A 57,671-nucleotide genomic window follows, 5' to 3' on the forward strand; every position below is an offset into this window, starting at 1 on the left:
GCCTCTTCTACGGTGCTGCTTAACCCTTTTGTATTCTCAGGAGCTGCGGATATCCCCCCTAGAATCCCGTTGTCCAGCAAATACCAGATGCTTCCTCCTTCACCCGAAATTCCAGCATGCTCTACTTCTGCTTGGGTTTGGAGCCAAGCCACAGTTTCTTCCTTTGCTTTTTGCAAATTACCATATGAAGTAGCCAGTTGATCAAGCTTACTCTGTGTATTATTTTCAATGATTTCCGTTTGTGCAAGCTGTTCATCCGTAAGATGCTTCATTACAGATAATTTAAAAACTGTGCTGCTTGGCACATCTCCCACAAACGCCTGCAGATTTATGTAACCCTCCGTACTTTCAGTCAATACTGCTTTGCCACTGTACAGCCCGTCTGCCTCAAGACTGTCTCCATGGGCTTCCAAACCGTCATCGTACAACGAAATGATTTGGGAAATCACTTTGCCGCTGTCATCTACTTGATAGACACTAGCGATTACCGTTCCTGCCGCATTAATCGATGAGCGGAATATAACTTCTGTTGGCTCTTCCACATAAATGGCATCTGAACTCTCCCCCTTCACCACAACCTGGAGAGCATTTGCCGGTGCCGGGGTTGCCGGTGTCGGTGTCGATGTTGGTGTTGGTGTTGGTGTTGGTGTCACTGGTGCTGGGGTTGCCGGTGCTGGGGTTGCCGATGCTGGCGTTCCCGGACCTGAAGCTCCCGGCGCTGGTGCTGTCACAGATGTCCCGCGGTCAGTTGTTGCCGGGGTGGCAGTCGGTGTTACCTCAGGACTCTTGCCCTTATTAACCTCTTCAGCCAGAAGCTGTTTGGATTTCTCGACATATACTGACTTATTGGTTTTGAACTCATAAGCCAGACGAGCCAGAGCTTGGCGCTCCGCATGCTCTTTGGGTTTGAATTTCAGGGTGCCGTCACTGCCTTGGACCCCGTTGATGAAACCATTTTTAAAGGCAAGGGATACTTGCGCTTTTGCCCATTCGGACACCTCTGAGATATCTGACAGCTTGCTATCAACCGGGAGCTTCTTCGCTGTTTCATCCAATTCGAAAGCTCGGATGAAAAATACGACCAGCTCTTCACGGGTGACATTTGCATTAGGACTGAAGGTGGTCGCCGATGTCCCCTCCGTAATGCCTGCCTTTACCAATGCACCTACATAACCGCGATACCAACTGTTCGCGGCAACGTCTTTAAACGGTGCGGCTTGATCAGCATTTGCTTCTAGACCCAACGACAGGACTATGATTTTCGCCAGTTCGGCACGTGACATAGCCTTTTTCGGTTTAAAAGAGTTATCTTCATACCCTGAGATTATTCCTGCTTCAGTTAATGAATGAATCTCCTTTTGCGCATAAGAGCCTGTGATGTCTTTGAACTGTGCGGCCTCACCAAACACCATATGTGGCGTAAGAGTGCTTACTAATAGGGCAAACACAATCATCAGACTGAGTTTACGGCGTGCTGCTTGGAATAACATTGTTTCTTCCCCCTTCTTACTCTAAAAATATCAATGAGTCTGTCGTCCTAGTGAGTTCCAAGGATGGCATTTTACACCATTATTCGACAACTTCTTGATTCTACAATAGGACCAGGGTAATTTACAATGTCTATTACATAAAAAAAATAGATATATTTGTAGACTGGAGATTAAATGGCATAAAAAAAAGACCATCGAGTATAAGCTTGGATTGATGGCGATTTAATCTTTTATCGTATTATTCTTCACATGCACCAATATTTTACAATGATAAGCTTAACAATGTATACCTTATGACATTTTAGGAGGTAGTATAATGAGCAAGTACGACGAAGCCATGAAGCTGCTGGAAGAACAAGTGGGTAACAAGGACGGCCTGATTACTCTGTCTACCATCGCGCTGGAACCCGGGACCAATGGTATAAGCCGTCCCGCCGCCCGCATAGTGGACGCCTATTATGAGGACGGCGCGTTCTACACCGTCACTTATGCGACCTCAGGCAAAATGCGGCAGATCGCCCAGAACCCCGAAGTCGCCGTTTGTATCATCGTCGAAAACTTTACGGCCGATGGTATCGGTGAGAACCTGGGCTGGGTATGTGACGAGAATAACGCCGAGATGATGACTAAGTTGCGCACTATATTCGCCGATTGGTATAACGAAGCCAATAACGACGAAGACCCTAACACATGTCTGCTGCGCATTCGCCTGACAAAGGGCCTGTGGAATGACGCCCATAAAGGGATCAGAAATGAGATTGATTTTATCAATAAGACGGCAAATTAAGTGATCTATGTGATAGAACAGTCAGCAAAAAAGGTTCATCGCAGCAGTCCGCCGCGATGAACCTTTTCATAAGAACCAACTAAATGATAACAACTACATTAGAACTTTATAAAACCCGTAAGGCCTGGGAATTGACTTCCCGGAAATCCCGGAAAACCTGGAAATCCCGGATTTTCACCCTCTCCGCCTTCTCCGCTTCCTTCGTCAGGCAAGATAAGCTCATAAGTCACATTTTGTGCCGGTACTAAGTTCATAGCATACTCATCAATTTCCGGTGCCCCGTCTAACGCCTTCCATCCAATTCCAGTCACTCCTAATCCCCAGACAGATTTACTTGGAATCGTGAATTGTACGCCGAAACGATAGGTTTCCTCATTGATTAGCTTTTCTTCTTGTGTAAATGGATCAATGTAGATAAATTTCATTTTATACACATTTCTATAATAAATGAATTACATGAAAAAAAACGACTGACACCCTATTACAGTGTCCAGCCTCTTGTGCATCCAATTGTTATCTTCATTTATGTTAGCATAGCAACTTAACCCTCATCTGAAACTTAAAGAAAACTTTAACTTTAGCTTAAATAATGGGAAATAGAAATAGAGCGAAAATAATGTTCATCTAAAAAAAATAGCGGCGGAAGAGAGTTTATCTCTTCGCCGCTTACCGGAATACTCTGGATACAGGTCCATATTGAGAGGTGACTAATTATTATTTGAGCGTTTCATTTCGGTAGCCCCTCTCCCTAGTTAGAGCGTTTCAACCAATTTTTGAATCTTTGAGCGGGAAATTAAATATAAAGGACCCATTGTTTCGATTTTGCCGTCCTTTACACGTATAGCGCTCTCCTGTTCTGCCGCATAAACATCGATCTCTTCAGACAAGGGGAACAGATAGCCTTGAACAAACGTGGTGTAGCCACGCTTAGAATGGGATTCATAGGCAAAATGATCAAAGCCAATCCCCTCATAAATCGTACTTGTTTCAACTTCATGACCAGTGTCATTCAAGCTTAACCATTGAGCAGACATGTTTAGCGCACCGGCGCTGGCACCCAGTATAACGGCATCGCTATTTTTAATAACATCCGATAATTCATAATCCGCCAAAAAATCCTTCTGCAAAACAGGATACCCGCCGCATAAAAAAATGACAGAAGCGTTCTGAATGAACCTCTGGGCATCCTCCTTCTGCATGCGGTAATCAATGAAATGATATTCATCAAAAATAATGTTAGCCTGATTCAGCCATGTCCATTCAGAGATATCATCAAAGTTAATTGGCTCTTCTGTGTAACCAGACGGGTCAGCGCTAATCATAACAAGCGATTGTCTGTCTTGTATATCCTCATGCAAACAATGGACCAGCTTCTCTGGAAAAAAATGATTAAACCAACTGAAATAGTAGTAAGTACTCAAACTTAATTACCTCCATATGTATTAATTAGCCTCTTTAAAGTGGTTCAATTTAGCTTCAGCCGTCAGCATGGCGCCGTTAAGAATAAGATTATTCCCGTCATTGTGGGCCCTCGTTCTAAAATATAGGCTGCGCACAAAATTTTTCCCGTTTACTCTGGCAATTCTCGGCGCGCGCGTATCCGGCCATTCCGTACACAGCGACAAGCTATGAATCCAGTCGGCAATCTCCTGCTGCGGAAGCAGTGCTTCGCTAATCATCGTATCCACAATGCTGGCCATGCGCTCGTCTTCCTCCTCGTCAAATATCCGGACACCGTTATGCAGCATCCCTTTAATCGCCCCCAGCACCTCGCGCTGCACTGCATTATCGCTTTCCGGACAGCGGATCAGCTCCTCGAGGGCATCTGCCCCGTGAGCCGCGGCATGCGCCCAGCCTTCAACTGCCAGATAACCGCGCAGGTCCTTCTCCTCCTGGTAGTAGCGAAGCAGCGAATGCTTTAGATGCTGGAACTCATCCGGAGTCAAGAATGAATTATTCCTGTGCCGCTGTACAATAAGAACGATAGGCAGAACCGCAAACGCCCTGGTGAGTACGCTATGGTCATCTTCGCTTCCAATCTGATAGAACAGATGCCGGTCATCCATCAGGACAGCCAAAAGATGCTGCATTTCCGCACATGAGAACTTATTATCGCGCTTCAGCCATATGTGAAAAGTGGAATAGATCTGCTCACGGAGCTCCGATTCCGGATCGCCAATATGCCGCAGCATCAGATTGGTAAAGTCTTGTAACCTTTCTCCCTCACGCAGGATATAGCGTTCCTCCTCCAATCTTTGCAGCTTCCGTATCAGTTCTGTTCGTGTGTCCTCCGTACCCCATTCATTGAAATCATCGTCCAAAATACTGGCTTTCATTTAGTCGGTTCACTCCTAGCCTAGTTATAGCGGGCGTTATGGATTTCTCCCGCCGATATCCCTACTATAGAACACAATGACTGACACCAGGGCGTCAGTCATTGTAGGATAGAATCATATTTTGCATATATTGCTGCAGCTCCGCCCGTAATTCACGAGGCTCCAGCAGCTCGCACTCCTTGCCGAAGCTTAGAATGAATTTCAGCAGGCCCTCCTCATAAGGAAATGTATCCGAAACGAGATAGAAACCATCTTCACCCCGGCTAATCTTCTCTTTCTGAAAATACTCGGGAAGCTGCGCACCAATTCGTGAAGTGAATCTGAGCACAACCTGTATGTCCCGCTGCGAATAGCTGTGCTCAATGACCTCGGCGATTCGGTCATCGGGCAGCTCTCTTTTTACAAAAGGCGGTCCCTGCTTCAGTTGCTTGATCCGCACGAGCTTGAATCTGCGGTAGTCCCCTCTGACCCGGCAAAAGCCTATCACATACCAATCTCCATGGCGAAAGTCAATCCAGCTTGGCTCTACCGTTCGCTCCAGGTATTCCATATCCCTGTTGATATAGTCGAACACCAGCAGCCTGTTATCCGTGATGGCCTTGCTTATGATCCCAATGTATTCTTTAATTTCCTGCTCCATGCTGAAATGGGACATATCCAGAGTCAGTTTGTGCTTCTCGGGCTCCCGCTTATAGGTATGCTCAACCTTTAGCATAATGTCATTAAAAGCTTCGTTCCTGCCAAACAAGCCATGTAAATTCTTCATTACAGCTACAAACGTATGAGCTTCATCCCGGTTTAAAAAGAGGCCGCTTATATTATAGCTGTCCATAATATAGTATCCTCCGCCCTTGCCGCTGGACGAGGCAACCGGTATGCCGGCTTCTCCTAATTTTTCGATATCCCGGTAGATCGTCCGCAAGGATACCTCGAAATGCTCGGCAAGCTCCTTGCCCGTTACCGTACCTTTACCGGAGATGATAAGCAGCATGGAGAGCAATCGGTCAACTCGCATGATTGTGTGTGACGTCGGGTAACGTCTCCTCCTCTGGGTGAAGTAAGTGAATCATATACTCTCTTGCTTTAATGCATCAATAATATTCTCCTTTTTTACTTTAGCTCCGGAATAAACAACCGCAGAGCTGACAATGACAAATACACACACAATGACAGACAGAATGCTCATCCAGGGCAGGGTGAACCCATAGCTGAATTTGTTCGCAAATGCTTTATAGATCAGAACCATCACGGCGAAACTGACAGGAAGCCCATACAAGAGCGACTTGACCCCATAAAAAACACTCTCATAGTTCAGCATTTTTGCAAACCCCTTTGGCGTCGCGCCTACGGATTTCAGCATCGCGAATTCCCGTTTGCGAAGAGCCAGCCCTGTTGAGATCGTATTAAAGATGTTCGCAACAGAAATCGCAGAGATTAATACGATAAAACCGTAAGAAAAGACCTTCATCAGCAGAATCTGTTGTTCTTCTCTTATTCTGAATTGATATACATTGTAGACATTCAGATTGGTCTCATTCATCGCTTCAATTTCCTGCTGCGTTTTCACCGGTTCCGTGCTTTTCAAATGGAGGTACATCGAAGCGTTAGCCAGCTCCTCGCCGTCTGCCAGCCGATTCATGACGCGTTCCGACACGATCATATTTAACCCGCCTACGCCTACCGGGCTCATCCCCATCGGTGCCTTATCCGTCAATGCGGCAAATATCACTTTATTTGCCTTCGTTTCTTCCCCGCTCGCTTTAATAAAACTCGTTAGCTCGATATGTTGTCCGATATTCGCATATATGGACTTCGTCTGAATATATTTCCCCGTATCTATATCTTTGTAATGAATCGTATCCATCACGATTGCGGCGGGATGATCCAGATCCGTAAGCTGTTCGTAATCTGCGCCAACCGCTCTGGCATAGGCTTGCAGGCTCGAATCATTCATTGCATATAGCTTAATTTCGTAAGGGTATTTCCCGTCTTGCAGCATACTCTTATCCTGCTTAACCTTCTCTTGCAACTCGTCGGCGATGCTTGCTGCATCGACCCAAGCGATCCCGACTAACTCATGACTCACGTTGTATTCCGTGACGCCAACAAGAGATACAAGCGATTGCATCAACCGGTCATCTAGTCTTTCGCCATTACTGGACGACACTTCAATATCGTAATTGATGCCTTCCAGCGACAATGCCAGAGATTGTGTCAGGCCAGTCGTGAAAAACGATATCGTCAAAAACAAAACGATGCTGATGACAAGCGAAAAAAGAATAACATGATGTCTTCGTTTGTTCCTTTTTAAGTTTTTCAGCCCGATTTCTGCTTCGATTCCAAAGAGCTTACGAATGATCTTCGACGTCTTCACTGCTTTGGCCGTAAGCTTTACGTCAGTGGTTTGGCGAATCGCGTCCACGGGAGATACCCTGGATGCTTTAACCGCCGGGAGATACGCCGAAACGAAAATCGTCAGCATCGAAACAAGACAAGTAATCAAGAGCAATAACGGCGTGACGATAAGCCTCAGCTTTTCACTAGTCCATAATGCCCCTTCAATCATTGTGTTCATGAACGAAAAGGCGATTCCGATTCCGGCAAGACCGCATAAGATGCCAATGGGAATGCTGATCAAACCAATGACGATACCTTCAAAAAATACGGAATTTCGCTTCTGCCTTTTCGTCGCCCCCACGCTCGCGAGCATCCCTAAATGGCGGGAACGTTCCGAGACGGATATCGCAAAAGCGTTATAGATGAGTCCAACCGAGCCAATTATAATAGTCCCTATAATGATTGCCGATAATGAGAACATCATGCTGGATGAGGCCCCGCTGCTGGACAAGCCATAATAACGAAGCAAATCGTCATTATATTGGACAGTGTCAATTTGGTTTTTCTCAGCCAGCTTCTCCGCATGTGCGAACAAGAACGGATTGACCCGCTGCAAGACCACCGACGCATCGACCCGATCGTCCCCCCCGATGATATGATCATCGACATAGCTAATGATCGTATAAGCCGGGGCCCAAGCCGTTTCCGACACCGGATGTTTAATGAAGCCTACCACCGTATAATCCCTAATTATGCTATGCTGTAATGTCTCGGTTAATGTGCCGTCTTTCCTGCGCAGCGGTTCCGTCTGATCCAGGGGATGATCGCCCCCTTGTTCGAATCGGTCGCCGACGCGAAGCGTTAGACGGTCGCCGATTTCGTACTTCACTTTGCCATTTGTTGCAACAGACTCGGAGATCACAACCTCCTTGTCCGTGTGCGGAAGGCGCCCCTTGCTTATTTCAATCTGAAATTGTGTGAACCCTTGCACATCATATTCCTTAATGAACAAGTACGGCTTATTGGAATTTTGTCCCCCTTCTAATGGGGCATACCCAAGGTCTCTTGTGATTGCAACCGTTTTGGTTGCATCATCGCCCTGTATCGCCGCAAGCTGTTTCTTGGTTATATCTTGATACTGAATATGCCACTCCCCTGTATCTGTGATAGTTTGTCTGATCATTAAATCCGCAAAGGAAAAAATAAGCGTAATGACAGCGGTCATCATGGATACCGAAATAATTACGCCAAAAATAGTCACAAGTGTTCGTCTCTTGTTCTGCTTCAGATGCCGGATGGTTAATGTATTGACAATATTCATCGCCTTATCACCTCGTTTTTGGCAATCCTCCCATCTTCAATCGAAATGATTCTGTCGGCTTGCAGGGCGATCCGTTCGTCATGCGTGATTACGATCAGTGTCTGATGATAGGTCTTATTCAGCATTTTCAATAAAACGACGATCTCAATGCTATTCCTGCTGTCCAGATTCCCGGTGGGTTCGTCGGCCAGCATGATCGCAGGATTGCCGATGATCGCCCTGCCAATCGAGACACGCTGCTGCTGTCCACCGGATAGCTGATTCGGCAGATGGTTTAATCGATGCTGCAAATTCAACGTATTCACAAGATCAGCCAATTGCTTTTGATCTACCTTTTGTTGATCCAGCAAGAGCGGCAGCGTAATATTCTCTTCCACCGTCAGGACGGGAATCAGATTGAAAAACTGGTAGATCAGCCCGATTTGCCTGCGTCTGAAGATGGCCAGCTGCGTTTCGTCCAAGGTATACGTATCCGTATCCTGAACATACACTTTCCCGCCAGTCGGTCGATCCACACCGCCCAGCATATGAAGGAGTGTCGATTTCCCCGATCCGGAAGGTCCGATAATTGCGACGAATTCACCTTTTTGGACCGAAAAGGAAACATCATCAAGCGCCTTCACCGCCGATTCGCCTGTGCCGTATATTTCGGACAAATTTTCAATTGTTAAAATCTCCATTGTCATCCCTCCTTCCCTAGATGCTCAATTCCAGGTATATACCATCTCTCTATATCCAACATCCCAAAGGGTTTCATTCCCCTCAATGGTTATCTTAAGCTCATTAGCCCCGGTGAGATAAAGGATCCTCATATCCGGCTCATGGAGCTGATCTTCTGCAGATACAGACAGGAGCTCATGCCCGTCAACGGTAACCTTAATGCTGCCCTGAAAATCCTTATGATCAGGAATTCCATAATTCAAGCTAAGATACAGATCTCCCTTATTACCTAGCGAATACGTATATGTTTCCTTCTTTTTACCTTCGATGCCATACACATTATATTGGGGTGTCACGTCTTGACCGCCAATCTTAAGACTGTTCTGTTTGGTTCCCGTTAATCGATTTCCGGTACTATCTTCCCATTCGTTTATCGCTACAAAAGGGGCCAACTCTTTGGTGAACACTTGATCAGCTACTCCTAAGACCCCCCACACGCCGAGCATTAAGACAGCACTGGCAATTCCCGTAGCAGTGATATTTCTCCAGTAGTTTTTTGTACGGAAGCCAATCTTGTACGCCCCGAATCCAATAGCAGCGCCCAATGAGTTCTTTATGACGTCGTTCGTGTCAAAGCTGCCGAGGAATGTTAGTGCCTGGATGGTCTCCACCACAAGAATGGACAGGATAAACCCTGTCATGAAGCGAACAAAGCTGGTGCGGTATAACAACGGAAACAGTATGCCAAAAGGTATGAAGGCTGCAATGTTTCCAATACCCACCAAGTCCATCAGTGTCGGATGTAGAAGATCGGAAAGACCCGGCACCCTAAAAAAATCGTCCGGCAAAAAAATAAAGGTGTACTGACTGGTTAGATCTACCTTATCCGCTCTGCCGAAAGCAAAAAACATAAAATAAAGAATAATCAGGGTGTAGCCTATGGTGATAAAAAAAGTAATCTTGCGCTGCTGCTTCATTTGCATGGTTGTACCTCCATCGTTCATCTGATGAATATCATTTTATCTGTCCAAAATGACTTTACAGTGACATTGGAGGTGACAGTTTAGTCACTTATGGAGTGCTGTTAAATCACATGCTTATAAAATTTGATCCGAAACTCTGTACCAGTCCCGCTGTCGCTCGTTACATCAATCACGCCGTTCTGGCTTGCAATGATGCTGTGAGCCATCGCAAGCCCTATACCGATGCTTCCTTCATTAGCATTCTTCCCTTTATAAAAACGTTTGAATATATAAGGCAAATCCTCTTTCGGAATGCCCTCTCCGTTGTCAGCAATAACGATTTCCGTAAATAGCACGTTGTCGGAAAATGTGATGGTAATCGCACCGCCCTCAGGTGTATGCTCCACTCCATTCTTCAAAATATTGATAACCGCTTCAGCAGTCCAATGGAAATCGCCGTCAAAAGAGACGTTGTCATCCCCTGTGATGGAAACGGTCTGTCCCTTAATATCCATCGGAATCATAACCGGATCCAGTGCATTTTGGATTAGGGTTTTCATGTGTATTCGATCTTTTTTGAACGGGATAGTTCCCGCATCCATTTTCGCTAGCTTTAATAAAGATGAAACAAGCCAATCGATCCGTTCAAGTTGAATGCGAATATGATGGGTGAACTTCGTTCTTTTGAGTGGAGGCAGATCAGGGGCGCTTAACAGATCTGCCATGACTGTCATAGAGGTGATCGGTGTTTTGAGTTGATGTGAAATATCGGAGATGGCATCGGTCAGTTGAAGCTTATCCTGCTGCAATAGAGAACGATGCTCGGAGAGCATGCGTGTCACCTTGTAAATATCATTCTTTAAGATGCTAAGCTCACCTTCTTGATTATCGCGAGGGTCAAGGGAGGCCTGGCCGCTGCTAATCTCCCGTAAATAGATGGACAGCTTCTCTAGCTCGTAATAGTGAACTGATCGATGTCTTCGGCGAGCACCTTTCGGGCTGAAGCGGCATTATGGCAGAGAACAGTCCAATAAACCTCTTGCTGCAGCGAATATTCCAGTCCCGACGCGATCGTCTTATCATCTTCAACTAATAATATTTTCATCTGAAGTTCATCCTTATGATTGATTTTAGAACATTTAATGAATTCAACGACTACACAATCTCTTTATTAAAATGTCCTCTTGTGTCTGTTTCCTGATTAAAGACAGCATTATTCATAGAGCCATTTAATTTGCCTGACGCCATATGAATGACTTTCACAACCTGCTCTTTTGATTCAACTGTGAAGTTTAATCTGAGCGCCTCAATTCCTTGGATATCTTGTAGCTCATCTAAAAGATTAAGCGTCTTCCCGTTAAGGAGAGTCGTTGTACAATCATCATGGGAAATGATAGGGAACGTTCCGTGCTCATCTTTTAACTCATAGCTCTTCGTTTTGCAAATTCTGCATTGATTCATTTTTTTCATCGGACAATATTTCGTAAACATCAAAGGAGCCCTGCCATATACAATCATTTCCAGTGAAGGATAGCCGTCATTTTCTTTAACATAGGCATTCATTAAATCTTCAATTTGGCCCTTATTCAATTCATAAGATAAAGTGACTCGCTTTGCACCTAATTTATATAATTCATAGCAACTAGTGGCATTAATAACATTTAGAGAATAGTCCGTAACAAACGGGTTTGTTTCTCTATAGTGATTAATCCCCCCATATCCTCCAATTAGTAGCTGTCCTTCTTGTTCCTTATAATCATTCTGATTTCTTCTAACCACATTTTCGTAATAGATTTCCTTAATTCCACAGCTCACGCAAGCATCGTACTGTTCCTTAGTCGTTACAGAGGCCGTAAGGTATGGTTTTCCAGGGGCAAAGCTTATTTTTTCTTTTGCTTCCAAAGCCTTGGTTCTTTTCTGCTGGCTGTTAAGCTTTAAGTCATACAAGCCCAGTACAATATCTCTTCTTGCTGCATTTAACAGTTTAGCTGGAATAAATGCATTGCATTCCTCATACTCGACATGATTAAGTTCGAATATCGTATCATTTAATCTTGAGAATTGCTTGATTACCTGGTCTTTTGTTGTTGGATTATTAATGGCTTCGCCCAGTATTTCCTCGCTTTCATAGGAATAATTAAAGCCTAAGCCTTCCGCATCTATGAAAAGCTTTGAATCTGGACATGCATATACTCTAATATCGAGGTCAAACCGCTTAAATTCTTTTTCCAGTGATGCTTCTAATTCTTTGTTATAGAAATAATCCTTCGTTTTATATACTAAATCTCCCTTAGACATCTTTTCTTTGATTTTGATATAGCAGACATCCTCTGCTTTGTTGATTAATTCGCCATCTTTATCGTACAGTTTGGCAACCGTTAAATTAACATCTTCATTGTTGTGACTGATTCGAATGGTATCGTTCTGATTTAAAGGACGTGTAAGTGTTATTTCATACATGTCTTTAACAATCCCGCTGATTGTTCCAATTTCATAACCAAAGTTATTAGGTTTTAAGATGTTTGTAATATTTCTCCTGTCTTCGTGAAACAAATACCCTTTAGTAAATGTTCTATTGAATGTTTTTTTCAGATTTTCTTTGTCTTCTTCGGTTATTTTATGATCTAAGGCCTTGCGGTATTTGGATACAACATTAGCAACATACGTAGGCGCCTTCATTCGGCCTTCTATTTTTAAAGAATCGATTTCTTTTAAATCATGGATATAATCGATGGTGTTTAAGTCCTTAGTAGATAGAATATAGCTTTTCCCTAAAGATGTATCTGTTGTCTTATCGATTAGTTCATACTCCTTACGGCATGAACCCACACATCTTCCGCGATTTGCGCATCGATTGCCGAGCAATCCTGACATTAGACAATTTCCCGAATAAGATACACATAAAGCACCGTGAACGAAAATTTCTAAAGGGATTTCAGCTATTCTTTTAATCTCTTTTACTTTTTCAATCTTGACCTCACGGGACAGAACAACTCTTTTAGCACCAAGTTCTTTAAATAATAAAGTTCCATCTAGATCGTCTATTCCCATTTGAGTTGAACAATGTGCTTCCATATCAACAAAGTTTTTAACGATATAATCAAAAGCAATCAGGTCCTGGACGATAATGCCATCAACACCGATTTCATTTAATTCCTGTATCTGCACTTTCATCTCTTCAACTTCGTTTTCGAAAACGATGGTATTCATGGCAACATAGATTTTAACGTTCCTCAGGTGCGCATACGTAACAGCCTCTTTTAACGTTTCTAAATCAAAATTAGACGAATATGCACGTGCACCAAATTTTTGCATTCCTAAGTATATTGCATCACAACCATTAGATATTGCAGCTTTTAAAGCTTCCATATTTCCTGCTGGAGCTAATAATTCAGACATTTTTTCCTCCTATGACCCATAAATTGTACGCTAGTTAAAGCGACATTTCTTTATTAAAGATATTTTTTGTTACGCCTCAAACTTCAGACTATTTCCATTAATCATAAAATAAGAAATATACTTAAGCTGCAGCAAAACGCACAAGTCAATGGCTTGTGCGCTTGTTTTAAATGACCTCATTTGCTCTAAGGGACGTATCTCATAATAATTCTTTAAGTACATTTTTTGCCACGCGTATCTTCTCATCATTAGCGTCACGAAGCATACCTACAATATCCTGAATATCGCTCTCAGCTGAGGTAACCATAAACTCTGCACTCCTCATGGGGTCTAGATATGACGGTAATATACCGAACGATATGGAAGAACTAATTCTTCATCCATCTGTATTTGCAGTTTTCCCCAACGATAACGTTAATTATTGGTAGCGCTTATATACAAAATGTCTTCCTAAATTCGGATATTAGCTTGCAAATCATCCTTGTATAGAGAATTATTTGGCTCCTGAAGCCAAAACTGAGCAGGAATTATGGGTGCCTATCATTGCCAAGTAGCTAACATTTTATTTTACATAAGTATGAGCGAGCATCTGGCGCATTGATTAGCAGCCTTAAAAGAGCCTCCACTAAAATCGAAGTGGAGGCTCTTTTTACATTTTTGTTATTTCAATTGTATTGGCTTTAACCGTTATGCTGTGCAGTTCAAGTCATTTAAACTAATATTGAGTTCTGTTCTCCGCTTTACCACTATTTGTGATACGGTTCACCGCGATTGATCTTCACCGCGCGATACAGCTGCTCCACCAGCACCAGGCGCATGAGCTGATGAGGCAGCGTCATGCGCCCGAAGCTCATGCGTTGCTGCGCGCGGCGCATGACCTCGTCGGAGAGCCCGTGGCTCCCTCCGATGACGAACACGACATGGCTCGTCCCGTAGGTGCCGAGCCGGTCAATTTCTGCGGCAAGCTCTTCCGAGCTCCACAGCTTGCCGTCGATCGCGAGCGCAATGACATGCGCCTCGCTCTTAATCTGCGCGAGGATGCGTTCGCCCTCGCGTCCCTTTACCTGCACAACCTCTGCTTCGCTTAGAGAATCGGGTGCTTTTTCATCTGCCACCTCAATGACCTGAAACTTCAGGTATGGTGTCAGCCGTTTTGCATACTCCGCGATGCCATCGATCAAGTACTTTTCCTTCAATTTTCCTACGCCAATAATTTGAATAAGCATAAGTGCCTCCTGTCATAATCCTCTATAGAAATAGCAAAAGGACGCGCACTGGGCGTCCCTTGTAGTTTTAGTAAGTACCTTCTGTTCTATCACATATTTGGTGGAAAAGAAACGACAATTAAAACGGCCTACTCTTGCGCAGTCCCTAAATGTCCTATTTTTCATGCAATCTATGGATCTCCTGATCCCACGTATTCCTAGATTGCCTGAATCTAGAATTTCATGTATTCCTCGTCCTCAGCAGGTTCAATCCATCCCTACTTACTTTCTTCCTGCTCCTCCATCACTAAATCCGGTTTCCCCCCAGCTTCATAAGCGCTCAATATAGAGTCCAGCAAGCCTGGGAAACGTGCATTAAGATCCTCAGTCCGCAGGGACAACATGCGCTGTGTTCCTTGAACTCGTGTAAAAACAACTCCTGACTCGCGCAAAGTACGGGCATGGTGAGACATAGTGGATTTTGCGATCGGGACGTTGAAGCCGTTGCAAGCCTGTTCTCCATTTAAGTGAATATCCGATACGATATGTAAGCGAATCGGATCGCTGAGTGCATACAATACGGAGGCAAGCTGAATGTCCTTGCGGTCCGGATGAAATAGTATTTTCACGGATGATTATCCCCTTTTGTCGTACGATGAATGCGAAAAAAATATTGGTGTTCCTAATTGCATTTTATATCAACGCATGCTATATTTCAATTGTTCGTAAGTAATCGAACTATTAAACAATAATAAAAGGAGTGCTTCGCACATGACTTCTGTAAATAACCTCTCCGCGAATGCGGATCATGAAGCCTCCGTTCCGGAAGCGCCTCTTCCACGAGAAGGCCTGCTGACCCTGCTGTTCAGTGTCGCTGTGGTTCTCGTCATCATGAATACGGCTATGTTCAATCTGGCGCTGCCTGATGTGACCGAAGCCTTCGGGATTACGGCTGCGTCCGCTTCTTGGATTGTCACCGGGTATTCCATTATGTTCTCGATTGCCTCAATCACGTACAGCCGGCTTTCTGATTTTCTGCCGATTCGCCGTCTGTTGGTTATAGGCTTGTTGACGCTGGGCCTCGCGGCTGTTGCCGGCTTTTTCAGCACTAACTTTATCTTCCTGCTTATCGTACGCATTCTCCAGGCCTCAGGCGCGGGCGCAGTAATGTCCTTGTCGCTTGTCCTGTTTACCCGCTATATCCCGCAAGCCCGCCGCGGCAAAGCAATGGCGACAATTATGTCAGCCGTCTCGCTGGGTCTAGGGCTTGGGCCGGTCGCGGGCGGAGCCATCGTCGAATATCTCGGCTGGATTTGGCTATTCTCTGTAACGGCAGCTATTCTGCTTCTAGTGCCGCTGTTCCTTATCCTGCTGCCCAAAGAAGTACCCACCCGTGGCTCCTTTGATGTGCTTGGCGGGCTGTTCTTGGGCGTCGGCACGACCGGGCTGCTGCTGTTCCTGACCAGCGGGTTGTGGATTGCCTTGATCGCCGGAATTGTCGCCATTGCTTTATTTGTTGGCCGTATCCGCAGCACACCTGATCCATTCGTGATGCCGGAGCTTTTCCGTAACCGCTCATATCTCGTGTTGGCTCTGATCGGAGTTGCCTCCTACCTATGCAGCTTTGCCACGTTATTCCTGCTGCCGCAGATTCTGACTCACCGTTTCGGCTTCAGCGCAAGCCATGCCGGGCTTGTGATCTTTCCGGGTTCGCTGCTCGCCATCTTTGTCTCCCGCTCCGTCGGGCGAATCATTGACCGTTATGGCAATGCGGGGATTTTGCGTTTTGCACCATTGCTCGTATTGACCGCTACCATCCTATTCGCTTTCTTTGCTGGGCGGTCATGGATTGCCGTCATGTTCATCTATATGATTATGAGTCTGGCCTTCACGACACTGTCCAGTAGTGTATCCAATGAAATTTCTCGGATTCTGCCTTCTTCACAAATTGGCTCCGGGATGGGCCTGTTCCAGCTGCTGCAATTCTTCAGCGGCGCCTTCAGCGTGGCTATGGCCGCAAGCGCACTAGAATGGCAGCGCGGACTGCCGCTTTCTGCAGCCTACTCCAATATCTACTGGGGACTCTCTATTGCAGCATTGATCGCCATCATCTCAGCTATTCTCTACCGCCGAGGCAACCGAAGTAGCTCGCTGACCGACATAGTAGATGCAGCAGATGCATAAGACCTAATCGGCTAACACATATATTATTTCATGCAAAAAAACACCCTGCGGCCCATTTCCGGGACTGCAAGGTGTTTTTAATAAATTTTAACAGTCCTTTAGACCACTAAATATTCCGCATTCTTCTCACATTCCGCACATTTGGCCGGCGGGTCCCAGTCCGAGAACTCGGTCTCCTTCAAGTCCACAATATCAGGTGCATCCTCATACTCGTCCACAAATTTGTCGATGGCTAACTCTACATGTTCTTTACATACTACATACATTCAACCAAGCATCCCTTTCTGTGCCGCTGCGGCCTATACTCCTTCTATTGTTCTACCATACTTCCCACGAAAATGGAACTCCTATCTATCCATTCCAGCAATCTGTTCATCCATTGTCTATATTCTTGCCCTACCGAAAAAAAAGATTCCTCTCACCCCAAACGGGCAAAAGGAATCTCTTCACTAATATCTCTCTAATTTCTATAAATGTTATCTACAAACTCTCCATCTTACACTAGAAACTCCACTGGACGATCCAGCTCATACAATCTGCGGTAACGTGGTTCTTTTTCCATCAGCTCCGCATGGGTTCCACGCATTTCTACCGAGCCATTTTCCATAAAAATCACTTCATCCATCTGCTCCGCACCAACCAAATGATGCGTTACCCAGATCAGAGATTTACCGTCCATAGCTTCAAACATCGTCTGCAAAAGATTACGTTCCGTGCTTGGGTCCAGCCCTACGGTCGGTTCGTCAAGAATGACGACAGGTGTATTTTGCAGCAAAATACGCGCTAACGCTATCCGCTGACGCTCTCCACCGGAGAAACGTTGCCCCGCTTCACGGACAAAGGTATTGTATCCCTCTGGTAACGAGGAGATCAGCGTATCCATTTTGGCTAATGCGCCAGCTTCTTTAATCGCTTGTTCGGAAGCCTTCGGATCACCCATGCGAATATTGTTCGCTACCGTAGTATCAAATAAGTGTGGGCTTTGATTTAGCACCGCAATAATAGAAGGAATATTATCGCCATAGGCAGCCGCCGCGATTCCATTAATCATAGCCGAACCTGCAGAAGGTTGGATAACCCCTTGAATAGCCTTTAACAACGTCGATTTCCCTGCCCCACTACGGCCGATGATGGCAATTTTTTTGCCTTGTGGGATGTCGAGGCTGAGATCACGAACCGACCAGTTATCCTCTGATCCATAGCGGTAACCCACATTTTCGAGCTGGATATGAGCACTTTTTATGGCCTGAGGTAGAACATCGACTACAGATGCCTGTTCGGAAACTATATTCTGCTCTTCTCCAACCACTCCAGACAACCGCTCCAGCGAGTTACGGTACTGCGGGATTTTCTCCACAGCTTCGGATACTGGCAAAAAAGCATCTGCCACAGGAAAAACAACCAATACAAACGCCGCAATCAACGTACCTGCAATAGCACCATCCGCATACTCCCCGGCGGCCCAATATAACATTGAAAGCACGCCAACTCCAACAACTGCTTGCCCGATGAACGCACGTAGACGCGCCCAGCTGCGCAGCGCTGCATCCGTTTTGGCTACTTTTTTCTCATCTGCTTCATAGGTCTCCACGAACTGGCTTTGCCGTCCACTAATGACCCAATCGCCCATACCGAGAACGGCGTCAGTCAGCTTTTGATAGAGGCGATTACGCTCTACCTTCACTTCACGTTGACGTTTCTGGGTGAACAACAAAGAGATAAGCGGCAATACCACGACCAACACCAAAATATACAAAGCCATTAATAACGCAAAACCGATATCAAAGGTGCCCAACGCAATCACTGCAACCCCGTATATCAATAAAGCAATAACACTTGGAAATACAGTTCTCAGATATACATTTTGCAAATATTCGATGTCATCAGCTAACATCCCGAGAATATCCCCAGTACGGAAACGCGAAGACAGGAACAAGGCCTGTGGCTCCAAAATATTGTACAGGCGCACACGCATTTTAGAAAGAATCCGTAAAATGGTGTCATGCCCAATCAGCCGTTCCACGTAGTGAATGACTGCTCGGCTTGTTCCGAACGTACGTACACCAACAATCGGCACGTAGATCATCAGGATATTTTCGACCGGTGTAGACGCTTTTGAGATCAGAAATCCTGAAGTATACATCAATGAAGAGGCTGTAAAAATCGTCAACGCCCCAAGCACAATAATTAGTACAAACCGCCAAAAATACGACGATACATAGGGAGCAAACCATCCTTCACGTTTCAATGGATTCCCTCCAATTGCGACCCAATCAACTCATAATACGCACCCTTGCGGGCAAGTAACTCCTGATGGGTACCGATTTCTGCCACTTGGCCTTGCTTCATTACTACAATAATGTCCATATCTAGCATCCAGTGTAGGCGATGGGTAGCCAGAAAGACCAGCTTTCCTTCAAAAAGAGGCACCATCGTCTCCTTCAGCTCATATTCCGTTTCAATATCCAGATGTGCCGTTGGCTCATCTAGAAGCATAATTGGACGGCTGCTAAGCAGTGCCCGGGCTAATGCCACCCGTTGCTCCTGGCCACCGCTGAACGAACGGCCGCCGCCACCAATCATCTCATCTAAACCATGCGGAAGAGTATCCACCAGCCCCGATAAACCAGTAGCTTTCACTGCCTCGGCAACAGCTTCCATAGAAGCCTCAGGGTAATAAAAACATATATTATCCGCTAACGTGCCGCTAAAAATATACGGACGCTGCGGGATATATGAGGTCTGTTTTCGCCAAGCCTCATCCGTTAATGCACTAACCGTTGTACTGTTAACCGTGATACTTCCTGAGGTAGGGTGTAAGAAGCCCCCTAATATATCCACTAAAGTAGATTTACCGGCCCCGCTCTCTCCGATAATCCCAATTTTGCTAGCTCCTTTAAATTGCAGGTTCAGCGCTTCCAGCGAAGAAAGCCCTGCTTCCTCATACTTCACGCTAACGTCATTTAATGTGAGCACGCTATTCTCATGCCAAGTGAATATTTGTTCCGATGTTTTTGCTGCAGAACCGACAGATAGATTACCGTTAGGGCCGATTACTTCAGCCTTCACCTCATCTTGATCTATAATGCTCTTCATTGCTTCAGCGGCTTCTTTCCCATCCAAAGTAGCATGGAAATCTGAACCCACCAATCTGACAGGCAGGAAATATTCCGGAGCCAAGATTAGAATCGTTAAGCCCGTAACCAATGTCATCTGTTCATTTACAAGCCGTAAACCGAGGCTTACCGCTACAGATGCTACAGACAGCATAGTGAAGAAATCCAGGGCGAACGATGACAAAAAGGCCACTCGCAGCGTACGCATGGTCGCCGAGCGATAACGATCGCTGACCGTAGCAATGCTGTCGCTATGACTACGACTTCGTCCTAGAAATTTTAATGTTTCTAGCCCACGTAGTGAGTCTACAAAATGATTAGATAATGTGCGATATGATTTCAACTGCCGATCCATTTGCTTACGGGCCGTCATCCCAATCAAAATCATAAAAACAATAATAATCGGCATAGTTACCGTAAGAATAATCCCGCTCGTAGTGTCCATCGTAAAAACGTAAATAAGCACCAAGACCGGTGTAACAGACATCCCTACCATTCTAGGAATGATTGCTTCTAGATACGTGCGGAATTTAGTTACGCCTTCCAGCACTAGTGTAACAAGATCCCCGGTTCCACGCCCGCCCACCATTCTAGGGCCAAGCTGGAAGAGCTTGTCCATCATTTCCCTCCGCATAGTGCTGCCCGTTGCTTCCGCGAAGCGGTAAGAGACACGGCTCATCAGCATAGCACAAGCATGGCGCACAAGAAATGCAAGAAGGAACAATAGCGCAGTGCCCCATTGTTCCTTCAGAGGTTCTCCCGCAAATAGCGCAGAGATGACTTCTGCCAGCGATTTAGCCAGCAGAAGTATGGACAAGCTTTGCACCAGGGTAAGGAAGCCTACAATCAGAAAGACTGGCTTAACTCCTTTATACCCAAGCAAGTTTTTATCCATTAGTATTCAAGATGCTCCTTCTCGTGAACCCGTTTATGAAAGACAAAGTAACTCCAAATTTGATATCCCAATACGAACGGAAGGATGGTCAGTGCCACAATCGTCATTACCTTCAAAGAGTAATGGCCCGAAGCAGCATTAGTGATCGTCAAATTAAAAGCTTGATCAATTGAACTAATCATAACACGCGGGAACAATCCTACAAAGATAGAAGTTACCGAAAGCGCCATTACCGCTCCTGTCATTCCAAAAGCGTAGCCGTCCTTCTTCTTCGTCATGAAGTAACCGGACAGTACAAAGGCGATAACTCCCAGGGCTACAATAATCATAAGAACCGTTCCACGTTGCTCGAAAATATCCGTCATATTATAAGTCATAATCACAAAAGCAGTAAATAAAGCTGCGAGTGGTATCAGCAATTTTTGTGCCAACTTGCGAGCGCGAGCCTGTAGATCACCCACTGTACGCAGCGTTGTGAACATGAGACCATGCACTAGGCACAGAAGGACAACAGTAAGCCCTGCTACTACAGTGTACACATTCACGATATCTGTGAACCCTGCATACATTTGCATATCCCCATCAATAGGCAACCCTTTGATAAAGCTTGCAAACACTACAGCCAAGAGGAATGGTGGAAGGAAGCTGCCGATAAAAATACAGGCATCCCAAGTTCTTTTCCAAGCTAATGAATCACGTTTACCTCTGAATTCAAAAGCGACACCACGCGCTATCAGAGCTAATAAGGCAAATACAAAAGGAATATAGAATCCACTAAACAGCGTTGCATACCACTCCGGGAAAGCCGCAAACATTGCACCCGCAGCTGTGATAAGCCATACCTCATTCCCATCCCAGAAGGGTCCGATCGAGTTAATCAGAACACGGCGCTCTGTATCATTTTTAGCGAGAATTTGTGTTTCCATCCCTACGCCGAAATCGAAACCCTCCAGGAAGAAGAACCCTATAAACAGAACTGCAATCAGCACAAACCACAATTCATTAAGAGATATCATGGGAACCCTCCTCGTTATATGGATCATTCGAATCGCCGTGATCGTTATCCATCGCATAAGGACCTTTTTTAATCACTTTAATAAACAATCCGACCAACACTAATCCTAGAATTAAATAAATCGTTGTAAAAGAAATCACGGAGAACAGAACTTGACCACTTGTAATATTAGGCGACACACTGTCTTCCGTTGTCATCAGTCCGAATACCGTCCATGGCTGACGCCCGAATTCGGTCATGACCCAACCGGCTGTATTCGCAATCGGAGGAAGCAACAAGCCCCATAACATGAACCGCATAAACCAAGTGTTCGGACGGTCCATTTTTTTGCGCCACATTAAGTACATAGCGTACATTCCCAATACAATCATTAACGTTCCTGCTAGAACCATGATCCGGAAACTCCAGAATGTCGTACGTACAGGTGGAATATAGTCACCGGGGCCATAGGTTTGCTCATACTCCGCTTGCAGCTCAAGCATACCTTTAACTTCACCGGAAAATTTACTGTATGAAAGGAAACTCAGCATATAAGGAATTTGAAATTCTCCAGTACTGATTTGATTCTCTGGATCAATGTTTGCCCATACGGTCCAAGGTGCCGGGTCACCACTCTTACCCCACAGTCCTTCGGAAGCTGCCATTTTCATTGGTTGAGTTTCAACCAAATATTGCGCTTGGGCGTGACCAGCAACAGCTACACCAATAGAAGAAATAATCCCTACGATAGCTGCAATCTGAAAAGACTTCTTAAAGAAAGAAACCTCTTGTTTCTTCAATATTTTATAAGCACTAATACCTGTTACAAGAAAAGCACCTGTTGCATAAGCAGCCAGTACTGTATGTGGGAATTCAACCAGCAATTGTCCGTTCGTAATAAGCGCGAAGAAATCATTCATTTCTGCACGTCCATTATTTATCTCAAAACCCACAGGATGCTGCATAAAAGAGTTAGCCGCTAGAATCCAGAATGCAGATAACATCGTACCGAATGCTACCAGCCAGATGGACAGTAAATGTACTCGCTTGGAAACCTTATCCCAGCCGAATATCCATATCCCAATAAAAGTAGACTCCAGGAAAAAGGCTGCCAATGCCTCAACTGCAAGTGGAGCCCCGAATACATCACCCACAAAACGTGAATAATCGGACCAGTTCATCCCGAACTGAAATTCCTGCAATATCCCTGTAACTACCCCTACTGCAAAATTGATGAGGAATAGCTTTCCCCAGAACTGCGCCATTTTTTTGTACTCTTCATTACCTTTTCTAACGTACATTGTCTCCATGATTGCAATCAAGAGCGCTAGTCCGATTGATACCGGTACAAAGAAATAGTGGAATATTGTCGTCGACGCAAATTGTATACGCGACAGCATTACTGTATCCATATTTGTCCCTTCCTTCTCCCCTTTTCGTTAATTATATTCTGTCAAAAATTTAAGCTTCTTTTTGTGATAAATGTCACATAAAGATAGTCATTTAACGGTGAAATTCAAATGATTTGTGACAAAGATCACATTTTAGCATAAAGAAAGCAAAAAAAATAAGACGGTTTACCCGTCTTGAGTGGTTCGTCGTTCTATTAAATGCTTGACTCATTTAGGTATTGGTTAGATGGAAATACCCTTCTTCAGCGATTTGAGATCGCCATTTGAATTAAGCAATTGGGGTAGCATCTTCGTGCTGCGAACCATTGGAGAGTCACATAGACGGCAAGAAGGCGCATGTTCAAATGCGAAATTATCCCTCATCCATCCGTTGCATCCCTCATTGGTACATGCCCAAATTGCGGTATTTTCTTCCGGTATTTCTTCCAAAGGTTTCTTCCGGTAGTTCATTGCCGTTCCTCCCATCCTGTAAGTCAATAGTGAGTAACTAGATATAAAAAGACCGTCCCAACTTTCACAAGCTGGGACGGTTTCTTCTATTATTACAGTTTTACAACGTTTTCGGCTTGTGGTCCACGGTTGCCTTGAACAACGTTGAATTCAACGCGTTGGCCTTCGTCCAAAGTTTTGAAGCCGTCGCCAGTGATTGCGCTGAAGTGAACGAATACGTCGCTTCCGCCTTCAACTTCGATAAATCCGAATCCTTTTTCTGCGTTGAACCATTTAACTGTACCTGTTTGCATGTGTGTTACCTCCACAAATTTAAATTAATATGTTCTTTTTATCTTCAAACAAAGAAAAAATTCACACATTGAAAAAGGTTGTATTACCAAATATGACAGCCCTTTTCAATGCGAGAATTAGGGACTAAATGTATGATTGATATCATATTACCACACCTGATTAGCAAAGGCAAGCAAGCATCCGAATATATCCGGTTTTGCCCTAATAAGTATTACCTTCCAATGTAAGGGCTGCCACTTAGTGTTTATTCCCTAAATAGATCCTTTTTCTGGCATAATTATCATGGTTTTAGAAAAATAGCTTTCCCAAAAACGTTACTTTTATCCGCTTTTTCAAGAAGGTACCCCCTCGGAATCGAAGGGGTAGTCCGCTCTACTTGTCGTAACTGCTATATCATTATATACCGACTTCCAGCATATTATTCCTGTGGTTTTTCAAGAAGTTTAACTGTTGCCTGTTTGGCCTCGCCGTTTCGATAGTAAGTAATTTTCAGATCATCACCGATCTTCGTATGATTATATAAGTACTTGCGAAGAGAAAGGGTAGATATGATGGATTGATCATTAAATTTGGTAATGACATCATTGAATTGCAGTCCAGCTTCCTTCGCAGGGCCAACGGCCTCTAGAACAACTACTCCATCCTTAACACTGTTCGGCAGGTTCAATTCATTGCGTTGATCTTCTGCTAGTGGAACGTACGGATTGTTCAAATCAACTGAATATACACCCAAGTACGAACGGGCAATATGCCCTTTTTCAGCCAGCTCATTAGCGATATCTATCACATGATTCGCAGGAATTGCAAAACCCAGACCCTCTACACCCGTGTCTGAAATCTTCATCGTGTTAATTCCAATGACCTTGCCATCGAGATCCACTAACGCGCCGCCACTATTTCCTTCATTAATCGCCGCATCGGTCTGTATCACTTCTTGTTCCCAGTCATATACTCCATCCTGATTAAGGGATACGGGAACCATCCGTTCAGTATAGCTAACAATCCCCGAGGTCAATGTATCACCAAGTCCTAGCGGATTACCGATAGCAATGACCGTTTCACCTAGACGAAGCTTAGAGGAATCACCGAGCTGCGCGATGGTATCGATTCCTTTGGCATCAATAGAGAGTACCGCAATGTCGCTTACTTTATCCGTTCCAACGAGTGTTGCCTTACGGGTCTCTCCGTTCACTGTAACTACCTCGAGATTACCGGAGTCTTCGATGACATGATTATTGGTAATGATAAATGCTTTATTTCCTGTCTTTTTATAGATCACTCCTGAGCCTAGTGCGGACTCATCCAGAATGTTTAATTCTTCATTATCTTCTTTATGATTGATAATACTTACTACTGCAGGGCGAACCGTGGCAGCAGCTTGAATAATCCGGTCAAATGGATCACTACTGCTTGGGGCAACATTTCCAGTTGTTACAACCGGCTTTTGAGCAGTCTCATGACTCATCTGGCCTGTAAACATACTGAATAACAGAACTGCCACCACAGCGCTGACTAAGGAGCAAACGGCGGATATTTGCCAGGTAGATAGCCCTTTACGCGATCTGCGTACAGAATGTCTACGGTTAGCAAACGATCCCTTTGATGCTTCATCCCCTCTGGACCGCGAAACTTTAGTTGAATAGAAATCATCATCAAACAATCCCACCGAAAATCTCCCCCTTCTATTGCCAAGCGTTCACTGTTGTTAAGACCTGAACCTATAGCAACCACGTCCGAACCAAACCTCTGTAACCATTAGACTCCAAATATCACTAAAAAGTTTCACTTTATCCATTAACCCCACAAGAGTTTCGATCAATCGTTAGATTATGATAATCTTTTAATATATCTTCTCTATTAGGAATATTTTGCAACTTAAAAGACTACAATAAAATAGAAGTGTCCCTAAAATTTTAGCTTTGCTCATCACGCTTTTAATTGTATCACAGGCAACCTGCAATTCGGGATTTTCCTCAGCTAAAACACCTGCGAATTTTTTACAGTTTTCAGTTCTAATTACACTATAGATTCACACTATTAAAGGAGGATTAATTATGAGTTCTTTTTCAACAAGTATGGATTTAGTCGAGTTTATCGGTAAGCTTGGTGACTTAAAGGATGAACACTACCACATGACCCTTACCTTTAGCGCAATGATCGAATTGATGATTGAAAAAGGCCTAATCTCCCGCCAAGAATTAGATCGCAAGACCGCTGAACTTGATCAGCTTATGACTGGCTCAGCTTATCCCATGGCGTAGGTTGATCATAATACGTATCACACAGTCTGAACTCACTATCTTTGAAAAAACAGCCCCGATCCTCCATTGCGCCGCGTACCGACATTTTTGCCAAATCCATCATATTGTGATCCCGGCTTAAATGCGCCAAATAGGTCCGTTTGGTCCGCCCTGTAAGAATTTCGCTAAGCGCAGCTCCAGCTGCCTCATTGGAAAGGTGACCCATGTCGCCTAGGATGCGCCGTTTCGTATTCCACGGATAACGTCCCATTCTCAGCAATTCGATATCATGATTCGCCTCCAGCACCAATACATCTGCATCTGAAATTGCATCTCTTACCTTATCACTAACATAGCCCAGGTCTGTAGCTACACATAACTTCTCTTTTCCATCATAAAAATTGTAACCCACTGGCTCCGCTGCATCATGAGAAATCGCAAAGGATTCTACTCGCATACTGCCGAAATCCTTGTGCTGGCCAGACTCCATGATCATCCGGTTATACTCCGGTATTTTACCAATTCCCTTCTCGATAGCTCCCCAGGTATTGGTGTTCGCATAAATCGGAAGATCGTATTTACGGGCCATGGCCCCGAGTCCCTTGATATGATCGGAATGTTCGTGTGTAACTAGAATCCCGTCTATATCATTACCCGTTAGTTCACGCATGGCCAACAGCTCATCGATCCGCTTGGCACTAAAACCTGCGTCAATCATAAGTGTTGTCTCCCCGTTTCGTACCACCGTTACATTGCCGGTAGAACCACTGGACAGTACTGTAAATGAAATCCCCATTTTCCTTACTCCTTCTACTCTGTTGTCTTAGGACTGATGATGTCCGCACTAATAGCATCCACATAATAGGCATTGCCGTTCTCCAGCATAAACCGCCACATCGGCGAAGCTACCTGACTTTCCGAGTTGAACAGCTCACCGTAATACCCCAGCTCAATCTCCTTCACTACGGAATCTGCCGGAAAATACTTCTCTATCAAGCTACTAAGTGCTTGCGATGCTGGAAGCACCTTCTGTTCTTTATCGCTGCTGCTTGTCCCTATTTCAATCTTCGGCCAGCGGTAAGCTACGATTTTTTGATCACTGTTAATCAACTCTAGCCTAACACGGAACAACGACCACTGATTTTGAACCAGCGGATGAAGAACGAACTTCCCAACCTCACTTTCCTGTGAATCAAAGCGATAATTGGAAATATCAGGAATATTATCCTCAAGCACCTTGCTAAGCTCTGAGAAGGAAGAATAGATCAGCTTGCTGTCTATAGGTACATCTAATTTAATTGGTGGTTCAGTCTGTTCTTCAGCAGAATAACGATAAGTAATGTTAGGAAGCTGCGGGGTAGAAGCCGGAATGGGACACAATACACGAATCCCTTTCTGCTCCATTACGGCTTGGGTCTCAGCAGACAGGGAAGTAAAATCAAGATTAGCACTAACCTGATCGCGCAAATCGACCCACAGCTGGTAACATAGCAGCAGATTCAGACCTAAAAAGGCGCAAATCAGTACATTTTTAGCTCTTCCCCAATCCATACCCGAACCTCCTAATTGTTATATGAACCACTTGTCCATTAATTTAAAGTAAGAACACTGCCATCACTAAGTGTAACTTTCCAGACAGGTATCAGCTCCAGATGATCTTCCTTCACCTCAGGCACATAAGCAGGCGTTAAATCCTTCACTGCCGAAGTTTTACTGACCAGAGACAACCTATACTCCAGATCCGCACCTCCAGATAGCTCCACTACCTTTTTTACGGCCTTACTTTCATCTATATAAATTAGAGAACGTTCATAAGAGGATACTGTTCCCTGCTGCAGTTCCAGATTTATTACACCATACTGTAATGATGAATTGCTCATTATCGGATAGGAGCCGTACGGATAGGAGCCATAATATTGTTGAAAAGAGACCTTTCTCTCCTGTCTGCCTTCCTCTGTAGCCTCCAAACGGTAAGTCCCATTCCATCCGCCATGCTGGTTCACAAATTCTACAGCTTCCAAAGCATCCTTGGCAGGGGTACTTTCTCCAGCTGGAAGCGCCGCAGGGTCACTATAGCTCATCCAGTTCTTACCCTGGTCCACCTGAAGGCTCCGTTTGCTGTCCGTATAAATCTCCGAGCCGTTCTTCTCCCGAATATATCTAGTGCTTCCAACATCGAAGAAAAGATTACTCTGCATTTGCTCTATGGTGTACATCCCGGAAGGCATGTCTACCTGAACCAGAGAAATCTTACTGTCTGGCACATAATAATCCCCGCTTACGGTCTTGTAAGGCGTCCAATTCTTACCGAAATCCACATGCTGCTGCACATCCTGAACCGTTAAATCCGCTTTTGCCGCTTCGTATATGATGTCGCCTCTCGTACTGAAGAAAATAGCATGGGCCTTGGAATCATTCTTAATGTTATAGATCCAAATACGATCGATGCTTTCTCCTTCAAAAAGGGAATCTGGCGATAACTGCATCACCCGCTGCAATAACGTTACCGGAATACCTGCTCCGAATGAAAGCTCAATCCCAGGGTTCTCATTGCGGATCTTATCCCAATCATAATCCTGTACCGAGTGCCGTTGGAAGCTTTCGAAGCCACGACCTTTTAAGCGATTCATGATCAAGCTATAGAACGTAGAGTCCGGATAAAAAAGCGTATGTTTGCCTTCCCCCATATGGATGATCATTTTGTCAGGGTATAACAGGTTCTCTACCTTCTCTTCCGGACCCATATTATCTGTCTTCACATACAGGTTCTCAGAAAGCACTGCTGAATCAGCACCAGGCAAACGGTAGATCAAATAATAGCTTTCAACCAGGCTTCCGAGCACCAGCAAGGCTAGAATGCATGATTTGATTCGTTCCTTCATGCCTCACTCCCCCTTTGCTCGTTCAAAGGCAGGGTAAAGGTTACCTTTGAACCTTCATTTAGCTCGGATTGCAGGGAAATGGAGCCTCCATGTGCCTTCACAATTTCCCGGGCAATGGAAAGGCCAAGTCCGGTGCCTCCCATGTTCCGCGAACGTGCCTTATCCACGCGATAAAATCGTTCGAAGATCCGCTCGATATCCTTTTTCGGAATCCCTATCCCCGAATCACGCACAGAAATGGAGAGCATTCCATCCTCATTCTTCAACGCTTCCAGTTCAATCGTACCGCCTTCTGGCGTATATTTTAGCGCATTGGAGACCAAATTCCCCAAGACCTGATCGATTTGATCGCGATCAAGCCACGCCGTGGTAACATCTTTGCGGACCCTTGTACTTATATCTATACGCTTCTGCCGAATTTGAAAAGAAAAACGATCCGCCACATCCTCCAGCATCTCGGTAATATCCGTCTGCTGAATTCGAAGAAGAGCTTCCTTGGAATCCAGACGGGAAAGATGCAGCAAATCCGTGACCAGACGAATCATCCGTTCTGTTTCGTTGCGAATAACCCCAACAAATCGAACCGCCAGCTGCGGATCTTCAAGTGCTCCATCATCCAGTGCTTCAACATAGCTTTTAATAGTGGTAAGTGGTGTTCTTAGCTCATGCGAAACGTTCGCCACGAACTCACGGCGTGATTCCTCCAGATTCTCCTGTTCGGTGACATCCTGCAGCACAGCAATTGTGCCGGCAATGCCACCCTCACGACGATGAATCGGAGTAAACGTCACTCTTACGATATTAGAATCTTCTCCACCCATATGAGTCAGATGAAGCATTGCAGATTGGGCATTGCCTTTAGCCAGAGATCCGCTTTGTTCGTAATCTAAGCCCAACAATTTATCTAGAGGGGCACCTTCCGGCAACGGTCCTTCATTTCCGAGCATCAGCGCTGCCCGCCGATTCATCAGAATCACTACTCCGTTTTCATCTGTAGCCACGACACCATCACTCATGTTCGTCAGAATAGAGGTAAGCTTCTCCTTCTCCTCTTCATTCTGCGAGAGTGCCTCACGCAATCTACCGGTCATATAATTGAACGCCTGACTGAGTTGTCCAATTTCATCATTGCCCAATACGGGCATTTTACGATTGAATCGGCCTTCAGCGACAGCCGTAGCATGCCTCGTCATTTCCTTAATAGGCTGCGTGATGGTGTGCGCCAGAATGACGCATAAAACAACCGTTAACGCTAGAGCTAACAGCAAACCTGAGATAAATACACTATTGATCCGGCCCATCGTGGCGTATAGATCCTTCATGTCAGCAGCAATATAGATTGCGCCCACTACCTTGTCACCCGAGAGCACAGGCTTGGCCACAACCTTTTTACGCACATTATCATCGGCAATAATATATTCCTCGTTATCACTGATGCCCTGCAAGGCCCGATTCACAACTGTCTGGGTGTTACGCTGCCCGACATAGTCATTCTGCGAGGGAACGGAAGTGGTGATGATTTTGCCGCTGGCATCCAGTACCTGAATCTCAGCCCCGTTAATGTACAGATTATTGACCATCCCGCGCAGACTTTCCACAGCGGTTTCCTCATCTGCGGTTCCAGCCTCACTACCAAATTTATCAGCAGTCAGGATAGACAACATCTCAGCACGTGCTTTAAGGTCCTTGGTGAAATTATCTGTTAACGAGTTCTTCATCGAGCTGACAAAATAAACCCCGATCAACTGCATAGCTATCAGAATCAGCAACACGTAAATAATAATAAGTTTTGCCTGAATTGTCCGGATAAAGGACCGCCACTTCATCACAGTCCTCCATTTTTAGGGCTATGCATCAAATAGCCGAGTCCACGCCGAGTATAAATATATTCGGGCTTGCTGGGGTTCTCCTCAATTTTCTCTCTTAGACGACGGATCGTCACGTCAACGGTCCGCACATCACCGAAATACTCAAATCCCCACACTGCCTGCAGCAAATGCTCCCGAGTCATCACCTTACCGGCATGTTTGATCATATAGTAGAGCAGCTCATATTCACGATGGGTCAAGTCAAGCGGCTCCCCGCCCTTATAGACCAAATACATATCTGTATCTATAAACAGATCAAAATGATAAATGCCCTGCTTATTCTCTGCTGGTTCACTCGCCATCCCCTGTGGTGACGGTTTATGCTGTCTCCGCATCTGGGCTTTAACTCTGGCCAGCAATTCACGTGTACTAAAAGGTTTGGTCACATAGTCATCAGCACCAAGCTCCAGGCCAAGTACCTTATCAATCTCTCCGTCCTTGGCTGTAAGCATAATGATAGGAATGTCCAAGTGCGCAGAACGCACCTCGCGGCAGACGTCCATACCATCTTTGCCGGGCAGCATAAGATCAAGCAGCATAAGATCGGGCCTTTTGGACAATGCCAGCTCCACTGCACTGTTGCCATCAAAAGCACAAATAACCTCGTAGCCTTCTTTTTCTAAATTAAATTTCAATATATCAGCAATAGGCTGTTCATCATCTACTACCAGAATCGTTCCCATCTGCATGTCCCAGCTTCACCTTCCTATCCTTACTTAATGATCATTCCTTTATTTTAACATACCTGTCTAACCGTCACATCCTACGAAATAAGCAATCCCCCTGCCCAGCAAAAAGAAACGGCTTTGCCGTCACTCGTAGATTAAAAAAAATAAAAACCGCCCGATTGAAATCGAGCAGTTAAAGGACAAAGTATGAATTATTGCAAATACTTCATTGGATTTACAGCAGTGCCATTCTTCCGAATCTCAAAATGCAGATGTGTACCCGTCGAACGTCCGGTGCTGCCCATTACGCCAATCTTGCCACCCTGCTCCAAGCGTTGGCCTGTAGAAACCGAGATGCTTTTTAAATGACCATAATAGGTCTGGTATCCGTTGCGATGATCTACAATAACTACATTCCCGTATCCACTCTGCACACCTGCAAAGATCACGGTCCCGGCATCAGAAGCTTTTATATTCCGATTGCTAGATACCATATCAATACCCTTATGGGCACGGCTCCAACGCTCGCCGAAGCTACTTGTCAGTGTCGCCCCGCTTACCGGCCAACTGAACATGCCTGTTCCTTCACCAACAACCTTCGTTCCCCGATAAACAACTTCTGGCAGCGAGGCTTGTATAACGGTCTGGCCTAACCATTCTTCTTGGACGACCGTACCATTTTCCTTCGTTACCCGATACTCCATTTCTTTAAGTCCAGTTTGCCCTGGACGAACGACTTTGCTTTTGCCTGCCGCTAGCTGATCGCTCGATCGCACAACCACTTCCGGCTCAGTCACTATTTGCTCAGTCACTTTTTCCACAGTTACTACTGTAACATCTGGTTGGGGTACCTTCAGCTTCAGTGTATCTCCAATCTTCAACGTCAGCTCTTTCACGTTAGGATTGTTACTATAAATCTCTTTTTGGGTGATTTCAAACCGTTTGGCAATCCCCGAAATCGTATCGCCCTCTTGAACGGTATAAAGAAGGGGGGCCTCTTTACCTTCCGTAAGTGTCTGGACCGCTGCCTCCACATCCAACACTTTATTAGGATCTGCTTTGATAGGAACGATAGAAATATCTTCACTAATCTCTACCGACTCTACTTGCTCCGGAGTCTTCGCTTTTGCAGCAGATGAGCTGGAAGCAGCCGTTCTTGTTAGCTTACTAGCCGTCGTTGCTACTTCTGCTTGTGGGACATAATGATTTTTTACCCCTTCGAGCACAGCATTAGCAGTTTCCTGATCCTTAACTATGCCAACGGCCTTGCCATCTACCATCAATTGCACGCCTACTGCATAAGCTTTCAGCATTCCATCTAGTTTAGTAAGTGTCGCCTCACTATCAACTTCTGGCTTGTATGCTTTCTGCTCTTCTATTGTAATGCCCTCTGTTTGCAGCACCATGGTTGAATTCGGATATTTCTCCTGATATTCTCGTTGTTTCTTATCGTATAGCTGGTTAAGCTGCGTCTGATCGGTAAGTCTTCCGATTTCTTCACCCTTCACCAACACTTGATAATAGGTAACCGTGTTAGCAGCTACATACTTTTTCTCTGCTCCAACCAACACCGTAGCTAGAAGCACAAGGCCGACAGATCCCAAAATCCAAGCGCGCCGAAATCTGCGAGTACCTTTCTCTTGTTGAAAGTGTTTGGAGTCGTGATCGAAATTGTGGCTCTGTTGAACATTCGCCTCGGACTCTGCTGGATGTCCATCCTGCAGCTTGCTCATCCGACGCATGAACTTAAATCCCTTCATGAAACTCTCCCTTTCAGTCCGCTTTTACTTCCGACAAAAGCGGCCAAGCTAATTGTACGACCTCGATTATATAGATTACGTCCACGTAAATTTCTGCGTATACTAGTGCTTAATTCCTGCTTCTAATGAACCTATAAAAAGGTTGTTAAGGAGGTTACAAAAAATTAACCTCTTGAGGTCCTTGTTTACTGTACCATAGCTTAGAGAAAAATTTCAACTTTAGACATAACAAAAAACCCGCCAAATACGCGGGTTTTTTGCGCAAATATGAAATTTTAACCTTTTTCATGTGTCTATAAAGTGACAATTACAAATGCTATTGCGTAGATTCTGTAGTTGGTGTAAGCATTTTCATTATGCTCTCATATTCGTCTGCATCAACATATTTTGCAATTACCTGCTGCAGCTCTTTAACCTCATCTTCTGTTAATCCATCCTCCATCGCTGTTGAAATTTTTGCCATCTCATCCTGGGGTAGTTTGGACATCAAAATATTGAATATATTTACCTTCTCTTCCGATGGAAGATTATCTTTAAAGTCACTGAGTGCCTCAGGTGTCATTACTAATTGTTGGTCACCAACACTTCCACTTCCGCTATCAGCTGAACTTTCGGTTGTAACTTGCCCCATAACTGGTAAGGCATCAGTCGGAGTATTATCATCTACGGGCTCACCCTTGCCTTTAGCTGGCGAATCCGTGCTCTTGTCGGTCTCCTTGCTAACTGTACTCCCTGTGGTTACTTCTTTATTAGCTGTATCCGAGTCAGATTTGTTATCCATGCCAATAATGCTCCGAATCATTCCTCCAAATCCCGGACCGGGAGTATTCACTTTAATATCGAAGCTAGCCAGTACCGACTGAATATAAGCATTTACAACCACGCCCGTTGTTAGAATTGAAAGAGTGCTGGCAAGTACCACAATCAGACATACGCTAAGTGCACGCTTCACGATCTTCATCTTCATTTCTCCTCTCACCTATGTTCAAGTCTATCTGGTAGATCATTTACATGTTCTTCTATACATCCAGTATTGACTAGAACCGGCCTTGGGAAACGTCTAGGCATAAATCTAGGCCCCAAAAGAGAGATATATAGTCCTCAGAACAAAAAAAAGAGCCTCTAACGAGGCTCCTTAGTATAACTAGGTTTTAGATATAAATTGGCAATACTTGATTCGTCTGCTCACGGTTACGACCCACTGAGAAGATAGCAATCGGAATACCCGTAAGCTCAGATACACGTTCAACATATCTGCGTGTATTGGCTGGAAGATCATCCAACGTTTTTGCAGAAGTAATATCTTCGCTCCAGCCTGGAAGCTCTTCATATACCGCTTCGCATTCTGCCAGCATTTTGAGGCTAGCAGGGTAATGAGTAATTACCTCACCACGGTATTTGTAGCCTGTGCAGATCTTCACAGTCTCAAGTCCGCTAAGTACATCCAGCGAGTTAAGAGATAGCCCTGTGATTCCACTTACACGACGAGCGTGACTCACAACTACACTGTCGAACCAGCCTACACGGCGCGCACGTCCGGTAACTGTGCCATATTCATGACCTGTTTCACGGATATAATCACCTGTTGCATCATTCAGCTCTGTAGGGAACGGGCCATCTCCAACACGAGTGGTATAGGCTTTTGCAACCCCAATAACCTGTTTGATTTTGGACGGTCCCACACCAGAACCTATGCATACCCCACCGGCAGATGGGTTGGATGAAGTAACAAACGGATACGTACCTTGATCGATATCAAGCATTACTCCTTGCGCACCTTCAAACAACACTTTGCGATCCGCATCAATGGCTTCATTAAGAATAACAGAGGTGTCTGTTACATAATTACGCAGCACTTCTGCATATTCCAGATATTGAGTCAGAATCTCTTCTACGTTAAGAGCTTCCGCACCATAGACCTGTGTAATCACTTGGTTCTTCTCTTGCATCAAGGGGCGGAGTCTCAGTTCGAATTCCTCAGCGTCCATCAAGTCAGCAATACGGATACCGTTGCGTGCTGCCTTATCCATATAACAAGGACCGATACCTTTACGTGTAGTACCAATCTTGTTCGGACCCTTACGGTCTTCTTCGAGAGCATCCAGCACCATATGGTATGGCATAATGACATGAGCACGATCACTGATCACTAAGTTCTTAGTATCAAAACCGTTCTCGTGAATATAATTAATTTCTTGGATCAAGGCAGCCGGATTAATAACCATTCCGTTACCAATTACACAAGTTTTCTCTTTATAAAATACACCCGAAGGGATCAAGCTGAGCTTAAACTTCTCACCGTCAATCAGAATCGTGTGACCGGCATTATTGCCCCCTTGATAACGGGCGACCACATCTGCACTTTCCGCTAGAAAGTCAGTGATTTTCCCTTTACCTTCGTCTCCCCATTGTGTTCCCACGACGACTACCGTTGACATGTTCATTCCTCCGTAGGTGCTACTTAGCACCATTATTTTTCATAATATAGGCCCTATACGTCATTCTTATGTACGTGGCCCTCCGGACGCCAAGCAGATTTAACCCGCTAAAGGACAATTCTCAGTGTAACAGCGGTTTTTTTCAAAGTCAAATAAAACGAACGATTACACAAAGAAATGTGCAATCGTTCGGGAATTATACATGTCAGGTTTAACCAGCAAAGGGTTCCGCATGTGCTCGCTCGTAGTTAACGAACTTGTTGAAATTTTTAAGAAAGACCAGTTCTACCGTGCCTACGGGACCATTACGCTGTTTAGCTATAATGATCTCAATAATATTCTTCTTCTCCGTATCCGCATTGTAATAATCATCACGATACAGAAACGCAACAATATCGGCATCCTGCTCGATAGAACCCGATTCACGCAAGTCACTCATCATTGGACGTTTATCCTGACGCTGCTCTACACCCCGGCTTAACTGCGACAGGGCAATAACCGGCACATCCAGCTCACGGGCAATCTGCTTCAATGTACGAGATATATCCGATACTTCCTGCTGACGGTTCTCTCCGCCTTTACCGCGGCCCTGAATGAGCTGCAAGTAGTCGATGACGATCATGCCAAGTCCTTTTTCCTTCTTCAGTCTCCGGCACTTTGCACGAATATCGGTTACCGTGATACCTGGTGTATCGTCGATATAAATCTCCGCTTCAGATAGAGACTGAATGCCCATCGTCAGCTTGGACCAATCATCATCACTCTTGAAGTCACCGGTACGCATAATATTGGCATCTAAGTTGGCTTCAGCACAAATCATCCGCTGTACCAGCTGTGGCGCTGACATTTCCAGACTGAATATCGCAACAGTTTCTTTAGCGCGTACTGCCACGTTCTGTGCAATATTCAGGGCGAATGCAGTTTTACCAACAGATGGACGAGCCGCAACAATGATCAGATCGTTACGTTGGAATCCGTTAGTCATATGATCTAAATCCACAAATCCGGTTGGGATACCTGAGGTACCCCCCTTATTTTGATGAAGCAACTCAACCTTGTCGAACACTTCCATCAAGACATCGCGGATCGCAATAAATCCACTGCCGCTCCGCCGGTTGGAGATTTCAAGAATACGCCGCTCTGCATCACTCAGCATATCGGCTACATCTTCACCGCCAGTATAACCTTCGCTCACAATCTGCGTGGCTGTGCGAATCAAACGGCGCAGCATGGCTTTCTCTTCGATAATCTGGGCGTAGTATTCTACGTTAGCAGCAGTAGGCACGGCATGCGCCAGCTTAGCTAAGTAGCTAACACCACCAATATCTTCAAGCTCTCCTTTGTCCTGCAGTCTGGACGTAAGTGTAACAAGATCAATCGGCTGGCTCTCTTCTCCGAGCTGCACCATCGCCTCAAAAATCATTTGATGCGCTTTATCGTAGAAGTCTTCAGTATTCACCCGTTCCATTGCAGTAATGAGCGCTTCATCCTGCAACAGAACCGCACCAATTACCGCCTGCTCGGCTTCAAGATTCTGCGGGGGAACCCGATCGAAAAAGAGATCTCCACCCATGTTACTCCTCCGTTACCTCAACCTTAAGTGTGGCCTTTACTTCAGTATGCAATTTTACGCTTACTTGAAATACTCCTATATGGCGAATTGGCTCACCTAATTCAATCTTGCGCTTATCAATAGTAATTCCTTTGGTGGAAGCCAGTGTCTCAGCAATCTGTTTGCTTGTAATAGCGCCGAATAAACGTCCGCCTTCACCTGATTTTGCTTTCATTGTCAGTGTTAACTCGTCAAGCTTCTTACCCAATTGCTGTGCTTCTTCTTTTTCGTTATCTTTACGGCGTTGTTCAGCAGCTGCTTGATTCTCCAGCGTCTTCACGTTGCCTTCCGTTGCCGGACGAACCAATCCACGTGGCAATAAGAAGTTGGAAGCATAACCTTCGGATACCTCTTTAACCTGACCTTTTTTACCTTGACCCTTAACATCTTTTATGAAAATGACCTTCATTCGAATAACCCCTCTTTCGATTCGATTTCCGCCAGCACCTGCAGTAATCTGGCTTCTGCTTCTTTACATGTTCCTTCAAGCTGTACTGCGGCATTGGACAGATGCCCACCGCCGCCTAATTTCTCCATCACGACCTGTACATTCATACGTCCGAGTGATCGGGCACTAATGCCAATCAGGCCGTCAGGCCGCTCGCTGATGACGAATGAAGCGACTACGTTGGTCATCCCAAGCAGCGTGTCCGCAGTCTGAGCAATAAGAAGCTGCGGGATTTTCATGCCTGGTGCCGTAACTACGAGCGCGATTTGGTCATACACCATTCGCGCATGTTTGATAATTTCGGCTTTGGAAATATACTCCTGTAAATCCTCCTTCAGCATGCGCTGAATAAGTACGGTATCGGCACCATTCCGGCGCAGGAAGCCTGCCGCCTCAAAGGTACGCGAACCCGTATGGAGCGCAAAGTGCTTTGTATCCACCGTGATCCCCGCTAACAACATTGTAGCATCCAGCGGACTGATCTTTACCTTCTCATGGATATACTGAAGCAGCTCTGTCACCAGCTCACAGGTCGATGAAGCGTAAGGTTCCAAATATACCAATACAGCATCATTAATGAACTCTTCACCTCTGCGGTGATGATCCACCACTACGATTCTGCTGGCATATTGTACTAGCCGCGGCTCCATCGTCATAGACGCCTTATGTGTATCCACAACAATAAGCAGGGTATGCTCTGTCATGATCTGTAGGGATTGCTCCGTTGTGATGAATGACTTATACAAATCGTCATCCTTACGAATCTGCTCCATCATGTTAGTTATCGATGGATTTGGAGTCTCCATCACAATGCTAGCCTCTACATTATACATCTGCGCAGCCCTTAACAGGCCGATTGCAGCACCCACAGCATCGATATCCGGTGTCCGATGACCGAGGATCAGCACACGATCGCTCTCCTGCATCAGATCCCGCAAAGCATGCGCAATGACCCGCGCCCGCACTCGGGTACGCTTCTCAGCAGCATTACTCTTGCCACCGTAGAAGGATAACCGTTGGCCTGCTTTTACAGCCGCCTGATCACCACCTCGGCCCAGCGCCATGTCTAGACTGGATTGGGCCAATGCCCCTAATTCACTTGCAGAGTCTGCGCCAAAGGCCAGACCAATACTCAGTGTCATAGGTACCTTGAGATCAGCAGTCATTTCTCTGACTTCATCTAGAATCACGAAGCGGCTCTCTTCCAACGCTTGCAGGCTACGATGATTAAGCAGCATTAGATAACGTTCCGAGGACAACCGCCGCAGATAAACCTCAAACTGCTTACTCCATTCAGTGATCTCACTCGTCACCTTAGCAATCAGCGAGGTTCGCTGTTGATCATCCATTCCTTGAGCGGATTCATCCAGGTTATCCATCATCACTATGCCGATCGCCAGCTTCTCATCCTCATACCGCTCACGTAACACCACAAGCTCAGTGATATCATACAAGTAAAGAATACGCTCACTCGGAATAATGACAGCTTGATAAAATCGTTCATCCACGGTGATCTCAAGGCGGGTGTCATGGAGCACACCTTCTTTGCCGACCTCCCGCTTACCCGCTGCAGCACCTGTAAAAAAAGACTGCATATCAGGCAATAATTCTTGCAGTGATTCCCCAACTAAAGACTTGCGTGCGAAAATATCGCCGGCATAGCGGTTATTCCATTCCACCGTTCGATCCTCGCTAAACAGAATGATTCCAAGCGGCAGCATGCTGACTGCTTCGCCCTCTACCCGCTTAATGCGGAAAGACAGCCCATTAATATATTCCACCAGATTACGACGGAACGAGATCTCCGCTTTCAACATATAGAAGCATAAAGTACCTGACAGAAACAGGCCGGCGACCCCAAGCGCCCAGTTATAGACACTGACAATTATAATAAGGACCAACAGCAGCATGAACGCCCATACGGTATGATAGCCGTGCCAGCGTCTTTGCAGAAATTTAGGCATGAACTCTCACCCTATCGTTTCGATTTGGTCACATACTCCCGCAGTGGGAACGCAAGATCAATAATACCAATAATGCGCAGCGGCGGCAGTAAAATAACCGGTATCGCTAACAAAACGGCAGACATCTTGTTCCATTTGCGTTCATGCGCCAGGAAGAAGAAAAATCCGATGGCCTGAATCATAAAGCCAATTCGCAGCAATGGCAGAAGATTGGCAGAAATCATGAGGATGAAATTGTTCTCCGACCCTGAGAAGAAGAGCTGTAGAACAACACCAATCAGATAGTACCAAATAAACGATCTCGAAAGTCTCCATTCACGTGCAGGCTTCATCTTAGGCACTGCATAATTCATACTGTTCAGAATCGGGCGGGCAATAGCATGCGTAATCACAGCAATCATGAAGGAGCTTACGATTAGAGTCATAGGGATCATTTGGACCGTCATATGACTTATCTTGTTTACATCCTCAGTTGAAAATCCAATATCAGTGAGCAGAGGATTGGTAGTTCCGAGCTCGGACAGAGGTGAATTAACCATTTGCAATACATCGTTCACATAGGTAGACAGGTCAAAATTAAATAATGCCGTACCCAGCAGCAAAAGCAGCAGGAACTGTGCAAGAATCGTAACCGTACCTGCGATCACAGTAGACATAGCCGGGGCATGTCTTTTATACCAGCGCCCCATAACCAGAGCCGGTATTAAGAAATACGCAGCTATCAACAGATAAATTGGTGTAATCAAGCCTACAATCAGCAACACCGGCAATACATGCAGCACAAATTGTCTCGTGTTCAGTGTAGTAAACAACACTACTGCCGGAACAATCATAAACAGGGTAGTGATGATGAGGAGTGGAGTCGTTAAACTAAGCAGCAAAAGTAAGTATGCTACGCTCCAAGCCACAGATGACCAGCGAAATTTCAACAGTATTCACCTCTTACGCATATGTTCTTCTAAAGCAGATATATCTTGGTACCAATCTTCCAGTTGATGCCCTTCCTGCTTGTGCTTTCTAAGCTTCTCCAGTAGCAAGTCATCTAAAGAACGATAAGGAATCCCTAGTCTGCGGCCCAAAATATAAGAGCTCATAATCAAGCTAGCCAGACTGTCACCGACACGGGTAGTACTGCCTTCCCATAACGCTTTAAATAACCGTGAAACTTGATCAATCACTTCGGTTTTCAGCCATTCAATTACCTTGGCGCGCTTGGCTACATCCAGATCCTTCGGCACATTGGACACGTCTCTCTACCTCCGGCAAAAAGCTTTATTCTCCATTATAGCATAAAAAATTCGGTGTCACACTGGACACCCCGCGCCCCTTAAGTATGCTTCAATCCATGCTGACTATGCCTCTTTTTGGAGAGGAGCTTTCTTTAAAAAAGACCCGCATTCCGTTATCGCCGGAAATACAGGCCTTGTTCCGATAGCTTCTATAACCGCGAATACACTGGGACTATAATGATTCCTGTGATTGTCTTGTTACAAATTTCTCGCAATACTCTATGACTTGACTCCGGCGAACAATTCCAATAAACCGGTTCATATCATCGACCACAGGTACAAAGTTCTGCACCTTAGCCAAATTAATTAGATCTTCCATATCCGCATCAATCGAGACCGGCTTGTTATTCATACGTAATGGAACGTCCTTCAGCAAAAATTTTGAAGCGTTCTCAAACGAAACCTTGCCCTCCGACTCTTTCATGTACCAGAGCAGATCACCTTCCGTTACCGTGCCGGCATACTCTCCATTACGGTTAAGAATCGGGACTGCTGTATAGCGGTGAAACTCCATCCTCTCAAGCGTTTGGCGCAGCGTAGAATCGAGCGTTACGCAGGCCACCTCCTGTTTCGGAAGTAAAAAAAATGCAATATTCATCTCTTGATCCTCCTCAAAGAGTTCCGAAGGAATTACGGTTCTTTAACTTCCTTTTACTGCCATGCCAATGTGATTATACGTAGCAGCTAAATAATAGTTCCAACTCATTATAACATGAAGACAGTAAGCAGCAGCCATGAGAATGTTTATGGCTGCTGCAATTTATTTATATGAGTTTAGCTTTCCAATTAGAATTACTGCGTAACTGCTGTTGCTTTGGGCTCGAGTGCATTACTTGCTTTTCCCGGCTCAATCAGTTGATCTACTGGTGTTCCTGCATTCATCCAATTATCAATCAGCGCCTTAGCTTCACGCAAATCCTCTTCATCAACGATATCATAATAAAGTCCGTCAATACGTTTTCCTTCGCCCATTACCGTAAAGCTTGAGATATCCATGTCTTTGCCGCCCATGAATTTCTTGGCCAGACTAATGATCATTGAAGGCTCTATATCGGTCTTAAAATTATCGCCCATAATATCCAGCAGCTTTGGAATATTGCCGATTTGGCTGATCGATAACATTTTATTAGCTACAACATCAATAAAAACCTGTTGGCGTTTGGTCCGGTTAAAGTCACTATCTTCACGGTAGCGTGTATAGTTAAGTGCTTCTTGACCGTTATAATTCGACTTTCCACCCTCGATCGTAAACTTTTCATGGTCCTTACCCTTGTTTACAATGTCCTTCTTGATTGGCAGCGGAACGCCTCCAATAGCATCAACGGCATCCTTGAGCCCTTGAAAGTTAATGGTGGCATAATACTGAATATCATGCTCCAGCAGTGCTTCCAGAGTATCCTTAGCCATTTGCTGCCCACCAAAAGCATAAGCATGGGTAATCTTATCTTTTTTATTATCGTTATGGCCAATAATCTCGGTATACGTATCACGTGGAATAGAAATAAGCAGAATTTTGTAATCCTCTGGGCGAACAACAGCATACATCATCGTGTCCGAACGTGCGGTTTCATTGTCGCGTTGATCAGTCCCGAGCAGCATCAGCGAGAATGGATCGCTTTTGTATACAACCGGCTCTGGCTTAACCTTATTCTCATCCTTAAGTGGCTGATAAGATTCTTCTTTCAGCTTGCTTTCTACCCGATCGGACAAAAAGAGGTCAAAAGCTAATACGGCCAAAGAATTTCGAAAGAGAAAACCTCCCGCTATAATAACGACGAGAACAATTAGCGCAATGTATCTTTTCTTTATTTTTTTCATCTTTGATTCCTTCTTTATTGTAGAATAATTGCACGTACCATATATTTACAATGCCTCCTGATCGTTCTCAGGCAGTCATGGTTTTATTTCTCTCGGCGGCGAATTTACTGTCCCTTATTCCATTATCTTATTGTCCCCCCTTTCAGGAAATTCGGGTCATTCTAAATTATAGAAAAAAAGTTTTTTTGTGTTTCTAAAATAATATGGGATAAAACAATATTTCTATTGTAATCACTAAATTGATAAAAAGAAACAACAAATACCGACATGAATAGGGAAAAAGCACCATACCAAGTAATAATTACTGGTATGATGCTCCAAATTTAACTTCGAATCCCAAGGGCATGTATAATATGTTTTACCCGTTCTCCATAATGTAAACCGCGGAAAAACCCATAATCGAACAATTTAGCAGCACCCTCAAATCGGCTGCCATAAGTCTCCGCCCCCATAACGACCGCAATAAGCCGGTGCCCCTCCCTCTGGGCTGATCCCGCAATACAATATCCCGTCTGGCTATCATATCCAGTCTTCAACCCATCTGCTCCATCGTATGCGTAAGCGCCGCCCATACCTGGAAGCATAAGGTTGCTATTACTAACATATAACCCTTTATCCTTTAATTGCATCTGTGTACGACCGGAAATATTCAGTACATCAGGATGATTATGGATTAGCGCAGCTGCCAATTTGGCTGTATCCCTCGCTGTCATCATCGTCTGGCCACCGATATGCGTAGGCTGACGAATGATACCAAGATCCTTGCTAGACAATCCAGAGGCGTTGGTAAATACCGTATTAGGAGATAAACCTAAACTACGTGCTCTATCATTCATCATAAGTACAAAAGAATCCTCTGATCCTGCCATATATTCTGCCAATGCAACTGCAGCATCATTAGCAGAATATATGGTGATGCCTTCGAATAGCTCCCTTACTGTATAGAAATCTCCTCGTTTTAATGAGAGACTCATACCTCCCATTTGACTGGCGTAAGCACTAATAGGGACTCTATCCTCCCACCTAAGGGTTCCAGAGGTTATGTGATCCAGCACAATCATTTCAGTCATTAATTTAGACACACTGGCCGGTGGCATAGGCACATCGCCGTTTATATTGACCCATATGTCTCCACTATCCATATCTAGCAGCACTGCTGAACCCGCGTCAATATCCGGTTTAAAGCCCAACTCGATAGGCCTCCACACCGTAATTAAGACAACGACTATCAAAGCTGCACCAGCCCATATTAATATCCGTCTCTTCATCGTTGTCATCCTCCATAATATATATGACGAATGAAACAGCAATTTGATTTCACTTTTTGCGTAATTTTTTTTATTTTTTTTAATTTAGTCCTTTATCCACCATTTATTAGGCTCAATTATGGAGCCCAAAGAATCAACACGCACACCTTGTAGACGTTTATTGACAGCAGTAATGCTTTCTCTTTCCGCAAAAAAGATCATTGGAACCTCTTCATTCACTAGCTTCTGCCATTCATAATAGATTTGTTGTCGATAATCTCTATCATACGCCTTCATACTTGTGCCATCGCGAATCAATTCTTCATTCCGCTCCGAGGACCAACGTGGGTAGTTCCACAAATCATTCTCTCTCCAGAGACCTGAAGGATCAGGATCATTAGCTAATCCCCATACCCCGTTAAACAACTCAATGGACGGATCATCAGCCTCCACTGCTTCGTAGAAGGTGTTGAGCTCTTTTAACGCCCCACCATTAAGCTGCACATCAAGTCCCACATTTCGCCAATCCTCCAGAATAGCAGCAGTTCGTAACTCCGCTGAATGACTGCCTAGCATAGAATCATAATGAATAACTAACTTTTCTCCTTTTTGATCCTCACGCAGCCCATCTCCATCAACATCTACAAAACCAGCCTCATCAAGCAGCTGCTTCGCTTTTTCCGGATCATAGGGATACGTATTAATCTGACTATCAGGGATCTTCGCCCAGCTTGCACTGGAAACCGGAGTTTCTATAGGCTTGCCTAACCCATGAGAAAATGATTGAATGATCCCCTCCCGATCAAGTGCATAATACATCGCCTGACGTAATCTTTTATCCGCAAATTTAGGGTTATCCATTACGATTTTTTCAGCTTCACTATCCCAATACCCAAATTTAAACCCTATATACTCATAAGCAAGCTCATTTGATTGTAAAATATTAATATTATCGAGTTTACTCAACTTTTCATAAGTATCTCGTGGGGCATTCTCTATATCAATTACGCCTTGTTCAAACAGGCTGATGATTTCCTTGTCATCAAATACCTTATACAACACACCATCCAATAAAGCCTTACCTTTATAGTATTGATCAAAGCGCTTCATCTCCACCCGCTGGCCAGGTTCAATAAGGCTCACCTCAAAGGGACCAATCCCTATCGGATTTTTTCGCATCTGATCACTCTCAGGCATATCCTTAACAGCGACTCCAGTATAATATTTTTTATTCATCGGATACGGCCATAGATTATCAATCGTATTTACGCGGGCAGCTGTCATTGTTATTTTCAAAGTATAAGGATCTATAACCTTAAGACCTGTTATATTCTTCGCCTCACCTTTATGATAGGCTTCCGCACCTTGAATCATTTCCACACTATAATAACGTGATCCGGTGTAGTCTGGACTAGCAATAGTCTCCATCGCAAATTTCCAGTCCTCTACGGTCAGTTCATCTCCATTATGCCAACGGATTCCCGGTTTGATTTTAAAGGTAAATATTCTATGATCCTCGGACTCCTGCCAAGTGGCGATATTAGGAACCGTTGATAAATCATCATCTATCGTAAACATGGCCTCAGTAATAAACTCCAGCACATGAAAATCATCTTCACCTTCATAAAAAGCAGGCTCAAAGAAGCCCATAAACGGCGATGAGTATCCATAAGTAACTACTCCGCCAGTCTGTGGCTTTTCGACCACCTCATTGTGATGTAAAGATAATGAATTACTGCTGGTACCTGCTCTGCTGCATGCTGACAATACAGTAGTCATCACGAGCATTGTTAACAAGAACCCGCATATCTTCTTATTCTTCATGTGTTCCTTCCCTTCTCTAGTTGAACGTATATCTACATTTAAGCTATGGAATAAATATTTACTGTAACAAAGTTTTAGAATGGTTACAATAACTTCTAAGCTTTAGGCCTATACTCCTGCTTGAATTTACGCATATTTCATAGTATTTATAAAAAAAGAGGGACCTACCTCATAGGCAGATCCTTTTATTACATTATTCTTCATCCTTATGCGTAATTCTCAGGCCTTCGACATGCTTACGCTGCATCAATTTACGCTTTTTACGGGTATCCTTGCTCTCAAAAATTATATCAAAGTCATATTCCTCAGGATACAGCTCATCTTTGGATAGATATGGCTTTAAACGTTTATGATTAATCCGCATTTTTTGCTTCTGGATCATCACTCCGACCATTCCTAAGTGATCTTTTTTCTCATAAACAATTCCTATCCGCCCCAGTGAAGTTACAAGAACGGCATCACCAATTTCATACTGGGTCTGCTTCTCCTTATCGCTCAGTGATTCCACAGACTTTTCTTCTTTTTCAAAATCCTCTATAACAGGTGCAGTCTTCCCTTTCTCTCCCTCTTTGCTAAAAAGACTTGCCCATGCCGACCCATCACCTTTCTGCAGCCTTTGCTGCTGCGCCTCAACGATCTCCCACGATCGCTTGATAACGTTATCCTGGATACCCAGCTTTTTAGCAATTTGCAGAGCATAACTCTCCCCCGCTTCTCCGATAGTCAGACGATACAACGGCTGCAGCGTTTCTTTGTCGAATTCCATTCGTGCATTTTGAAAACCGGCTGTCGCAGCGGCAAAGGCTTTTAGCTCGTTAAAGTGGGTTGTGACGATAATATTCGCCCCTTTACGGCTCAGCTCTTCCAGAATGGCGATTGAGAGGGCGATTCCTTCCCCAGGGTCTGTACCTGCCGCCAGCTCGTCAATGAGCAGCAGCACCCCTTTAGAGGCATCTCTCAGCATTCCCTCAATACTCTTCATTTGTGCCGAAAATGTACTGAGTGATTGGGCCAAACTTTGTCCGTCTCCGATTACACTGATCACATCCGTAAAGACCGTAAACTCACTCCCCTCCTCGACCGGAATCAACAACCCCGATTGAGCCATGAGGGTCAGCAGCCCGAGGGTCTTGAGCACCACCGTTTTCCCGCCTGTATTTGGACCTGTAATGATTAGGGATTTATATCCCTTCCCTATCTCCAGGCTAATTGGAATCATGCCCTGCAGCATGGGATGTCTGCCTCCGTTCATCCTTAGAAAACCCCTATCATTTAGAGTAACCTCAGATGCTCCCAGCGTTCGTGCATATTTTGCTTTGGCAAAAATAAAATCATAGGTGCCTGTAACCTCGATATTTAGGCGCAGTGCAGTTTGTTCCTGTTCTACCATGCTGGTCAGCATACTGAGGATCACAGCTTCTTCACGTGCCTCTTCTCCTAATAACAAATCCAGCTCAATCTGCATGGAGGCGATCTCATCTGGTTCGATGAACACCGTCTGTCCACTTGTGGATTGATCGAGTACCGATCCCTTTATTTGCTTATGATACTCCCGCTTTACGGGGATAACGTAACGTCCACCACGCTGACTATAAATATTCTCTTGCAAAATCGATTGATGGCGCGACATGATCCCGTCGATTTTTTTATGAAGACGTTCTTTAGCTACGCCAATCCGTTTACGAACCCGCTCTAACCCCTTACTAGCTCCATCATCAATCGCCCCAAAGCGGATACAGCGGTCAATTGCTTCCCGCACATGATTTAATTCCAGCAGAGAGGAGGCATAAGCAGCAATCCGGGGAGCACTTTGCTCTTTAGAAGCCATATATTTGCGCAATTGACTACAGCTCTTTAGAAATGTAGCCACTGCAGTGAAGTCTTGCTCACTGTACAGATATCCAGTCCCCATTAGTGACATGATCCACTCAATCCCCTCTAATGAAGGAATCGGTACACTGGACCCCCGCTCCAGCAGCTCTTTAGCTTCAGACGTTTCCTCCATCGCTCTTTGAATGGAAGGCAAATAGGTCATAGGCATAAGCTCTTCTACAGTTTTCTTTCCTACATAAGATACCGCATGACGGCTAAGCTCGGTTTTAATAATTTCGTATTCCAACGTGTTTAGACTTTGTAAATTCACAGCAAATCCTCCTTATTGATCTAACTATTTTTTTGGAACAAAATCTCCCTAACGCAAAAAGGACAAAGAATGCCACTATGGCAGTCCTTGCCCTTCTTTTTATACTATTGTTCTCTGGCGTTTTAAGGTCCCCCTATAAAAGCCAGGGTGGCCGAAAAACAAAAAAACCGTGCTCTAAGAGCACGGTTAATTACAAAGAGAACAATAGCCGTAAAGAGGCCATATGACGCTTCGTGTGTTCTTAACTAAATCATCCACCGTTAGGAACAACAGACATCTGTGCGAGACGGACTCAAATAGAGCACGTAAACGCCAAAAGACGAGCCTGCTAAAGCCTTCCTAATCCAGTGTTATGAAATTGCTAGTTAAGAACGGTCACCAACATCAATATTTCCCCTTTTATTATAGGATAGCTGTAATTTAACACATTCCAGATTGAACGTCAAACGTAATCCGCACGCTGGCTTTTCACAACAAAAAAAGCAGCCGGTTTCCCGACTGCTTCTATAAAACGTCCTATTCCGTTGTGTAAGGAAGCAACGCGATTTGACGCGAGCGTTTTACAGCAATGGTAAGAGCGCGTTGGTATTTTGCACTTGTACCTGTTACACGGCGTGGCAAAATCTTTCCACGTTCGCTGATGAACTTCTTAAGAAGTTCAGTATCTTTATAATCAATGTGAGTAATCTTGTTCACAGTGAAAAAGCAAACTTTTTTACGCTTGTTGCGTCCACCACGACGTGCTGGTCTTTTGTCGTTGTCAGCGCCTTCTCTTGGTTTAAAAGCCATATTCTTTTCAGTCCTTCCTAATTAAAATGGCAAATCATCATCCGATATATCAATCGGTTTACCATCGCCCGAAAAAGGATCTTGAGTATTGTTGTTACGCGAGAAATTATTGTTGTTATTTCCGCGTCCAGCGTTACCACCGCCACCATATGCTGGCTCTTCAGGCATACTACTTGCACCACTTGAAGTATTTCCACCTTCACGGCTTTGTGAAGATTCCAGGAAACGAACATTATCAGCAATAACTTCAGTTACGTATACACGTTTACCTTCGTTATTCTCATAGTTCCGCACTTGGATGCGTCCTTCCACTGCTGTCAGACGACCTTTGCGCAAATAATTGGCACAGGTTTCTGCTAGCTGTCTCCAGGTAACAACCGGGATGAAGTCTGCCTCACGTTCACCGTTCTGGCCCGTAAAGTTACGATCTACGGCAAGCGTAAATTGAGTTACGGCAACACCAGCGGGAGTATAACGAAGTTCCGGGTCACGGGTCAACCGTCCGATCAAAATGATACGGTTCAACAATTCTGGTCCCCTCCTTTAGAGCGATTCATTACAAAGCTTGTCAAGATCTTAAGCAACGTCGTTCGTAATGAGATAACGAATAACTTCGTCAGAAATCTTCATAAGACGTTCTAATTCAGTAACTACTGCAGGTTCTGCATTGAAGTTAACCAAAACATAAACGCCATCACGGAATTTCTTGATCTCATACGCAAGACGGCGTTTACCTTGCACTTCGTGCTTTGTAATTTCCCCGCCATTGGAGATGATGCCTTGGAATTTATCGACTGCTGCTTGAACAGCTTCTTGTTCAATGTCAGGACGAATAATGTACATCACTTCATATTTGCGCATAATTTTCACCTCCTTATGGTCTGAGGCCCCTAATCACGTCAGGAGCAAGGAACGAGCACAAACATAGACTCGCACCTGATTAATATACCAAAACGAGCAGCAGAGTGCAAGCAATATTAATACCGGACAACCCTCCACCCTCTTTTTACATGAAAAAAACCCTACCTGCGCACAATAATCAGTGAATTCATCTGCACTTAAGGAAGGAGCGATAATGATGGGCGAAAAGACGGAATATGAAAAAGGCGACAAAGCCCCCAATCCAGGCATGTATACAGAGGTAGGTGAAGCGCGAAGCTTCCATACCGAAATTCAGAATCCACAGCATATTAAAATGGAAAAAGGGGATACCTTCCCCGAGACCAGTAACAAAAATCGGAAGTGGAAAAAGGTTGAAAAAGCACGTGTACATTAATTAAAAATAAATGTGTATAAAAAAACGACATTACACCATACTATTCTCAGGCAGTACAAAAGAGAGGTGTGGTTCCGTTGGCCGTCGTAGACGAACACAATCACAGGATATCTGATTCAGCATCTATTGTTAGCTGGGAATAGTAGTGGGTTATTGTCTAAAAAGCAGTAACCTCAGCAACGCCTAAATCACTTTAGTAGCTATATACAGAGAAATTCCAACATCATTGATGTACTGCCTCTTAAAGAAGGACCCGAAAGGGCCCTTCTTTTTGCATGTTATGATCTTTTGCAAACAGCTCATTGGACACAAAAAAACCTCCGTTACAGGAACGAAGGATTCATTAAAATGTTATATTATGCTGAAGTGGCGGAGAGGGTGGGATTCGAACCCACGCACGCTGTGACACGCCTAACTGATTTCGAGTCAGCCCCCTTGGGCCTCTTGGGTACCTCTCCGCAGCAAAAATAATTGTATCATGCAGACATGCCATTTGCAAGCTTAATTATTGTCTGTATTTCCCTCTGCAGAACGCAGTACCTTCTTCATATTCTTCTCGAATTTCGCCCGGGGAATCAGAACACTGTGCTGACATCCTGTACACTTAATGCGGATATCCATCCCCATACGAATGATCTCCATCTCATTAGAACCGCAAGGGTGCTGTTTCTTCATCTGTACAATATCTCCAAGCTGAAAAACTTTACGTTCCACTACCCTTCCCCCTTTTTCCCCTCTTGTGTAGCTGCGATTTGGCGTCTTGATCGAGTGTCAGGCGTATCCGATACTTCCTGCTCATTTTCTGTTTTTCCCAGTTCAATTTCAGCCTTTGCTTCTTCTTCTGCCTTCAAACGAGCTTCCTCTTCGGCTTGAGCAGCTTGAGCCTGCTCTAGACTGCTTAGTTTCTCTAGTGCCTGCTTAATATCATTCTGAATCTGTCTCTCCGCAACCTCTTTTGCATTGGGTAAACAGCTAGCCGCTATACGAATTACATATTCCGAAGTACTCATGGACTGTATACCGAGCACATTAGGATAAGCAAGCACATTAGAGTTACGCTCTTCTATTCCCTTTAACGCTTCTCCAATCAAACCTAGCGTGGCCTCCAAGCTGCGCTCCATTTTTACAGGAACATCAACTACAGCCAATGCATTCGAGAGAGAATAATTGGTCACGTTCGTGATTAATCCATTCGGGATAATAAATACTTCTCCAGTTGTGCTTAACAGCCTGGTTGTTCGCAGTCCGATTAATTCTACAGTTCCTTTATAGGTACCTGTTTGAATCACATCACCCACTGCAAATTGATCCTCTAAAATAATAAAGAAACCTGTAATAACATCCTTCACCAAACTTTGCGCCCCAAAACCTACTGCTAAACCAAGTACACCCGCTCCAGCCAACAATGGTGCCAAATCGAAGTGGAACTCAGAAAGCACGAGCATGATCATCACAAAATTACAGATAACTGTCACTACATTTTTCATCAATTCCCCAACCGTAGTAAACCTTCGTGTGTTGGACAGAAGTCTGCCACCGGTTTTACGCTCAAGCGAACGATCAATAATATTAGAAACAATTTTAATAATAACCCGGGTTAAGAGAAAAATAACAAGAATCCGTAGACCCGCAAATAATACATCCGCCCACATATCAGCATCGGTAAACCAATTCCACACCTTATCTTTAAAGCGAATGGCATCTTTTAATGTATCCGCACCGGGTGTATCAGCCTCCAGTATCCACATATTCATCGCATGTACTCCTCCCCACCCCTAAATCAGTATGTAGTTCTCGTTGTGTTTTCCGTAGATGCCGCGTATTTCTATTTCTTGCTCAACTATAATCTTTTTTACCTCTTCCAGCGCATTTTGAAAAAACTGAATTGAAATTGCACAGCCTGCGGTGATTTCCTTCGGAGTTGGAAATATATCAATTTCTATTTCAGCATACTCAAGCAGCATTTCAGCACGAAGCGCCTGCTGGGTGGAGTCAAACGCTATTAACATCTCATCCTGCATATACGTCAAGCCTCTCCATAGGTTTATCGTCCTATCTCTTGCTGCTGTAGTATAAAACCCCTCTTCTATCCATATACTAGATACCAACAAATAGAATCACCTTTAGAAAGGAAGATGGTATGAACTCCTCATCCAAGGCTACAGCAGCGCAAGAAACGTCCTGTTTAAAAATATCACATACAGATCCCGATATCTATTCCGCAATTACTCATCGGCTACTTTTTCACTTTTCACGCACGCGTCCAGAGACTCAAATTATCGTCATCTGTGTAGGCACTGATCGCTCCACCGGAGATTCTCTCGGTCCTCTTGTTGGTACTGCATTATCCCGTTTTCATAGCCCGTTGTTTCATTTATACGGTACCCTTGAGGAACCGGTTCATGCCGTCAATCTTGAAGAGACTTTGTCGCTAATTAATGAAAAATATAATAACCCGTTTGTCATCGGAATAGATGCCTGCTTAGGTCACTCTACTAGTGTTGGCTGCATCCAAGTCGTTGAAGGCCCCCTCAGACCAGGAGCTGGCGTAAATAAACAATTGCCGCCGGTTGGGGATATCCATTTGACTGGAATCGTTAATGTCGGCGGCTTTATGGAGTATTTCGTATTGCAGAATACACGGCTAAGTCTAGTCATGCGATTATCTGATATTATCGCTACAAGTCTATATTCTGCTTTAAAACAATGGAACCTACATGCTACTTCTGCTGCAACGCGAGAGTTATAACTTCTTTCTCTTCCGGCGATAAGGCATATTGTGACTCCCCATTTTGCATAGGCTTGGAGTAAATATATGAGTTCTCACGATTATGAAGGCTGGTTAATACAATGCCACTGCTATTGTCATCCAGAATAGCCACCGAGAAGCTCAAATCATTACCACGTTCACCGAAGGCATTATAACGCTTGAGAGCGATATTTGACTTCATGCTGCGGATTTTGACTTGGGTAGCTTCTATCAACGCTTTTTGCTCACGTTGTTCTTCTTCCAGCATGTCGCTTTGGTTCTTCAGATCAACCAGAAGGCCTTCCAGATCCTCCACACCGCTTCCTGCCATCATGGCCTCATATTTGCGCCGTATAGTCCGCAGCTTAGCTCCCTGGGCGATTACAGTCACTATCAGTACTAGCATAATTACTACGAAACCAAACACAAACCACTGCAACTGTTCATTAATTAATTGATTCATTTCAGACATGAATGGACCATCCTTTTTATTTATCTGCTGCGGGCATCAGCCATATAACTCATCCATAGCAGCTAGCATTCTGCTTATATTATGCTCTGTTGTATCTACGCCTACACTCGCCCGAACAGCACCACTTTCTAGTGTATCAACAGCCTTATGTGCCAGCGGGGTACAATGCATACCCGCTCTGACGGCTATTTTATACTCACGATCTAGACGGTGAGCTATATTCGCCGATTCTTCCCCATCCACTACAAACGACACAATTCCAGTTCTCGGAGCCCCTAATGTGGGTCCTAATAGTTTAATGTTTGGAATATGGGACAACCCCTCCATCAGCAGTTGAGTCAGCTTCCACTCTCTTTCGTGGATAACGGTTGTCCCTATCGATTTTACCTTTTGAACACCGGCTAGTAAACCAGCAATTCCTACCGCATTTTGCGTTCCCGCTTCATACCGATCTGGGCGAACGGAGGGTTGTTCACTATTCTCAGATTGACTGCCTGTGCCTCCATGCATTAAGGGCTCGAGATCCAATTCAGGTGATATATAGAGTCCACCAGTCCCTTGTGGTCCAAGCAATCCTTTATGCCCAGGAAAAGCTAATAAGTCAATATTCATCTTTTTTACATCAATATCAAGCGAGCCTGCACTTTGAGCAGCATCCACTAGAAATATAGCACCCTTTGCTTTAGTTAGATCTCCGATTTCACCAATGGGAAGTATACTACCTAGTAAGTTGGAGCTATGATTACAAATTACCATTTTAGTGTTTGGTCGAAACGTTTTGCCCAATTCCTTCAAATCCAATTGACCCGCCCGATCCACCTTCAGATAATCAACACTTATTCCTAGTGACTTACGTAAATATTCCAAAGGTCTCCGCACAGAATTGTGTTCAGTCATTGTGGAGATTACATGGTCCCCTGCTTTGAGCGTACCTCTAATCGCCATATTTAATGACATCGTAGTGTTTTGGGTAAACGCTATGTCTTGTGCATTAGAAACCCCAAACAACTCCGCCAGCAAACTCCGGGCTCTCACCAACACCCGTCCGCTTCCCATGGCCAGCGAATAATTTCCTCTACCAGCATTTGCTCCCGACTGCAAAGCATTCATCATCGCAGCTGCCACCTCTGGAGGTTTAGGCCAGGACGTAGCCGCATGATCCAAATATACGAAGTCTTCCATAACCCCGCTCCTCGTCTCATACTCTTTTTCATTAAGAAGAAATAACGTTGTCACCCTTTATTGATAATAACCTTATCTGTAGAAAATATAAGGATAATATTCAGCTCTACTTTATACATCCTTATATTTTGAAAAAACATACCCCTACTTATCCGATTACGGATAGCTCAGGATATGTTCTTGGCATAGATACCCATTTAGTTACCCAATAATTCCAACAGTCTTTCTAAGTCCTGCGCACTGTAGTAATTCAGTTCAATCTTCCCTTTTTCCTTACCTTGTTTTATCTTAACCGTTGTTTTAAACCGTTCACGCAATACTTCCTCTACATTATCAATATAGGGATCACGTTTAACAACTTTAATCTTTGTACCGTTCGTCGGCTTTCGATCCAGATTTTTCACCGTTTCTTCAAGCTCTCTTACGCTCCATTGCTGTTCCACGCATTGTTCAGCCAATTGTTTAATAACTTCCGGATCTTTCAAGGCAACAATAGCTCTCGCATGTCCCATAGACATTGTTCCACGTGAAACATATTCTTTTACTTCTTCCGGTAAAGTAAGCAATCTTAGGAAGTTAGCGATGTGTGATCTGGACTTCCCAACTTTCAGAGATAGCTCTTCTTGTGTGAGTGAAAATTGATCCATCAAACCTTGATAAGCAACTGCGATTTCCATGGCGTTTAAATTTTCACGTTGCAAGTTCTCAATCAGGGCGATCTCCATAACCTGTTGATCACTTAGATTTCTTACGACTGCTGGAATCGTAGGTTTACCACAATATTGCGAAGCCCGGAATCTGCGTTCCCCGGCAATGATTTCATACCCCTTCAAAACACTCCGTACAATGATCGGTTGAATCACGCCATGTTGTCTGATAGACTCAGCCAATTCCTGGATTGCTTCTTCATTGAAATCCTTGCGTGGTTGATAAGGGTTAGCTCGCAATTGAGCTAATGGGATTTCTACTACCTTATCATCTTCATTAATAGATAAAGAAGGAATCAGAGCATCCAGACCTTTCCCTAAACGTTTACTCATAAGAAATCACTTCCTTTGCCAACTCTAAATACACTTCTGCTCCCTTTGAGCGAGGATCATAAGTAATAATGGATTGTCCATGAGACGGTGCCTCACTTAAGCGGACATTCCGAGGAATGATAGTTCTGTAAACTTTTTCCTGAAAATACTTTTTAACCTCTTCGATGACTTGGATCCCTAAATTCGTACGGGCATCCAACATGGTTAATAATACTCCCTCTATTTTCAAATGCGGATTAAGATTTTTTTGCACTAGACGCACGGTGTTTAAAAGCTGACTCAACCCTTCGAGCGCATAATATTCACATTGAATCGGAATGATTACCGAATCAGCAGCTGTAAGGGAATTGATCGTCAAAATCCCAAGGGATGGAGGACAATCAATGATGATATAGTCATAATTATTTTTAACCGCATTTAAGGCTTTTTTCAATTTCAACTCTCTGGAAATCGTTGATACTAATTCGATCTCCGCCCCTGCTAATTGAATAGTCGCTGGAATGATGTGCAGTCCTTCATTTTGAGTTTCAAGTATCGTTTCTAGAGGATTTACTTCATTAATGAGAATGTCATATATACAATTCGCTACGTCCGCCTTGTTGATGCCAACGCCGCTGGTAGTGTTGCCTTGAGGATCGATATCAACTAGAAGCACTCTTTTTCCTAATGTAGCCATACCGGCACCTAGGTTCACAGAGGATGTTGTTTTACCGACACCGCCTTTTTGATTTGCTATGGCAATAATCTTGGACACTAATTTCACCTCGAATAGTTAGGAAGAATCTTCTCGTAGATCGCAAGTACAAACGGCCAAACTATGTTACTTTATATAGGCTAAAACTCTAAAATGCAGGACTGAGCAATACATCCTGGTTCAAGTCACACAAAAGGCGGCCAATCACTTTAAGGCCGCCTTCAGCTTTTGAAACAATTTATCTTTTGGGGATTTGGATTACAATCTCGTAATGGTCACCACGGTCATTTTCTGACGTTTTGATTTCCATACCTGAGCCTGACACCATATCAATAGATTGACGAATTGTATTAAGAGCTAGACGAACATCCTTGGTATAGGAGACCCGTTTTGACTTTTTAGTTTGTGAGACTTGTTTATAGAAAGCAATACGAGCTTCCGTCTGTTTAACATTTAATCCTTTTGCAATAATCTCTGCCAAAACTTTTAATTGCATTTCCACACTATCCAGTGATAAGAGCGAACGCGCATGTCTTTCGGAAATCTGACGTTCCATCAATGCTGTCTTAACCTCTTCAGGTAAGTGGAGTAAACGAATCTTATTCGCTATAGTCGACTGACTCTTGCCTAAGCGTTGTGCTAAGCTTTCTTGTGTTAATTGATGAAGATCAATTAACTTCTGATAAGCGACAGCTTCTTCTATGGAGGTCAAACCTTCACGCTGTAGATTTTCTATGAGCGCAATAGATGCAGCCTGCGAATCATTGAACTCACGGACAATAGCAGGGATCGTCTCTAAACCAAGCTTTTTAACTGCCCGCCAGCGCCGTTCACCTGCGATGATCTCATATATAGAATCTCGCATACGTACAACAATAGGCTGAATGACACCATGAGTTTTAATTGTCTGACATAACTCATCAATTTTGTCATCATCGAATATAGTCCGTGGTTGGTAAGGACTGCTAACGACCTCATGAACTGGTATTTGTTTGATTTCTTCTCCGCTGCTCCGCTCGTTAAACCCAAATAGCTTGGTAAATTGTTCTTTCATTCCGTTCATAACCACCTAATTTCGTTATAGTACGATCTTCTTGACCTTCTTCACGGAAAGCATATCGTACAGCAATCTAAAACATTCTGATATTATGGAATTACCTGTAATGAACAGGCATCATAATCTCTCCTTCTTTCGAACAAGAGTACAGAGAAGGAGTTATATACAAAATTAAAGTCTACTATGCTATTCTATCACTTTTCTCTACATAATCATATTCTCCGTAAAGACCTATTTTTCCTGCATTTTTACAGGTGCACAACCAAATCAGCTTATAAATCTAATTTTCATCTAAATTGATATTTATCGATTTTTGTTATCATCATCTTCATAAAAAAAGAGCATTCCCTTTGTTCAAAGGGAATGCTC

At 44.3% G+C, this 57,671-nt stretch carries 53 protein-coding genes, 1 tRNA gene and 2 pseudogenes (1 of these 56 running past the window's edge); 5 read left to right on the top strand and 51 right to left on the bottom strand.

Annotated elements, in window-relative coordinates:
* On the bottom strand, positions 1–1,490 hold the 5' portion of the coding sequence (locus PODO_RS29465; protein ID WP_038573921.1) for an S-layer homology domain-containing protein. Its footprint begins 1,399 nt before the window's first position; only the first 1,490 of its 2,889 coding nucleotides appear in the window; the start codon lies at positions 1,488–1,490; the stop codon falls past the left edge of the window.
* A 316-nt stretch (positions 1,491–1,806) separates the two neighbouring features.
* Between PODO_RS29465 and PODO_RS29470 the strand changes: the two genes are divergently transcribed.
* A complete protein-coding gene (locus tag PODO_RS29470) occupies positions 1,807–2,277 on the top strand; it encodes a pyridoxamine 5'-phosphate oxidase family protein (protein WP_036682406.1) in 471 nt (156 codons plus the stop codon).
* A 98-nt stretch (positions 2,278–2,375) separates the two neighbouring features.
* Here the strand turns inward: PODO_RS29470 and PODO_RS29475 are convergent, their stop codons facing one another.
* The 12 genes and pseudogenes from PODO_RS29475 to PODO_RS29525 all read right to left on the bottom strand — a co-directional run bounded on the left by PODO_RS29475 (position 2,376) and on the right by PODO_RS29525 (position 15,126).
* Positions 2,376–2,702 carry a hypothetical protein gene (locus PODO_RS29475; protein ID WP_038573923.1) on the bottom strand — a complete coding sequence of 109 codons (327 nt, stop codon included), beginning with the start codon at positions 2,700–2,702 and terminating at the stop codon, positions 2,376–2,378.
* A 327-nt stretch (positions 2,703–3,029) separates the two neighbouring features.
* Entirely contained in the window at positions 3,030–3,698 is a 669-nt protein-coding gene (locus PODO_RS29480) for a type 1 glutamine amidotransferase family protein (protein WP_038573925.1), read from the bottom strand.
* 21 nt (positions 3,699–3,719) lie between these two features.
* Positions 3,720–4,613 (bottom strand): DUF2785 domain-containing protein, encoded by an 894-nt coding sequence (locus PODO_RS29485; RefSeq protein WP_052097397.1) that lies wholly within the window; start codon positions 4,611–4,613, stop codon positions 3,720–3,722.
* 94 nt (positions 4,614–4,707) lie between these two features.
* Complete coding sequence (locus PODO_RS29490) at positions 4,708–5,628, bottom strand: helix-turn-helix transcriptional regulator (protein WP_038573927.1); 921 nt, start codon at positions 5,626–5,628, stop codon at positions 4,708–4,710.
* A gap of 51 nt (positions 5,629–5,679) precedes the next feature.
* Positions 5,680–8,271 carry an FtsX-like permease family protein gene (locus PODO_RS29495; RefSeq protein ID WP_038573929.1) on the bottom strand — a complete coding sequence of 864 codons (2,592 nt, stop codon included), beginning with the start codon at positions 8,269–8,271 and terminating at the stop codon, positions 5,680–5,682.
* Positions 8,268–8,951, bottom strand: coding sequence for an ABC transporter ATP-binding protein (locus tag PODO_RS29500; RefSeq protein ID WP_038573931.1), 684 nt, complete (start codon positions 8,949–8,951; stop codon positions 8,268–8,270). The genes PODO_RS29495 and PODO_RS29500 overlap by 4 nt, the downstream gene beginning before the upstream one ends.
* A gap of 24 nt (positions 8,952–8,975) precedes the next feature.
* Entirely contained in the window at positions 8,976–9,914 is a 939-nt protein-coding gene (locus PODO_RS29505; RefSeq protein WP_038573933.1) for a VanZ family protein, read from the bottom strand.
* 101 nt (positions 9,915–10,015) lie between these two features.
* A pseudogene (locus PODO_RS29510) lies at positions 10,016–10,855 on the bottom strand (sensor histidine kinase); the annotation flags it as partial.
* Positions 10,852–10,998 (bottom strand): annotated as a pseudogene (locus PODO_RS31390) (response regulator); the annotation flags it as partial. The pseudogenes PODO_RS31390 and PODO_RS29510, both read right to left, overlap by 4 nt.
* A gap of 50 nt (positions 10,999–11,048) precedes the next feature.
* The gene (locus tag PODO_RS29515; RefSeq protein ID WP_038573935.1) at positions 11,049–13,292 is read right to left on the bottom strand and encodes a U32 family peptidase; all 2,244 of its coding nucleotides are present in this window, start codon (positions 13,290–13,292) and stop codon (positions 11,049–11,051) included.
* A gap of 746 nt (positions 13,293–14,038) precedes the next feature.
* On the bottom strand, positions 14,039–14,518 hold the full coding sequence (rlmH, locus tag PODO_RS29520; RefSeq protein ID WP_038573937.1) for a 23S rRNA (pseudouridine(1915)-N(3))-methyltransferase RlmH: 480 nt from the start codon (positions 14,516–14,518) through the stop codon (positions 14,039–14,041).
* Positions 14,519–14,775: 257 nt separating this feature from the next.
* Positions 14,776–15,126: an ArsR/SmtB family transcription factor gene (locus PODO_RS29525; RefSeq protein ID WP_038573939.1), complete on the bottom strand. Its 351-nt coding sequence runs from the start codon at positions 15,124–15,126 to the stop codon at positions 14,776–14,778.
* Positions 15,127–15,268: 142 nt separating this feature from the next.
* Here PODO_RS29525 and PODO_RS29530 point away from each other — a divergent pair, with 142 nt between their 5' ends.
* Complete coding sequence (locus PODO_RS29530; RefSeq protein WP_038573941.1) at positions 15,269–16,681, top strand: MFS transporter; 1,413 nt, start codon at positions 15,269–15,271, stop codon at positions 16,679–16,681.
* 98 nt (positions 16,682–16,779) lie between these two features.
* On the opposite strand, the gene PODO_RS30825 is transcribed toward PODO_RS29530, so the two are convergent.
* The 8 genes from PODO_RS30825 to PODO_RS29565 all read right to left on the bottom strand — a co-directional run bounded on the left by PODO_RS30825 (position 16,780) and on the right by PODO_RS29565 (position 25,508).
* Positions 16,780–16,947: a CxxH/CxxC protein gene (locus tag PODO_RS30825; RefSeq protein WP_063829780.1), complete on the bottom strand. Its 168-nt coding sequence runs from the start codon at positions 16,945–16,947 to the stop codon at positions 16,780–16,782.
* A 230-nt stretch (positions 16,948–17,177) separates the two neighbouring features.
* Complete coding sequence (gene cydC, locus PODO_RS29535) at positions 17,178–18,929, bottom strand: thiol reductant ABC exporter subunit CydC (protein ID WP_038573943.1); 1,752 nt, start codon at positions 18,927–18,929, stop codon at positions 17,178–17,180.
* Complete coding sequence (cydD, locus tag PODO_RS29540; protein WP_038573945.1) at positions 18,926–20,692, bottom strand: thiol reductant ABC exporter subunit CydD; 1,767 nt, start codon at positions 20,690–20,692, stop codon at positions 18,926–18,928. The genes cydC and cydD overlap by 4 nt, the downstream gene beginning before the upstream one ends.
* Positions 20,692–21,708 carry a cytochrome d ubiquinol oxidase subunit II gene (cydB, locus tag PODO_RS29545; protein ID WP_038573947.1) on the bottom strand — a complete coding sequence of 339 codons (1,017 nt, stop codon included), beginning with the start codon at positions 21,706–21,708 and terminating at the stop codon, positions 20,692–20,694. Before cydB ends, cydD begins: the two co-directional genes overlap by 1 nt.
* Complete coding sequence (locus PODO_RS29550; RefSeq protein WP_036677831.1) at positions 21,695–23,098, bottom strand: cytochrome ubiquinol oxidase subunit I; 1,404 nt, start codon at positions 23,096–23,098, stop codon at positions 21,695–21,697. The genes cydB and PODO_RS29550 overlap by 14 nt, the downstream gene beginning before the upstream one ends.
* Before the next feature lie 222 nt (positions 23,099–23,320).
* Positions 23,321–23,548, bottom strand: a complete 228-nt coding sequence (locus PODO_RS29555; RefSeq protein WP_036677829.1) for a cold-shock protein — start codon at positions 23,546–23,548, stop codon at positions 23,321–23,323.
* A gap of 92 nt (positions 23,549–23,640) precedes the next feature.
* Positions 23,641–23,841: a cold-shock protein gene (locus PODO_RS29560; RefSeq protein WP_019914582.1), complete on the bottom strand. Its 201-nt coding sequence runs from the start codon at positions 23,839–23,841 to the stop codon at positions 23,641–23,643.
* 419 nt (positions 23,842–24,260) lie between these two features.
* The gene (locus PODO_RS29565; RefSeq protein WP_036677827.1) at positions 24,261–25,508 is read right to left on the bottom strand and encodes a S1C family serine protease; all 1,248 of its coding nucleotides are present in this window, start codon (positions 25,506–25,508) and stop codon (positions 24,261–24,263) included.
* Between the two features lie 388 nt (positions 25,509–25,896).
* Here PODO_RS29565 and PODO_RS29570 point away from each other — a divergent pair, with 388 nt between their 5' ends.
* Entirely contained in the window at positions 25,897–26,103 is a 207-nt protein-coding gene (locus PODO_RS29570) for a hypothetical protein (protein ID WP_038573951.1), read from the top strand.
* Here the strand turns inward: PODO_RS29570 and PODO_RS29575 are convergent.
* The 21 genes from PODO_RS29575 to rpsF all read right to left on the bottom strand — a co-directional run bounded on the left by PODO_RS29575 (position 26,072) and on the right by rpsF (position 49,693).
* Positions 26,072–26,878 carry an MBL fold metallo-hydrolase gene (locus PODO_RS29575; protein WP_036677825.1) on the bottom strand — a complete coding sequence of 269 codons (807 nt, stop codon included), beginning with the start codon at positions 26,876–26,878 and terminating at the stop codon, positions 26,072–26,074. The genes PODO_RS29570 and PODO_RS29575 overlap by 32 nt on opposite strands.
* A gap of 14 nt (positions 26,879–26,892) precedes the next feature.
* Positions 26,893–27,633 carry a two-component system regulatory protein YycI gene (gene yycI, locus PODO_RS29580; protein ID WP_038573953.1) on the bottom strand — a complete coding sequence of 247 codons (741 nt, stop codon included), beginning with the start codon at positions 27,631–27,633 and terminating at the stop codon, positions 26,893–26,895.
* Positions 27,634–27,671: 38 nt separating this feature from the next.
* On the bottom strand, positions 27,672–28,964 hold the full coding sequence (locus PODO_RS29585; RefSeq protein WP_036677820.1) for a YycH family regulatory protein: 1,293 nt from the start codon (positions 28,962–28,964) through the stop codon (positions 27,672–27,674).
* On the bottom strand, positions 28,961–30,790 hold the full coding sequence (walK, locus tag PODO_RS29590) for a cell wall metabolism sensor histidine kinase WalK (protein ID WP_036677817.1): 1,830 nt from the start codon (positions 30,788–30,790) through the stop codon (positions 28,961–28,963). The genes PODO_RS29585 and walK overlap by 4 nt, the downstream gene beginning before the upstream one ends.
* Positions 30,790–31,521 carry a response regulator YycF gene (yycF, locus tag PODO_RS29595; protein WP_036677815.1) on the bottom strand — a complete coding sequence of 244 codons (732 nt, stop codon included), beginning with the start codon at positions 31,519–31,521 and terminating at the stop codon, positions 30,790–30,792. Before yycF ends, walK begins: the two co-directional genes overlap by 1 nt.
* A 191-nt stretch (positions 31,522–31,712) precedes the next feature.
* A complete protein-coding gene (locus tag PODO_RS29600; protein ID WP_038573954.1) occupies positions 31,713–33,260 on the bottom strand; it encodes a M23 family metallopeptidase in 1,548 nt (515 codons plus the stop codon).
* Positions 33,261–33,576: 316 nt separating this feature from the next.
* On the bottom strand, positions 33,577–34,221 hold the full coding sequence (locus tag PODO_RS29605) for a hypothetical protein (RefSeq protein WP_038573956.1): 645 nt from the start codon (positions 34,219–34,221) through the stop codon (positions 33,577–33,579).
* Positions 34,222–34,411: 190 nt separating this feature from the next.
* Positions 34,412–35,698: an adenylosuccinate synthase gene (locus PODO_RS29610; RefSeq protein WP_036677809.1), complete on the bottom strand. Its 1,287-nt coding sequence runs from the start codon at positions 35,696–35,698 to the stop codon at positions 34,412–34,414.
* Between the two features lie 211 nt (positions 35,699–35,909).
* Complete coding sequence (dnaB, locus tag PODO_RS29615; RefSeq protein WP_036677807.1) at positions 35,910–37,271, bottom strand: replicative DNA helicase; 1,362 nt, start codon at positions 37,269–37,271, stop codon at positions 35,910–35,912.
* Between the two features lies 1 nt (position 37,272).
* Positions 37,273–37,719 (bottom strand): 50S ribosomal protein L9, encoded by a 447-nt coding sequence (gene rplI, locus PODO_RS29620; protein WP_036677804.1) that lies wholly within the window; start codon positions 37,717–37,719, stop codon positions 37,273–37,275.
* The gene (locus PODO_RS29625) at positions 37,716–39,722 is read right to left on the bottom strand and encodes a DHH family phosphoesterase (protein WP_036677802.1); all 2,007 of its coding nucleotides are present in this window, start codon (positions 39,720–39,722) and stop codon (positions 37,716–37,718) included. The genes rplI and PODO_RS29625 overlap by 4 nt, the downstream gene beginning before the upstream one ends.
* 11 nt (positions 39,723–39,733) lie before the next feature.
* Positions 39,734–40,651, bottom strand: coding sequence for a DUF2232 domain-containing protein (locus tag PODO_RS29630; RefSeq protein WP_036677800.1), 918 nt, complete (start codon positions 40,649–40,651; stop codon positions 39,734–39,736).
* A 6-nt stretch (positions 40,652–40,657) separates the two neighbouring features.
* Positions 40,658–40,960, bottom strand: coding sequence for a MazG-like family protein (locus PODO_RS29635; protein WP_170914153.1), 303 nt, complete (start codon positions 40,958–40,960; stop codon positions 40,658–40,660).
* Positions 40,961–41,183: 223 nt separating this feature from the next.
* Positions 41,184–41,609, bottom strand: coding sequence for a CBS domain-containing protein (locus PODO_RS29640; RefSeq protein WP_036677795.1), 426 nt, complete (start codon positions 41,607–41,609; stop codon positions 41,184–41,186).
* Between the two features lie 194 nt (positions 41,610–41,803).
* On the bottom strand, positions 41,804–42,829 hold the full coding sequence (locus PODO_RS29645) for an LCP family protein (RefSeq protein WP_038573960.1): 1,026 nt from the start codon (positions 42,827–42,829) through the stop codon (positions 41,804–41,806).
* 323 nt (positions 42,830–43,152) lie between these two features.
* Positions 43,153–44,097: a D-alanyl-D-alanine carboxypeptidase family protein gene (locus PODO_RS29650; RefSeq protein WP_036677789.1), complete on the bottom strand. Its 945-nt coding sequence runs from the start codon at positions 44,095–44,097 to the stop codon at positions 43,153–43,155.
* An 84-nt stretch (positions 44,098–44,181) separates the two neighbouring features.
* Positions 44,182–45,900 (bottom strand): oligopeptide ABC transporter substrate-binding protein, encoded by a 1,719-nt coding sequence (opp4A, locus tag PODO_RS29655; protein ID WP_036677787.1) that lies wholly within the window; start codon positions 45,898–45,900, stop codon positions 44,182–44,184.
* Positions 45,901–46,093: 193 nt separating this feature from the next.
* The gene (locus tag PODO_RS29660; protein ID WP_038573963.1) at positions 46,094–48,043 is read right to left on the bottom strand and encodes an endonuclease MutS2; all 1,950 of its coding nucleotides are present in this window, start codon (positions 48,041–48,043) and stop codon (positions 46,094–46,096) included.
* A gap of 516 nt (positions 48,044–48,559) precedes the next feature.
* The gene (rpsR, locus tag PODO_RS29665; protein WP_036651767.1) at positions 48,560–48,832 is read right to left on the bottom strand and encodes a 30S ribosomal protein S18; all 273 of its coding nucleotides are present in this window, start codon (positions 48,830–48,832) and stop codon (positions 48,560–48,562) included.
* Positions 48,833–48,853: 21 nt separating this feature from the next.
* The gene (gene ssb / locus PODO_RS29670) at positions 48,854–49,360 is read right to left on the bottom strand and encodes a single-stranded DNA-binding protein (protein WP_036677780.1); all 507 of its coding nucleotides are present in this window, start codon (positions 49,358–49,360) and stop codon (positions 48,854–48,856) included.
* A 48-nt stretch (positions 49,361–49,408) separates the two neighbouring features.
* Positions 49,409–49,693: a 30S ribosomal protein S6 gene (gene rpsF, locus PODO_RS29675; protein WP_036677776.1), complete on the bottom strand. Its 285-nt coding sequence runs from the start codon at positions 49,691–49,693 to the stop codon at positions 49,409–49,411.
* Positions 49,694–49,910: 217 nt separating this feature from the next.
* On the opposite strand from rpsF, the gene PODO_RS29680 reads away from it, so the two are divergent.
* The gene (locus PODO_RS29680) at positions 49,911–50,108 is read left to right on the top strand and encodes a YjzC family protein (protein WP_036677774.1); all 198 of its coding nucleotides are present in this window, start codon (positions 49,911–49,913) and stop codon (positions 50,106–50,108) included.
* A 367-nt stretch (positions 50,109–50,475) separates the two neighbouring features.
* Here the strand turns inward: PODO_RS29680 and PODO_RS29685 are convergent.
* From PODO_RS29685 to PODO_RS29700, 4 genes are all read right to left on the bottom strand, one after another.
* Positions 50,476–50,566, bottom strand: a tRNA-Ser gene (locus PODO_RS29685).
* A 43-nt stretch (positions 50,567–50,609) separates the two neighbouring features.
* Complete coding sequence (locus PODO_RS29690; protein ID WP_036677772.1) at positions 50,610–50,822, bottom strand: DUF951 domain-containing protein; 213 nt, start codon at positions 50,820–50,822, stop codon at positions 50,610–50,612.
* Positions 50,822–51,862, bottom strand: a complete 1,041-nt coding sequence (locus PODO_RS29695) for a mechanosensitive ion channel family protein (protein ID WP_052097399.1) — start codon at positions 51,860–51,862, stop codon at positions 50,822–50,824. The genes PODO_RS29690 and PODO_RS29695 overlap by 1 nt, the downstream gene beginning before the upstream one ends.
* A 21-nt stretch (positions 51,863–51,883) precedes the next feature.
* Complete coding sequence (locus PODO_RS29700; protein WP_036677843.1) at positions 51,884–52,129, bottom strand: putative Se/S carrier protein; 246 nt, start codon at positions 52,127–52,129, stop codon at positions 51,884–51,886.
* Between the two features lie 119 nt (positions 52,130–52,248).
* Between PODO_RS29700 and yyaC the strand changes: the two genes are divergently transcribed.
* Complete coding sequence (gene yyaC, locus PODO_RS29705; RefSeq protein ID WP_036677770.1) at positions 52,249–52,857, top strand: spore protease YyaC; 609 nt, start codon at positions 52,249–52,251, stop codon at positions 52,855–52,857.
* Here the strand turns inward: yyaC and PODO_RS29710 are convergent.
* From PODO_RS29710 to noc, 5 genes are all read right to left on the bottom strand, one after another.
* Positions 52,829–53,329, bottom strand: a complete 501-nt coding sequence (locus PODO_RS29710) for a DUF4446 family protein (protein WP_038573966.1) — start codon at positions 53,327–53,329, stop codon at positions 52,829–52,831. The genes yyaC and PODO_RS29710 overlap by 29 nt on opposite strands.
* Positions 53,330–53,365: 36 nt before the next feature.
* Positions 53,366–54,511, bottom strand: a complete 1,146-nt coding sequence (locus tag PODO_RS29715) for an aminotransferase class V-fold PLP-dependent enzyme (RefSeq protein WP_038573968.1) — start codon at positions 54,509–54,511, stop codon at positions 53,366–53,368.
* 197 nt (positions 54,512–54,708) lie between these two features.
* Positions 54,709–55,551, bottom strand: coding sequence for a ParB/RepB/Spo0J family partition protein (locus PODO_RS29720; RefSeq protein WP_036677764.1), 843 nt, complete (start codon positions 55,549–55,551; stop codon positions 54,709–54,711).
* The gene (locus PODO_RS29725; RefSeq protein WP_036677762.1) at positions 55,544–56,305 is read right to left on the bottom strand and encodes a ParA family protein; all 762 of its coding nucleotides are present in this window, start codon (positions 56,303–56,305) and stop codon (positions 55,544–55,546) included. Before PODO_RS29725 ends, PODO_RS29720 begins: the two co-directional genes overlap by 8 nt.
* A 178-nt stretch (positions 56,306–56,483) precedes the next feature.
* On the bottom strand, positions 56,484–57,299 hold the full coding sequence (gene noc / locus PODO_RS29730) for a nucleoid occlusion protein (protein ID WP_036677760.1): 816 nt from the start codon (positions 57,297–57,299) through the stop codon (positions 56,484–56,486).
* Between the last annotated feature and the right edge of the window lie 372 nt (positions 57,300–57,671).

The sequence above is a fragment of the Paenibacillus odorifer genome (assembly GCF_000758725.1).
Lineage (GTDB): Bacteria > Bacillota > Bacilli > Paenibacillales > Paenibacillaceae > Paenibacillus_AQ > Paenibacillus_AQ odorifer.

Bases quoted from the DNA above. Each gene is read 5' to 3' on its own strand.
- yyaC (WP_036677770.1), top strand. From the start codon at position 52,249: ATGAACTCCTCATCCAAGGCTACAGCAGCGCAAGAAACGTCCTGTTTA.
- yycI (WP_038573953.1), bottom strand. From the start codon at position 27,633: ATGGATTGGGGAAGAGCTAAAAATGTACTGATTTGCGCCTTTTTAGGT.
- PODO_RS29570 (WP_038573951.1), top strand. From the start codon at position 25,897: ATGAGTTCTTTTTCAACAAGTATGGATTTAGTCGAGTTTATCGGTAAG.
- PODO_RS29680 (WP_036677774.1), top strand. From the start codon at position 49,911: ATGGGCGAAAAGACGGAATATGAAAAAGGCGACAAAGCCCCCAATCCA.
- cydB (WP_038573947.1), bottom strand. From the start codon at position 21,708: ATGATATCTCTTAATGAATTGTGGTTTGTGCTGATTGCAGTTCTGTTT.
- PODO_RS29720 (WP_036677764.1), bottom strand. From the start codon at position 55,551: ATGAGTAAACGTTTAGGGAAAGGTCTGGATGCTCTGATTCCTTCTTTA.
- rpsF (WP_036677776.1), bottom strand. From the start codon at position 49,693: ATGCGCAAATATGAAGTGATGTACATTATTCGTCCTGACATTGAACAA.
- PODO_RS30825 (WP_063829780.1), bottom strand. From the start codon at position 16,947: ATGTATGTAGTATGTAAAGAACATGTAGAGTTAGCCATCGACAAATTT.
- PODO_RS29490 (WP_038573927.1), bottom strand. From the start codon at position 5,628: ATGCGAGTTGACCGATTGCTCTCCATGCTGCTTATCATCTCCGGTAAA.
- PODO_RS29695 (WP_052097399.1), bottom strand. From the start codon at position 51,862: ATGAATATGTGGATACTGGAGGCTGATACACCCGGTGCGGATACATTA.
- PODO_RS29475 (WP_038573923.1), bottom strand. From the start codon at position 2,702: ATGAAATTTATCTACATTGATCCATTTACACAAGAAGAAAAGCTAATC.
- PODO_RS29640 (WP_036677795.1), bottom strand. From the start codon at position 41,609: ATGAATATTGCATTTTTTTTACTTCCGAAACAGGAGGTGGCCTGCGTA.
- PODO_RS29560 (WP_019914582.1), bottom strand. From the start codon at position 23,841: ATGCAAACAGGTACAGTTAAATGGTTCAACGCAGAAAAAGGATTCGGA.
- rplI (WP_036677804.1), bottom strand. From the start codon at position 37,719: ATGAAGGTCATTTTCATAAAAGATGTTAAGGGTCAAGGTAAAAAAGGT.
- PODO_RS29500 (WP_038573931.1), bottom strand. From the start codon at position 8,951: ATGGAGATTTTAACAATTGAAAATTTGTCCGAAATATACGGCACAGGC.
- dnaB (WP_036677807.1), bottom strand. From the start codon at position 37,271: ATGGGTGGAGATCTCTTTTTCGATCGGGTTCCCCCGCAGAATCTTGAA.
- PODO_RS29645 (WP_038573960.1), bottom strand. From the start codon at position 42,829: ATGAAAAAAATAAAGAAAAGATACATTGCGCTAATTGTTCTCGTCGTT.
- cydD (WP_038573945.1), bottom strand. From the start codon at position 20,692: ATGGATAAAAACTTGCTTGGGTATAAAGGAGTTAAGCCAGTCTTTCTG.
- PODO_RS29710 (WP_038573966.1), bottom strand. From the start codon at position 53,329: ATGTCTGAAATGAATCAATTAATTAATGAACAGTTGCAGTGGTTTGTG.
- PODO_RS29625 (WP_036677802.1), bottom strand. From the start codon at position 39,722: ATGCCTAAATTTCTGCAAAGACGCTGGCACGGCTATCATACCGTATGG.
- PODO_RS29610 (WP_036677809.1), bottom strand. From the start codon at position 35,698: ATGTCAACGGTAGTCGTCGTGGGAACACAATGGGGAGACGAAGGTAAA.
- rpsR (WP_036651767.1), bottom strand. From the start codon at position 48,832: ATGGCTTTTAAACCAAGAGAAGGCGCTGACAACGACAAAAGACCAGCA.
- PODO_RS29505 (WP_038573933.1), bottom strand. From the start codon at position 9,914: ATGCAAATGAAGCAGCAGCGCAAGATTACTTTTTTTATCACCATAGGC.
- PODO_RS29575 (WP_036677825.1), bottom strand. From the start codon at position 26,878: ATGGGGATTTCATTTACAGTACTGTCCAGTGGTTCTACCGGCAATGTA.
- PODO_RS29515 (WP_038573935.1), bottom strand. From the start codon at position 13,292: ATGTCTGAATTATTAGCTCCAGCAGGAAATATGGAAGCTTTAAAAGCT.
- PODO_RS29485 (WP_052097397.1), bottom strand. From the start codon at position 4,613: ATGAAAGCCAGTATTTTGGACGATGATTTCAATGAATGGGGTACGGAG.
- PODO_RS29715 (WP_038573968.1), bottom strand. From the start codon at position 54,511: ATGGAAGACTTCGTATATTTGGATCATGCGGCTACGTCCTGGCCTAAA.
- yycF (WP_036677815.1), bottom strand. From the start codon at position 31,521: ATGCAGATGGGAACGATTCTGGTAGTAGATGATGAACAGCCTATTGCT.
- PODO_RS29550 (WP_036677831.1), bottom strand. From the start codon at position 23,098: ATGGATACAGTAATGCTGTCGCGTATACAATTTGCGTCGACGACAATA.
- PODO_RS29585 (WP_036677820.1), bottom strand. From the start codon at position 28,964: ATGAAGGAACGAATCAAATCATGCATTCTAGCCTTGCTGGTGCTCGGA.
- opp4A (WP_036677787.1), bottom strand. From the start codon at position 45,900: ATGAAGAATAAGAAGATATGCGGGTTCTTGTTAACAATGCTCGTGATG.
- PODO_RS29555 (WP_036677829.1), bottom strand. From the start codon at position 23,548: ATGAACTACCGGAAGAAACCTTTGGAAGAAATACCGGAAGAAAATACC.
- PODO_RS29600 (WP_038573954.1), bottom strand. From the start codon at position 33,260: ATGAAGGGATTTAAGTTCATGCGTCGGATGAGCAAGCTGCAGGATGGA.
- PODO_RS29530 (WP_038573941.1), top strand. From the start codon at position 15,269: ATGACTTCTGTAAATAACCTCTCCGCGAATGCGGATCATGAAGCCTCC.
- rlmH (WP_038573937.1), bottom strand. From the start codon at position 14,518: ATGCTTATTCAAATTATTGGCGTAGGAAAATTGAAGGAAAAGTACTTG.
- PODO_RS29605 (WP_038573956.1), bottom strand. From the start codon at position 34,221: ATGAAGATCGTGAAGCGTGCACTTAGCGTATGTCTGATTGTGGTACTT.
- PODO_RS29700 (WP_036677843.1), bottom strand. From the start codon at position 52,129: ATGCAGGATGAGATGTTAATAGCGTTTGACTCCACCCAGCAGGCGCTT.
- walK (WP_036677817.1), bottom strand. From the start codon at position 30,790: ATGAAGTGGCGGTCCTTTATCCGGACAATTCAGGCAAAACTTATTATT.
- PODO_RS29470 (WP_036682406.1), top strand. From the start codon at position 1,807: ATGAGCAAGTACGACGAAGCCATGAAGCTGCTGGAAGAACAAGTGGGT.
- PODO_RS29650 (WP_036677789.1), bottom strand. From the start codon at position 44,097: ATGAAGAGACGGATATTAATATGGGCTGGTGCAGCTTTGATAGTCGTT.
- PODO_RS29495 (WP_038573929.1), bottom strand. From the start codon at position 8,271: ATGAATATTGTCAATACATTAACCATCCGGCATCTGAAGCAGAACAAG.
- noc (WP_036677760.1), bottom strand. From the start codon at position 57,299: ATGAAAGAACAATTTACCAAGCTATTTGGGTTTAACGAGCGGAGCAGC.